Origin of the sequence: Pseudomonas japonica (assembly GCF_900188455.1) — a bacterium.
Lineage (GTDB): Bacteria > Pseudomonadota > Gammaproteobacteria > Pseudomonadales > Pseudomonadaceae > Aquipseudomonas > Aquipseudomonas japonica.
This window is the reverse complement of sequence record NZ_FZOL01000024.1, coordinates 56,199-112,518: the sequence shown is the minus strand read 5'-3', so window position 1 is coordinate 112,518 and position 56,320 is coordinate 56,199. Positions and strand designations below refer to the sequence as shown.

Below are 56,320 nucleotides of genomic sequence, written 5' to 3'. Positions count from 1 at the left end.
CTGTCCCTGGCATTGAACTTTGGTTTCAAGCAAAAACGATGAAGCTCGAGCGCATCGTCGTCACCTTGAAAGGACGAATGGCGACGGTTCCAGCATATAAAGGAGAACTACCGAATCCTTTTACCCTTGAGATGACCAAACAAACAGTCCGCGCCAAGTTTGGCGAACCCTATCAATCAAAGGGGCCGGTCAAGATGCCTCTGATCGGTTTAACGGGCGGCTGGGATGCCTATCGCCTGCATGACTCCATACACCCTAATGCCGAAGTCGCCATTCAATATCTTGCAGATCAAACAGTATCTGGCTTGTCCTTCTGCCTACTTGATGCTGCGGATGATTGATAAGAGTCGGTCAATCCAACTCACGACAGACAAATCTGCTTCCGGCCTTGCGTTTCGCTTGATCGACAAAGGGCACGATTGAGCTCAACAGACGCTGTGAGACACCAACTGGCGAGCCACGCAACTACATGCTGAACCTGCGCGGGGATTTCTGATCCTTGTCTGATGCAGGCAGAAGCCCCCGGCCGTGAGGTCGGGGGCTTTTTTGGGGGGCTTCACGGGATACAGGGAGTTTGGGGTTGAATGGCGGTGGCGCTGTCGCGAGCTGATCCATTGCAGGCGGCGACACGACCCCCAAGGCCCCACCCGGGTCGATCACCCCGAATTCCGCTCACCCACCAACTTCTCCCGACGCGCCTTGTCGATCGCATGCACCCGGTCGCTGACGTTGAGCTTGGCGAACAGCTTCTTCAGATACCACTTCACGGTCTCCGCCGAGATGTTCAGCGCCAGGGCGATGCGCTTGTTCGGCATGCCCTGCACCAGCAGGTCGAGGATGTCCTGCTCGCGGCCACTGAGGTTGTACTCGGAGTGCTGGCGTACCGGCTGCTCCATGCGTGGCCGCTGAAGGCCGGCAAGGACTTGCGCCAGGTATTCCTCCAGCGCGGAGGAGGGCAGCTCGCCGCTCATTTCCATCAGCATCCGCTGCACTTGCGGCAGCTCGTCGCACAGGCTGCGCAGCATCTGGCAGCGCGCGCTGACTTCCAGCAGTTCCAGCAGCGCTTCGCGCCAACCCGTGTCGTCGAGCTGGTACAGGGCCAGGCAGTGCAGCAAGCGCACCTTCACGCAGTAGTCCAGGCGTACGTCCGGAGTCAGTTCGCGCAGGGGCGCCAGTTCGTCCAGCGCGCATTGCGGCAGGCCCTCGGCCAGGGCAATGCGCGCTCGCGAGAGGATGGCGAGCACCGGCACGTCGAAGTTGCTGCCCATCGCCGACGGGGTCAGCGCCGCGTCGGGCCGCTCCGCCAGGGTGTCCAGCCGGGTCTGCAGGCGCTTGCCGGCCTGAAGGTCGCCGCTGTGCAGGTACAGGCGGATGCGTTCGGCCAGGGCGGCAGCGGTCGTCCGTTGCAGGCCGGTGCTGCGGCCGAACAGTTGCAGGCGCTCCAGCAACTCGCTGGCACCGTCGACGTTGCCCTCCAGGAAGAGCAGGCGCGCGCCGGCCAGCAAGGCGCGCAGGTAGCTCTCGAAGAACACCCGCTCGTTCATCACTTCGATGCGCCCGCTGAGCAGGCTCTTCAGGGCGTCGAGGTCGTTGCTCTCGTAGAGCACTTCGGCGAGGTAGCCGGCGACCACACAGGCGGGCGCCGAGCGTCGGCCGAAACACTCGTCGAGGCGGAACAGCGCTTCGCTCAGGCTGGCGCTGGCACGGCTGAGGTTGCCCTTGAGGAACTGTATCCAGCCGATGAACGACTGCCGGTAGGCATAGGTCAGGCCGCGGGTGGCGCTGGGCGGCGGTTCCGGGTGATGGCTGAGGATATTCGGTACGTCGTCGTAGCGCCCGGCGCTGGCCAGGGCATAGATCAGCGCGTTGCAGGCCACGCCGTTGTGGTAGGGGTCGCCGCTGGGCGGCCAGTGTTCGAGCAGCCCGAGGGCGGACGGGCTGTTGCCGCTGAGGGCGTCGAAGGTGCGCTGGCAGACCTGGTATTCGAAAGCGCTGATGCCACCCTGGACATCGACCGCCTGCTGCAGGTCGCGCAGTTCCTGGTGCGCGCTCTGCAGGTGCAGGCCACCCAGCACCAGGGCCCAGAAGCGCGCCACGCGCAGGTGCCCGCGGCGGGTCAGTTCCGCCGCCGGCACCTTGTCGGTCCAGGCCAGGATGGTGTTGAAGTCGCCCGTGGCGAGCACGGTCATCACGCAGCGGTCGATGAGGTCGTAGGCGCGCTCTTCGCCTTCAGAGGCCAGCGCGTGGTGCACCGCTTCGACCAGGTGACCGCGGCGCTCGAACCACAGGCTGGCGCGGTAGTGGAAGGAGGGCAGGTCGATGGCATTCAGTTCGCTGCGGCACTCACGCAGAAAGGCGGAGAGGTTGGAGCGCTGTCGCGGGTTGTCGCTCTCCAGCCAGTGTCGGGCGCGCTGGTGCAGGTCGCCGAGGCTGGCCACCACGCGTTCGGCCAGGCGCTGGCGCAGGTGTTCGCCGAACAGCGCGTGGAAGCGGTACCACTTCTCGTCGTGGTCCAGCGGCACCAGCAACAGGCCGTCGGCGGCCAGGCCTTCGAGAATGCATTGGGCATTGCGTACGCCCAGCACCTCTTCGCACAGCTCGACGTTGAAGCGATCCAGCACCGACAGGCGCAGCAGCAGGTCCTGGGTTTCCCGCGGGAGAACGCTGAGGGTGTTTTCGAGGATGGTTTCGGCCAGCGGGTAGAGGCCCTTGGACCAGTCGGCGAAGTCCGGGTCCTTGCGCTCGTTGGACAGCACCAGCATCTGGATGCCGGCGATCCAGCCCTCGGTGGCCTCGAACAGGGCGCGGCAGGAGTCGGCGCTGAACGGCTCCTTCATGCGTTCGCCGAGAAACGCCTGGGTCTCGCTTTCGGAGAAGCGCAGGCTGCGCACGTTGAGCTCGTTGCCGCGGCTGCGTTGCCGGGTGCCCTCAAGGCAGGCCGGCAGTTCGGTACGCGAGCTGATCACCAGATGGAAGTTGGCCGGGGCGTACTTCACCACACGCCCGAGCAGTTCGTGCAGGCGTGGATTGTCGATGCTGTGGTAGTCGTCGAGGATCAGGTACAGCTCGTGCTCGAACTCGGCGAGCACGTTGACCAGCACGGTGAGGAAGTTGTCCAGGGTTTCGGGGCGGCCCCGCTCGTAGGTATCGACCAGCTGTCGCGGCACGGGGCATTCGGCCTGGTCAAGCGCGGCGAGCCAGTAGCCGAGGAACTGGTTCTCCTCGTTGTCGGTCTCGTCGAGGTTGATCCAGCCGACCTTGTGACCCTGTTCGATGAGGGTCTTGCGCCATTGCGCGAGCAGGGTGGTCTTGCCGAAGCCGCCGGGCGCGCGCAGCGGTATCAAGGCCTGGAAGGCGACGTTGTTCAGGCGTTCCAGCAGACGCTCGCGCAGCAGCGGGACGTGGTGGTAGCGCGGGGGCAGCAGTTTGGTAATCAACACGGCAATGGCCTGCTTTCTTTTTGTTATACCAGGTGCGTCGAGCGCGCCTGAAACTGTAGCGCAAGCATCGGGGCGGGCCTATAGCCCACCCCGATCGGGACGTCAGTAGCGACGCAGGAAGTGGATGAACAGCAGGCTGTAGATCACGTCGCCGGCCACCAGCGCCGGCAGTTGCCAGGTGATGTGGCCCAGCGCCCAGTGGCTGTAGATGGCCAGCGCCACCAGGGCTTTGCCGATGGCGCCGAGGACGATGTAGGGACGCCCGCGCACGGGATCGAGCGCGGCGTGGAGGTAGGCACCGCCGAACGTGGCGATCAGCACCAGGGCCAGGTCGCGCAGGGCCAGGTTGCTGCCGCTGCTGGGGTCGAGGCCGAGCAGCGGCGCCAGGCGCTCGTCGAAGAACAGCAAGCCGAGTACCACCGCCCAGTTGAACAGGGCGGCGCTACCCATGAGCCAGCGGGCATGGGTGTACATGGAGAGATCCTCTCGCGAGTGGGTGGGGTTCAGGCCAGGGCCTGGCGCAGATCCGCGGTGAACGGTTCGATGTAGTCGAGGAACAGGCGCTCCAGCGGGGTGCCCTCGAACCGCGGCAGGTGCAGGCCGTTCCAGTTGCCCCACAGCGGCATGCCTTCGGCTTGCCCGGTGGCGGCGACGCCGATGCCGAGCAGGGTTTTCATCGGGCCATCGCTGGCCGCGTCGTGGGCCTGTTTCCACTGCTGGTGATCCAGGTAGCGCCGCGCCACCGGGCGTCCGAGCACCCGTTCGCGCACCTCGAGCAGTTCGTCCCAACTGCAGTAAGCGCTGGCCGCCACCGGGCAGACGGCATTGCGCGAGGCCGGGTGGGCCAGCACATGGGGGATGATGCGACCCAGGTCCGTGCCGCTCGACCAGGCCACCTTCTGCGTGCCGTCGCCCATGATGCCGATCGGTTCCAGCATGTAGTACTCGGGCCACAGGCCCGCCGGAATGATGGTGAAGTCCATGCCGGCCAGCTCGATCATGCGGCGGATGAACACCTTCTGCCGGGCGGTGCGGCTGTGCACGGTGCTGGTGGTCTGCTGGGCTTCCCATTCGTAGATGAAGCCGAACTCGGAGGGCACGAAGCGTTCCACGCCGGCCTCGCGCGCGGCGTGCACAAGCGGGTACTGGGCTTCGGTGGCGCTCAGCGGCACGCACGACACCAGGTAGTCGGTGCCGCGCAGGGCGGGAATCAGCGACTCGTTGCTGGCGCAGTCCGCTTCCCGCAGCTCGACGCCGCGGGCCTGCCAGTCCGCCCACTTGCGCTGTTTCGCCGAGGCGGCCTGGGTGATTCCCAGGGAGGATTTCTCCGGCGCTTCGCCCTGGCGCAGCAGCACGCGAACATCGAACAGGTCCTGGGCAAGCAGTTCTTCGACACAAGCCGTTCCGGCGACACCGGTGGCCGAGAATACCGTTACTGTTTTTCTTGTCATGAGGGATTCCTTGGATGGCCGCCGCCCAGGCGAAACTGCCCGGGCGACAGGACGAGGTTAGGGAAAATCCCGGGTGACACGCCCCCTGCGATCGGGGGGCGGATGGGGGGCGCTCAGAATTGCTCGGGGTCCAGCGCATACAGGCTGGCGACGCCGCCGCGCAGGCAGGCGTCCAGACCGTCGATGCGCGGCAGCAGACGCTCGAAGAAGAACTGCGCGGTGGCCAGCTTGGCCGTGTGGAAGGCCGGGTCCTCCGCCTGCCTGGCGCGGGAGGTCGTGGCCATCTTCGACCACAGGTAGGCATAGGCGACGTAACCGAACAGGTGCAGGTATTCCACCGAGGCGGCACCGACCTGACGCGGGTCGGCGGCAGCCTGTCCGGCGACCCAGTGGCTGGTGTCCTGCAGGCGCTGCACGGCGCCGAGCAGTTGCTCGCGGTATTCCACCGCGCTGCTGGCGTAGTCGCGGATCTCGCCGAGAAACGCTTCGAGCGCCGCGCCAGCATCGGCCAGCACCTTGCGCCCGAGCAGGTCGAGGGCCTGGATGCCGTTGGTGCCTTCGTAGATCTGCGCGATGCGCACATCGCGGACCAACTGTTCCTGGCCCCATTCGCGGATATAGCCGTGGCCGCCGAACACCTGCTGGCCATGGATGCAGCTTTCCAGCCCGGTGTCGGTGAAGAACGCCTTGGCCACCGGGGTGAGCAGTGCCACCCGGGCCTGGGCGGCGGCGCGGTCGTGCTCGTCGTCGGCATACCTGGCCTGGTCGAGCCAGGCGCCGAGGTAGGTGGCCAGGGCGCGGCCGCCTTCGGTCAGGGCCTTGATGGTCAGCAGCATGCGCCGCACGTCGGGGTGGTGAATGATCGGGTCGGCGGGTTGGTCCTGCGCCTGCGGACCGCTGGGGGCGCGGCTCTGCAGGCGCTCGCGGGCGTACCGCACCGCGGCCTGGTACGACGCCTCGGCGCAGCCGGTGCCCTGGATGCCGATCGACAGGCGCTCGTAGTTCATCATGGTGAACATCGCCGCCAGGCCCTTGTTCGGCGCGCCGACCAGCCAGCCGACGGCACCGTCGAAGTTCATCACGCAGGTGGCCGAGGCCTTGATGCCCATCTTGTGTTCGATGGAGCCGCAGCTCACTGCGTTGCGCGCGCCGAGGCTGCCGTCGGCGTTCACCAGCACCTTGGGCACCAGGAACAGCGAGATGCCCTTGGGGCCGGCCGGGGCGTCCGGCAGGCGTGCCAGCACCAGGTGGATGATGTTTTCGGTCAGGTCCTGCTCGCCGCCGGTGATGAAGATCTTGCTGCCGCTGACCCGGTAGCTGCCGTCGGCGCGGGGTTCGGCGCGGGTGCGGATCAGGCCCAGGTCGGTGCCGGCGTGGGCCTCGGTGAGGCACATGGAGCCGGCCCAGCGGCCTTCGTACATCGGTGGCAGGTAGGTGGCCTTGAGCGTCTCGCTGGCGTGCGTGTCGATGGCCAGGCAGGCGCCGCTGCTCAGCACGGAATACAGGGTGAAGCTGGCGTTGGCCGCGTAGAGCATTTCCTCGACATGCACGGCGAGCATCTTGGGCATGCCCATGCCGCCGTGCCGCGGGTTGCCGGACAGGCCGACCCAGCCTCCCTCGATGTAGGTGGCATAGGCCTCGCGGAAACCGCTGGGGGTGCTGACGGTGCCTTCGCTCCACTGGGCGCCCTGCTCGTCGCCGCTGCGGTTGAGCGGCGCCAGGACCTGGCTGGCCAGCTTGCCGGCCTCTTCGAGAATGGCCCGGGCCATGCCGGCGTCGGGCTGGCTCTCCAGGCCAGGCAAGGCTGCCCAGGCCGACTCGGCGGCGAAGACGTCTTCGAGCAGGTAGTGGATATCGCGGATGGGCGCTTGGTAGACAGTCATGGTCCGATCTCCTGACGGGGGTGTAGGGGGGCTGTGAGCGCGCGCAGCAGCGCGGCGTGGCGCTGGCTCTCGCTGATGTCCAGGCTGGCCAGCCACAGCGGCAGGTGCTCGAACAGTTCGAGTGCCGGCACACCGTGACGGCCGGGGTTGGCGAAGCCGGCGGCGAGCAGCAGGGCGTCGAGCTTCTGGCCCAGGCGTTGGCGCAGTTGGGTGACCTGCTGGCGCTGTTCGGCGCCGAGGAAGACGGCGTCGCGCAGCGCCAGATGGAAGTACGCCGGCTGGCTCGCGTACAGGGCGAGCAGCTCGCGAGCGATGTCGTCGAGGGTGGCGGCGGGGGATGCCTGGCGCGGGCGGCGGCCGAACAGTCCGAGCAAGGCCATGTAGTGTTCCTCGATGAACTCCAGCAGCAGCTCTTCCTTGCTCGCGCAGTGGTTGTAGATCGAGCCGGCGGTCAGTTCCAGGTGGCGCGCCAGCTCGCGCAGGCTGACCTGGGCGAAGCCGCGCTCGGCGAACAGTTCCAGCGCCCGCGGGCGGTTGCGCTCGAAGCGCGAGCCGGCGGCAGCGGGTAGCGGCAAGGCGGCCAGGCGCGTGGCGGTATTCATGATCTTGCCTCCGGGCAGTACGCGCCGACGGGGCCGGAGCGGCGAGGCCGCGTCGTGGGTTGGCTGACGCCGCCCCGGCCCCGCTCAGACGCGTTCGAGGATGGTGGCGTGGCCTTGCCCGCCGCCGATGCACAGGGTCGCCAGGGCTGGGCGGCCCTGGTTCGTGGACGTGGATGTTGGGTGATCACCGGCCGGGAGCAGGGGAGGTGCTTGTACCGGGAAGCAGGGCCAGCTTATGGGATTGGCGCGCAGGCACCTCCCCCATGGCGGAGTGGACTTCGGGGGGCTGGCGGGTGGAGCGGCGCGCGCTATTCCCGTTCAGGGAACCAGCGCGGCCACGAACTGCGGTGTCGTCCGCCGACCTCCACGCAGGGAATCAGGCGCTCCGTCAGCACCGTGGTCTGGCCCACGGATTTCGCGGTGCGGTACTTGAAGCTGTGGATGCATTCGCGGTCGCCGAACTCGCAGCGGTTCAGCCGCGTGCCGCCGCAGGGCCCGTTGGCCAGGCCCTTGGGGCAGGTCTCGGGACAGACGTACAGGGTGTCTTCCAGCCGGCAACTGCCGCAGGTATCGCAGCCCACCAGCGGCCGTTTCGCCCCGCGCTCCAGCCGGTGCAGCCAGCGCGCACCGGTGGGGGACGACCACAGCGGGCGCCGCACCGCCCAACCGAAGGCGCGGCTCAGCAGGGTGGTACGGCTGAACAACTGCGCGTGAAAGGCGGACAGCAGGTGGTAGCGCAGCTTCTCCCGCGTGCTGGCTTCGACCTGCGACTCGCCCGCTTTCCAGTCCGCCTCCGGTGGATGGAAGCTCACCGCCGGCACGTCGGGCATCCGCCAGCTCTCGGCCCAGGCGCTGGCCCATTCCTGCTCGCTGCGGATCGTGCCGTGGCACTCGTCCAGCGCCTGTTCCAGTGCCAGCAACTGCTCCTGTTCGTGTACCCCGGACAGATTGATCCCGGCATAGCCCATCAGGCGCAGGCCGATGATCTGCAAGGCCAGGCGGCGTGTGGCGCGGGCCTGGGCATGGGCCTTCGACACGGCTTCCTCGGCCGCCAGCAGCACGCGTATCGACGGTGACACGGTGACCCCGGCGACATGTTCGAGCATCTTCGCCCGACCATGGGTCAGGCCCATGATGCACGCCAGCATCGGTCGCGGCGTCGGCTGGTGCCGCATCCAGTCCATGGCCTCGCGGTACTTGGCCATGTCGAAGCCCAGTTGCAGGATGAGAAAATCGGCCCCGGCGGCGAGCTTCTTCTGCGCCTTGAAATACTGCGCGCCGCCTTCCTCCTCGCGGTACTTGAACGGATTCAGCGCGGCGCCCAGCAGCCAGTGCGGACGCGCCTGGCGAACGATGCCGAGGGCCGCCACCGACTCCAGGTAGCGCACCGGGCGCTGCCCCGGTTCATGGCCATGCAGGCGGTCGCCGGTGAGCAGCAGCAACTGTTCGAGACCGAGGGCGTCCATGCGCTGCAGTTGCGCCAGCAGGTCCTGGCGCTCGCGGTCCTTGCCGGAAAAGTGCGGCATCACTGGCACGGGAGAGGAGAGCGCGGTGTACGCGTCCAGTGGCGACAGGTCGAGGTTGCCGCCGACCCGATCGGCGATCCCGGCGAGCAGCGGCCAGCCGCACAGGTGGCCGCGTTGCATCAGCGTCTCGAACGCCGCCAGGCGCTGCGGCTTGGGCACGAACTCCATGACGCAGACGAACTGCTGTTCACGCAAGGCCTGTTTCAACGGATTCATGGGGGGCGCCATCGGCTCAGTTCATCGATTGGCCGATTTTCCGACAGGCCTCTGCCCGTCCCATGTCCAAAAGCGCAGGAGAATGGTTTGAAAGAGACATGAACCGCGTTTGCATCATGAGTGAATCTCTAGATCATCGTTAGGAAAATGAGTTTGTCTCATTAAACCCCGGCCCGGACAATTCCTTCATTCATTTTTCCACCGAGGGAACTGCACATGGCCTTGGCACACAACCTGGGTTTTCCGCGCATCGGACGCGACCGTGAACTGAAGAAAGCCCAGGAAGCCTTCTGGAAAGGCGAGCTGGACGAAGCCGGCCTGCGCGCGGTGGGCCGCGACCTGCGCGCCGCTCACTGGCAGTTGCAGAAGGACGCCGGCATCGAGCTGCTGCCGGTCGGCGACTTCGCCTGGTACGACCAGGTCCTGACCCACTCGCTGACCTTCGGCGTGATCCCCGAGCGCTTCCGTGCCCACGGTGCCAGGCCGACCCTGCAGACCCTGTTCGGCATGGCGCGAGGCGTCTCCGACAGTTGCTGCGGCGGTGCCCATGCCCAGGAAATGACCAAGTGGTTCGACACCAACTACCACTACCTGGTCCCGGAATTCAGCGCCGACCAGCAGTTCGCCCTGAGCTGGGAGCAACTGTTCGAGGAAGTGGACGAAGCCCGGGCCCTGGGCCATGCGGTCAAGCCGGTGCTGATCGGTCCGCTGACCTACCTGTGGCTGGGCAAGGTCAAGGGCGCGCAGTTCGACAAGCTGGACCTGGTCGATCGCCTGCTGCCGCTGTACGACCAGATCTTCAACCGCCTGGCCGCCCAGGGCGTGGAATGGGTGCAGATCGACGAACCGATCCTGGCCCTCGACCTGCCCCAGGACTGGAAGAACGCCTACGAGCGCGTCTACAACATCCTCCAGCGCGCGCCGCTGAAGAAGCTGGTCGCCACCTACTTCGGCGGTCTGGAGGACAACCTCGGCCTGGCCGCCAACCTGCCGGTGGATGGCCTGCACATCGACCTGGTGCGTGCCCCCGAGCAGTACCCGACCATTCTCGACCGTCTGCCGGCCTACAAGGTGTTGTCCCTCGGCGTGGTCAATGGCCGCAACGTCTGGCGCTGCGACCTGGAGAAGGCGCTCGACGTCCTGCGCCACGCCGCCGAACGCCTCGGCGATCGCCTGTGGGTCGCGCCGTCCTGCTCGCTGCTGCACAGCCCGGTCGACCTGGGGCGTGAAGACGCGCTGGATGCCGAGCTGAAGAGCTGGCTGGCCTTCGCCGTGCAGAAATGCGCGGAAGTCGCCCTGCTGACCAAGGCCGTCAACCAGCCGGAAGCCGCCGACGTGCTTGCCGCCGTGGCGCACAGCCGTGCCGTGCAGGCCAGCCGCGCCGCTTCGCCGCGTATCCACAAGCCGGCGGTGCAGGCGCGCCTGGCGGCGATCGAGCCGGCGCACAGCCAGCGTCGCTCGCCGTTCGCGCAGCGCATCGTCAGGCAGCGTGCCGGTCTCGACCTGCCCGCGTTCCCCACCACCACCATCGGTTCGTTCCCGCAGACCTCGGCGATTCGCCTGGCGCGCCAGGCGTTCAAGCAGGGCACGCTGGCCGAGGCCGACTATGTCGACGCCATGCGCAGCGAGATCCGCCACGCCGTGCAGATCCAGGAACATCTGGGCCTGGACGTGCTGGTGCATGGTGAAGCCGAGCGCAACGACATGGTCGAGTACTTCGCCGAGCAGCTGGACGGCTACGTCTTCACCCGCTTCGGCTGGGTGCAGAGCTACGGCTCGCGCTGCGTCAAGCCGGCGGTGATCGTTGGCGACCTGAGCCGTCCCAAGGCCATGACCGTGGAGTGGATCCGCTACGCCCAGGGCCTCACCGACAAGGTCATGAAAGGCATGCTGACCGGCCCGGTGACCCTGCTGATGTGGTCGTTCCCGCGTGAAGACGTGAGCCGCGAAGTGCAGGCGCGGCAGCTGGCCCTGGCGATTCGCGACGAAGTGCTCGACCTGGAAGCCGCCGGGATCAGGATCGTGCAGATCGACGAAGCCGCGTTCCGCGAAGGCCTGCCGCTGCGCCGCGGTGCCTGGACGCATTACCTGGACTGGGCGACCGAAGCCTTCCGCCTGTGCGCCAGTGGCGTGCGTGACGAAACCCAGATCCACACCCACATGTGCTACAGCGAGTTCAACGACGTGATCGACTCGATCGCGGCCATGGACGCCGACGTCATCACCATCGAGACCTCGCGCTCGGACATGGAGTTGCTGGAGGCGTTCGAGAAGTTCGACTACCCGAACGAGATCGGCCCGGGCGTGTACGACATCCATTCGCCACGGGTACCGGACAAGGACGAGATGGTCCAGCTGCTGCGCAAGGCAGCGAAGCGGATTCCCGCCGCGCGCCTGTGGGTCAACCCGGACTGCGGCCTGAAGACCCGCGCCTGGCCGGAGACCGAGGCGGCCCTGGTGAACATGGTGGCCGCGGCGCGGGAACTGCGGGGGGATGCCGCGCTGGTCTGAGTGATGCGGTGATGCGGAAGAACGGGACGCGGTGCGTCCCGTTCTGTGTTTCAACGCGGGCAGCGGCGAGGGTCAGCACCTGGCAGCTTCGATGCAATTTCCCGCCAAGCCTCCCGAGAGGTGCAGATACCGCCTGCTCCCGGTCGATCTGCTGCCGATCTTTTTGTATCGCCTGATATGCAAAATATTTAGGCCTTTGCAATTTTTTATTCTTTCCTCTTCTACCTGCCCTTCATGCAGAGTCCGTCCTCCAGTGGTGAATTTCCATCCTTTCTCAACGGCAAGGCTGAATGGCCGTTTTTCGCATGGAGCACGCAATGAGTGTGAGTCAGAACCAGCACTTCGGTCTGATCGGGCAGATGTTCAAGAGCGATTACAGCTGGTTGTGCGCGCGGGTGAACCGCGCAATGAATTGCCCCCAGGGAGCCCAGGACATTGCGTCGGAAACGTTCTTGCGCGTATTGGCGTTGCCGGACCCGTCGGCGATTCGTGAACCGCGGGCGTTGCTGACGACCATTGCGCGGCGGTTGATGTATGAGGGGTGGCGTCGACAGGATCTGGAGCGGGCGTACAGGGAGACGTTGAGCCAGGCGCCACAGTTGGTGCATCCGTCGCCGGAGGAGCGCCTGGTGCTGATCGAAACGCTGCTGGAGGTCGATCGCTTGCTCAACGGGCTGTCGGCCAAGGCCAAGGCGGCGTTCCTGTATCACCAACTGGACGGGTTGACCTATGCGCAGATCGGCGAGCGCCTGCAGGTCTCGGTGAGTCGGGTACAGCAGTACATGGCGGATGCCTTCAAGCGCTGTTATCTGGCGATGGTGCAACCATGAGCCGCGGGGCGCCGGATGAGGTGATGATCGACGAGGCGGCGCAGTGGATGGCGTTGTTGCAGTCGGGGCGCGCCAGTGCGCAGGAGCAGGTGGCGTTTCGGCGCTGGCGCGAGTCGGACCCACGGCGAGAGGAGATTTTCCAACGCATGGGCGCGGGCCTGGCAGTGCTGGGCAACGAGGACTTGCGGCGCATGCCCAGGGACAGTTTGCTGCACACCTTGAATGCGCCGTCGGGGCGGCGGCACTTTTTACGCAATAGCCTGGCGCTGGCCGGCTTTGCGTCGCTGGTGGGGCTGGCCACGCGGTTGTCGGATGCCTGGACGCCGGCGGGTATGCTGGCGACCGGGACCGGTGAGCGTTTGAGCGTGACGCTGGATGACGGCAGCGCCTTGTCGCTGGCGGCGCGCAGCCGGGTGGTGCCGTTTTTCGATCGTCAGCAGCGGCTGTTGAAATTGCTCGATGGGCAATTGCTGGTGGATGTGGCCAAGGACAGCGTCCGGCCGTTCATCGTCGAAACCGCTGACGGCCGCATGCGCGCGTTGGGCACGCGTTTCCTGGTGCAGCAGCAGCCGGATCGGACGCAGATCACCATGCTCCATTCCCAGGTGGAGATCACCACCCGCGACGGCACCAGGCACGTCATCCAGGCCGGTCAGCAGGCTACGTTCAATGCCCAGGGCGTGCTGTCGCTGCAGGCTGCGACGGGCCATGAGGCCGCCTGGACCCAAGCGCTGCTGGAAGTGCGCGACCGGCCCCTGGGGGAGGTGGTCGAGGTACTGCGTGACTACCGGCGCGGCATCATTCGCGTCAGTCCGGAGGCGGCGCGTCTGCGTTTGAGTGGCGTTTTCCCGCTGGACGACACCGGCAGCGCCCTGCAACTGCTCGCCGAATCCTTGCCGGTGCGGATCGACTATCACAGTGCGTATTGGGTCGGCATCGACCTGCGCTGACAACTCCCTGCACGGCGCTCTATAAAAATCCCGTGGTTGTTGCACAACCTTGGAGCAGGCGAGCCTTCGCCCACTGATAACCCCCGTCACACCACGCCCGCGACCGTTCGACAACGCATAAGGACATGCGTGATCGGTCTAAGTGCCGCTCTATAAAAAATCAACCATCGACGCACAACCCGGCATACCCAGACAAAAGGACCGGGAGTCCTCGACGCCATGATGAATGCCAGCCCCACCCGATTTTTACTCACGCTTGCCGCGGCCGTTGTCGCCGGCACGGTTGCGGCCAGCCCGCTGGATATTCCCGCCGGCTCCCTCGACCAGACCCTGCTGAGCATTTCCCGGCAAAGCGGCAAGCGCATTTCGTTCGACCAGTCATTGGTCGAGGGTTTGCATGCGCCTGCGATCAAAGGCGACTTGAGCGCCGACGAAGCGTTGCGGATCGCCCTGCAGGGCACGGACCTGCACGGCAGCGAAGGTGCCAACGGGATCGTGGTGAATGGCGCGCCGCTGCAACCCGCCACCCAGGCCACGCAGGGGGCTGTCGAAACCCCCTCGCTGATCCCGCAGTTGCAGCGGGTCGAAGTCACCGGCAGTGCCATCCGCCGCGTCGATGCGGAGACGGCAGTGCCGGTGACCGTTCTGCGTACCGAAGAACTGAAGAAGCAGGGCGTGACCAGCACCGAGCAATTGATCAACCGTATCGCCTCCAACCAGTCCTCGGTCGGCGCCGGCCGTTCGATCGGCTCCAGCAGTGGCGGGGCGTCCTATGCGGACCTGCGCGGTATCGGCCCGAACAAGACCCTGGTGCTGCTCAATGGCCGCCGGCTGAGCAACAACGCAACCAACACGATCAACGGCTCTGGGGTCGACCTCAATACCATCCCCTTCGCGGCCATCGACCGCGTCGAAGTCCTGCGTGATGGTGCCTCGGCGCTGTACGGCACGGATGCCATCGGTGGCGTGATCAACTTCATCACCAAGAAGAGCGTGACCGAAGGCCAGCTCACGGCAGGCGGCAGTTCACCGACCCGTGCAGGCGGTGGCGACACCAGCAACTTCAGCGGCAGTTGGGGATTCGGTGACCTGGAGACCGATCGCTTCAACGTCTTCGGCGTGGTCAGCCATGACAAACAGCAGAGCCTCAAGGCCCGCGATCGCGACTACACCTACAACTATCAGCCAGGCAAGGGGCTGGATTATTCCTCGGGGATCGCTTCGCCGGCCAACTACAGCCAGGGTTCGAATGCCAGCAACCCGTTGGCGGCGTCCGGTTGCAATGGGCCAGATCTGATCCCGCGCAGTGGCATTTGCCGGCAGTCACTGTGGAACTATCTGGACCTGGTACCCGAGACGGAAAAGACCTCGTTCTTCGGCAAGGCGACCGGCCAACTGGCCGACGACCACAGCGTCAGCCTCGAATATTTCTGGGCCCGCAACCAGAACCGCACCCAACTCGGACCCAGCCCCCTGCAAGGGCTGCAGGTGCAACCCGGTACGCCGTACTACCCTGGCAACGGCATTACCCCCGGCCCGACGACGTTTGCCCTCGACCCCACTCGACCGGTGAACGTGAACTGGCGTGAAAACGACGCGGGTCCGCGTCGCCATGAAGACGACAACGTCGGCCAGCGCCTGTTGCTGACGTTCGAAGGCACGCTGGCCGGCTGGGATTACAACCTCGGCGCCGCCTACAACCAGAACAAGGTCACCAACGCGATCAAGAGCGGCTATGTCGACGATCGTGCCGTCACCGCGGGCATCAACAACGGCATCATCAACCCGTTCGGCCCACAGTCGCCGGCGGGTGCCGCGTTGCTGGCGGCCAATGCGGTGACGGGCGACTACGCCACCGGTGTGGGCCGGGTCAAAAGCGTCGACGGACGGGTCAGCCGCGACATCGGCGACTGGTTCGGCGCGGGCCCGTCGGCGCTGGCCCTGGGCGGCGAGTACCGCAAGGAAAACTTCCATCAGGACTTCGAAGACTTCGCCGCCAACGTGCAGAGTCTGGGTGTCGACCCGGCCGCCAGCGTAGCCGGCGACCGCTCGGTGTCGGCGCAGTACGCCGAGGTCAACGTGCCGGTGCTCGACAGCCTGGAACTGTCGGCCGCGGTGCGGCACGACAAGTACAGCGACTTCGGCAGCACCACCAACCCGAAATACTCGTTCCGCTTCCAGCCATTTCGCGAGCTGGTGATGCGCGGCGCCTACAGCGAAGGCTTCCGCGCGCCCTCCTTGTACGAGCTGTACAACCCCACCGCGACCACCTTCACCGTGGCCAACTACAACGATCCGCGGCTGTGCGCCGGCGGTGCGCCGAGCAATGGCGGCCTGGCCAACCGCGATTGCGCGCAACAGTTCTTCAGCCGCAATGGTGGCAACCCGAACCTCAAGCCCGAGACCGCGCGCAACGTGACGCTGGGCTTTGTCTACCAGCCGGTCAACAACCTGTCCCTGGGCCTGGATTTCTGGTGGATCAAGATCGCCAACCAGATCGCCGAGTTCCCCGAGTCGGCGGTGTTCGAGCAGCCGAACCTGTACCCCGAGCGCATCGTGCGCAAGGCCGACGGTTCGATCGATCACATCGTCACCGGCCTCGCCAACCTCGGCAAGGTCAAGACCAATGGCGTCGACGTCAGCTTCGACTACCGCTTCCCCGAGTCCCGGCTGGGCCAGTTCGGCACCAACCTGCAAGGCACCTATGTCGACCGCTACGAGTACCAGCAGCAGCTCAAGGGCGACTTCATCGACAAGGCCGGTGACTATCGCGGCGGTGAGTTCGCCTCGGCCGGCGCGGTGACCCGCTGGCGTCACAGCTGGAGCGGCACCTGGAACAAGGGCCCGTTCGGCGCCAGCCTGACCAACCGCTACACCAGCGGCTACAACGACTACAACCGCGTGTACCACGACAAGGTCGGCGCCTGGAGCGTGTGGGACCTGTCCGGCACCTACACCTGGCGTGATACCGCGCAGATCACCGTCGGCGTGCAGAACCTGTTCGACAAGGAACCGCCGTTCAGCAACCAGACCTCGACCTTCCAGAGCGGTTACGACCCGCGCTACTCCGACCCCTTCGGCCGCACCTTGTACAGCCGGGTTTCCTACAACTTTTGATCGGGTCGCGGTCGATGCCCACGCGGGTGTCGACCGTCCTGGCGAGGAGCTGCGTCCGTGATTGTGTTTCGTCCAATGCTATGGGTGCTGTTGCTGGGCCTGTGGGCCTCGTCGTCGCAGGCCCGGCCGGTGCATGCCTTGACGGTGTACGGTGAGGCGCCCAGATACCCGGCGGGTTTCAAGCATCTGAATTACGTCAACCCGCAGGCACCCAAGGGCGGCAGCTTCCGGCGTTCGTCGATGGAGGACGGGACGTTCGATCACCTGATTCCGTATGTCGACAAGGGCCTCGGCGTCGTCCAGGTCCAGGGCTGGCTCTACAGCCCGTTGGCCTATCGCTCACAGGATGAGCCCTACACCGTGTACGGGCTGGTCGCGCAAAGCATGGAGCTGGCGGATGACCGCTCGTGGATTCGCTTCTACCTCAACCCCAAGGCGCGTTTCGCCGACGGCACACCGATCACCGCGCAGGATGTGGTCTACACCTTCAACCTGCTGCGCAGCGAAGGTCGCCTGATGTACCGCCAGCGCTTCGCCGATGTCGATCAGGTGCTGCTGGAGTCGCCAGGCCGGGTGCGCTTCACCTTCAAGAGCAGCGCCGACCGCACCCTGCCGCTGGACATCGCGTCACTGCCGGTACTGCCGCGGCATTGGTGGCAGACGCGCAATTTCGCCAACGGTGGCGGCTTTGAAGCGCCGCTGGGCAGCGGTCCGTATCGCGTCAGTGCGGTGGACAACGGCCGCAGCGTGACCTTCGAGCGGGTCAAGGACTGGTGGGGCAACGACCTGCCGGTCAATCAGGGGCTGTACAACTTCGACACCCTGCGCCTGGAGTTCTTTGCCGATACCACCGTGGCGCGGCAGATCCTGCGTGCCCAGGGCTATGACTTCAATCGCGAGTTTTCGGCGACCGGCTACACCGTGGGTTACGACGGCGATGCCTTGCGCGACGGCCGTCTGCAGCGCGAACACCTGGCCCCCGCGGCGCTGCAGGACACCCAGGGTTTCATCTTCAACCTGCAGAAACCGCAGTTCCAGGACCGCCGTGTGCGCGAGGCGTTGAGCCTGCTGTGGGATTTCGACTGGAGCAATCGGCAGATGATGCACGGCATGTACCTCCGCCAGCGCAGCTTCTTTTCCCGCAGCGAACTGGCGGCCAGCCAACTGCCGGACAGCGAGGAACTGAAGCTCCTCGAACCCTGGCGTGGGCAGATCCCCGATGAAGTGTTCGACCGCGTGTACCAACCGCCCCGGACCGATGGCAGCGGACGCATTCGCGCGCAACAGGCGCGGGCGTTGAAGCTGTTGGAAGCGGCCGGCTGGACGCCCAGGGGCGACCAGTTGGTGAACGCCCGGGGCGAGCCGTTGCAATTCACCTTTCTCAGCAACCAGAAAGGTTTCGAGCGCCTGTTGTTGCCCTACAAGCGCAACCTGGCGCAGATCGGCATCGGCTTTCATATCCGCATGATCGACCCGGCGCAGTACGCCAATCGCATCCGTGCGCGGGACTACGACATGATCGTCCACGCCTATCCGCTCAACCCTTCGCCGGGTCGCGAGCTGAGCAACTACTTCGGTTCGGAAAGTGCCGATGATCCGGGCTCCACCAACTACATGGCACTGCGCAATCCGGCGGTCGATGCCCTGGTCGATGGCCTGCTGCGCGCCAATGACCGGCCAACCATGCTGCGCTACGCCCATGCGCTCGATCGCGTGTTGCAGTGGGGCTTCTACTGGATTCCCAACTACTACCCGCCGGGTACTTCATCGGTGTGGTGGAACCGCTTCGGCCGCCCGCACACCGCGCCGCTGAACGATGTCGGCATCGATACCTGGTGGGAAGCCAGCCCGACTGCGCTGACCACCGCGCAGATGCGTCAACACAGTGGGGAGCGCCAACATGCTGGCCTATAGCGCGCGCCGTTTGCTGCTGATCGTGCCGACCTTGCTGTGCATCCTGCTGGTGAACTTCTTTATCGTGCAGGCCGCCCCCGGCGGACCGGTGGAGCAGGCCATCGCGCGCTTGCAGGGCATTGGCGGCCAGGGGGCGCTGGCGGGTGGTCATGTGGAAAGCATCGGCAGCGGGTCGCGCGCGACCCGTGGCCTGGACCCGGCGCTGGTGGCGGACATCGAGCGCCAGTACGGCTTTGACAAACCCATGGGCGAACGCTTGTGGCTGATGCTCGTCAGCTACGCACGGCTGGATTTCGGCGACAGCTTCTTTCGCGGCGCCAAAGTCACCGACCTGATCCTGGAAAAGCTGCCGGTGACCTTGTCCCTGGGCATCTGGGCCACGCTGATCAGCTACCTGGTGTCGATCCCGCTGGGCATTCGCAAGGCGCTGCACCACGGCAGCCGTTTCGATGTGTGGAGCAGCGCGGCGATCATCGTCGGCCATGCCATGCCGGCGTTTCTGTTCGCCCTGCTGCTGATCGTGGTGTTCGGTGGCGGCACCTTGCTGGACTGGTTCCCGGTGCGCGGGCTGGTCTCGGAAGACTTCGCCACGCTGTCGTGGGCGGGCAAGCTGGCGGACTACTTCTGGCATCTGGTGCTGCCGGTGCTGGCCCTGGTGATCGGCGGGTTCGCCACCCTGACCATCCTCACCAAGAACAGCTTCCTGGATGAGATCAGCCGCCAGTACGTGGTGACGGCCCGGGCCAAGGGCTTCAGCGAAAGCCAGGTGCTGTACCGGCATGTGCTGCGCAATGCGATGTTGCTGATCGTGGTCGGTCTGCCCCAGGCGCTGACGACCATGCTGTTCGGCGGTTCGTTGCTGATCGAGGTGATCTTTTCCCTCGATGGGCTGGGGCGCCTGAGCTATGAGGCGGCGGTGGCGCGGGACTATCCGGTGGTGTTCGGCACGCTGTTCATCTTCACCCTGGTCGGGTTGCTGATCCGCTTGCTGGGCGACCTGTGCTACCGCCTGCTCGACCCCCGCCTGGACTTTGCCGCGAGGACTCACTGATGCCGGTTTTCTCACCGATGACACGCCGCCGCTGGCTGCACTTCACCCGCAATCGCCGCGGCTGGTGGTCGCTATGGATCTTCCTCACGCTGTTTGCGCTGTGCCTGGGCGGGGAGTTGCTGGCCAATGACAAGCCGCTGCTGGTGTCGTACCAGGGCTCGCTGCATTTCCCCGCGTTCAAGCGCTACACCGAGCAGGACTTCGGCGGCACGCTGCCGTTCCAGCCGGATTACCGCGACCGCTACGTGCGTGAATTGATCGAAGGGCAGGGCGGCTGGCTGCTGTTCCCCCCCGTGCCGTTCAGTCATGACACGGTCAACTATGAGCTCGGCGCACCGTCGCCCACACCACCCTCCGCACAGAACTGGCTGGGCACCGATGACCAGGCGCGGGATGTGCTGGCGCGGGTGATTTTCGGTGCGCGCGTATCGTTGCTGTTCGCCCTGGCGTTGACCGTGGTGAGCACGCTGATCGGCGTGGCTGCCGGCGCGTTGCAGGGCTATTACGCCGGCTGGGTCGATCTGCTGGGGCAGCGCCTGATCGAGATCTGGTCCGGGCTGCCGGTGCTGTATCTGCTGATCATCCTCTCCGGGTTCGTCGAGCCGGGCTTCTGGTGGCTGCTGGGGATCATGGCGCTGTTTTCCTGGCTGACCCTGGTGGATGTGGTGCGCGCGGAGTTCCTCCGCGGGCGCAGTCTGGAGTACGTGAAGGCCGCCCGCGCGCTGGGGGTGGGCGACTGCCAGGTGATGCTGCGGCACATCCTGCCGAACGCGCTCACGGCGACCCTGACCTACCTGCCGTTCATCCTCACCGGGTCGATATCGACCCTGGCGGCCCTGGATTTTCTCGGCTTCGGCATGCCCACCGGTACCGCGTCCCTGGGCGAGTTGATCGGCCAGGGCAAGAACAACCTGCAAGCCCCCTGGCTGGCGCTGACTGCATTTTTCGCGTTGGCGCTGATCCTGTCCCTGTTGGTGTTCATCGGCGAAGCCTGCCGCGACGCCTTCGACCCACGATCCTGATAAGCGAGTCTGTTTGTGAGTGAAGTACTGATTAGCATCCGAAATCTGCAGGTGGCCTTCGACGGGCATGAAGCCGTGCGCGGGATCGACCTGGATATTCAGGCCGGCGAGTGCCTGGCCTTGGTGGGCGAATCCGGCTCGGGTAAATCGGTGACGGCCCATTCGATCCTGCAATTGCTGCCGCCGCACATCACCCGGACCCGGGGCAGCATCCGTTATCAGGGAGAAGAGTTGCTGGGTGCCCGCCCGGAACGTCTGCGCCAGATTCGCGGCGACCGTATCGCGATGATCTTCCAGGAGCCGATGACCTCGCTGAACCCGCTGTACACCGTGGAGCGGCAAGTGGCCGAGACGCTGGCGCTGCACAAGGGCCTCGACGCCACGGCGGCGCGCGAACGGGTGCTGGAGTTGCTGGAACTGGTAGGCATCCAGCAACCGCGCCGGCGTCTGAATGCCTATCCGCACCAGCTGTCCGGTGGGCAGCGGCAGCGGGTGATGATCGCCATGGCGCTGGCGTGCGAGCCGGTGTTGCTGATCGCCGATGAGCCGACCACGGCGCTGGATGTCACCGTGCAACGGCGCATCCTGGCGTTGCTCAAAGACCTGCAGCAACGTCTGGGCATGGCGCTGTTGCTGATCAGCCACGACCTCAACGTGGTGCGCAGCATCGCCCAGCGCGTGGCGGTGATGCGCGCGGGCGAGATTGTCGAACAGGCCCGTTGCGAGGCGCTGTTCGCCGCGCCGCAGCATGCCTACAGCCGGCAGTTGCTGGAGGCCGAGCCGGAGGGGCGGGCGGTCAGCCGTGCTGCGGCCGACAACCTGCTGGAGGTCGACGACCTGCGGGTCTGGTTTGCCCAGGGCCACCTGCTGCGGCGCAAACCGCCGATCAAGGCCGTGGACGGTATCGACCTGCGCCTGCAGCGCGGCAAGACCCTGGGGATTGTCGGCGAGTCCGGTTCGGGCAAGTCGACCCTGGGCCAGGCGATCCTGCGCCTGATCGATGCCCAGGGCAGCATCCGCTTTCACGGGCAGGCCCTCGACCAGCTCAAGCGCAAGGCGTTGCGCCCGTGGCGGCGACGACTGCAGGTGGTGTTCCAGGACCCGTTCGGCAGCCTCAGTCCGCGCATGAGCGTGCAGCACATCATCGAGGAAGGCCTGCGCGTGCACTCCGACCTGAATGCGGCGCAACGGGAAGCCGAGGTGATCGCCGTCCTGAAGGAAGTGGGCCTCGATCCGGATAGCCGACACCGCTTCCCTCATGAGTTTTCCGGTGGTCAGCGCCAGCGCATCGCCATCGCCCGGGCACTGGTGATCAAGCCCGAACTGATCCTGCTCGACGAGCCCACCTCAGCCCTCGACCGCACCGTGCAAAAGCAAGTGGTCAGTCTGCTGCGGCGCTTGCAGGAAGAGCACGATCTGACCTACCTGTTCATCAGTCACGACCTGGCCGTGGTGCGCGCCCTGGCGCATGACGTGATCGTGATCAAGGACGGCGTGGTCGTGGAGACGGGAAGTACCGAGCAACTGTTCGACGCGCCACGGCATCCCTATACGCGGGACTTGCTGGTGGCGTCTTCGCTCAGGCGGGAGTGATAGCGAGGTGGCGGCCGTGTGGCCGCCACGGTTCAGCAGCCGAGCGGGTCGGCAAGATCCAGGAAGTCACGGGCGTTGATGTCGAACCTTGCGTCGAACGTCGTGTCGACATCGGGACCGAACTCAAGTGGCCTGGCCACGAACGCCCCAGACGCAAAAAAGCCCGCGCGAGGCGGGCTTTTTCGTTTGCCTTGAAGTCAGACTGCAACTTCAGGGCGGGGTATGGTGGCTACACAGGGACTTGAACCCCGGACCCCAGCATTATGAATGCTATGCTCTAACCAACTGAGCTATGTAGCCAAGTGGCGCGCATTATTCGCTCGAAACGGATGTCTGTCAACACTCTTTTTCAAAAAATTTTACGGGGTTTCAACCGCTTAGCCGGAAACCACCCGCGCAGCACCTCCATCACGGCAGATCCGCCAGATTGCGCCGGATTTGCCCGTGAGGGCTCCGATCCAGTAACGTGGCGCTTTGCAATCATCTGGTTGTCCGCCGAAGTCGCTGCCCATGCCCAACGCCTCCGACCCCGAGTCGCTGCCTGAAGGCCAGGAAGTCCTGCGCCTGCGCGAGATCATCGCGCACAACTCCGACTGGCTCTGGGAAGTCGATAGCCAGGGCCGCTACACCTTCTGTTCCGAGCACAGTCGGCAGATGCTCGGCTATGCCCCCGCCGACGTGCTGGGCAAGACGCCCTTCGATTTCATGCCGGCGGAAGAGGCGGCGCGGGTCGGGGCGATCTTCGCCGGGATCGTCGCCGAGCAGCGGCCCTTCGCCGGGCTGATCAACCGCAACCTGCGTTCCGACGGTCGCCTGGTGGTCCTGGAGACCAGCGGCGTACCGGTGTTCGACGCCCAGGGCATGTTCACCGGCTACCGCGGCATCGACCGCGACGTGACGCCGGCCATCGGCCCGCTGGATCGCCGCGAGGTGCAGCTCGAAGCCTTGTACGCCGCCGCTTCGGTGGCGCTCGGGCTGGTGGACCGGCAGGGCGTGCTGGTCAACGTCAACCATGCCCTCGGCCAACTGCTAGGCGGCGATGCCACACAGTTGGTGGGGCGGCCGCTGGCGGCCCTGCTGCCGGTCGAGCAACTTGACCTGGCCTACTGCCTTGCCGAACTGGAGCAGGGCGGCAGCCTTGCCGATCGCGAACTGGACTGGCGTGAGCGCACCTATCTGCTGCAGACCAGCGCGGTACGCGATCTCGACAATCAGATCCTCGGCCTGACCCTGGCCTTCAGCGACATCACCGAGCAGCGGCTGATGCGCCAGGCCCTGGCCGAAAGCAACGCGCGACTGGCCGAGGCCAATGCGCGCCTGCAGGCCCTGGCCAGCGAGGACTTCCTCACCGGTCTGCCCAATCGCCGGCGCTTCGACGAGGCGCTGCTGCAGGAGAAGGCCCGCGCCCGCCGCGAGGGGCGGCCGCTGTCGTTGCTGATGGTGGATGTGGACTACTTCAAGGTGTTCAACGACCACTACGGGCATCAGGCCGGCGACGAATGCCTGCGGCGCATCGCCCTGCTCTTGAGCCAGTCCCTGCAGCGCCCGGGCGACCAGGTCTGTCGCTACGGCGGCGAGGAGTTCGCGGTGATCCTCCCCGACACCGATGCCCAGGGGGCCCGCAGCGTGGCGCGCTACCTGTGCCATCAGGTCTTCGCCGCCCACCTGACCCATGTTGCCAGCCCGCTGCAGCGGGTGACCCTGAGCATCGGCAGCGCCAGCCACGACCCCGACCAGTCCGACGATGGCGTGCCCCTTGGTGCCTTGCTGCGAGTGGCCGACCTGGCGCTGTATCGCGCGAAGCAGGGCGGGCGCAATCGGCTGGTCCAGGGTGGAGGGGACGAGCTTGTGGCGTCCCGCTGAAGCTGTCTGTCCCAGGTAAGTGCTCAGGACAGATAGCGAGCGATCACCGCGAAGGGGCTCGCCCCCAGGCTGGAACCGGCTGCGAGAATCTTGTCATCGTGCTGCTGGAAAACCTGCACGACCACGTCGAATCCGCCTAACTGGGTGGTGACCCTGCCCTTGTCGCCGAAGGTTTCGTCCAGGTCGGTGGTGGGGTTGAAGCGCATCAGGATCAGCTTGCTGGTTTCGCTGGTGCCGAGGAGCGTGCCGCCGGTCACCAGCTTGCCATCTCGTTGCTGGATCACCGCGAGGTTCTGGGCACCCACGCCGGTGTAGTTGTCGAGCCATGGGACGCCGAGGTTGAAAGTGGGGTCCAGCGTGCCGTCGGCGAGGATTCGTGTTGTCAGGCAATGCGTTCCGGTATCGAGGACGTGTGTGGTGCCCACCGCCGCGATCTTGCCATCCACCTGCTGGCTGATTGCGCTGATATGGCTTCCCCGGCCCTGTTCGACCGTGTGGAGGACGTAGCCCTGTTCGCCGAACGCCGTATCCAGTTGCCCGTCGTTCTGGCACTGGACCAGCAGCGCTTGGCCAAAACTGCCGGCCATGAACAGGCGGCCATCCGCTAGCACTTCCAGATCGAGGATCGTATGGAGCCTGCCGATCAGCGTCATGCCCGATCCCTGATCGCCGAACGATGGATCGAGCCGGCCGTTGGCGAGGCGCACGAGCCATGTATCGAAGATGTCCAGGGTCGGGTGGACCCGAACGATCAGCAACACTTTGCCATCGGGCTGCGCCGCCACCGTCGTGATGCTGTTCGGGCCACCTTGCAGCGCCAGCAGGGCATGCCCGGCATTGCCGAATGTGCTATCCAGTTCGCCGGTGGGCCGGGTACGCAGGAGGTAGGTGTCCAACTCGCCGGACTTGCCCTGGAGTACCAGGCTGTCGTCCGGGAAAACAGCGATTCGCTCGATGCTGCTCTCGGACGGTTGCAGAGTGTAGAGGCGTTTCACCCCGGCCTCGCCGAACGTGGTGTCGGGGGTACCGTCCGCCTGCAGGCGCAGCAGTGCGATATCGTTGTCGAGCTGGCCGGTCACCAGCAACTTTCCGTCGCTGAGCTGGGCTACCCGACTCGAAAAGCCCTCGGGCAGGACGAGCACACCGCCGTCACCGAACGTGGGGTCGAGATCCCCGGAAGCCTTGGTTTCTGGTTGTCTGTTCATGGGGACGCCTCGTGTGGAGAGGTAAGAGATCCTGTTTTTTACTTTCGAATCCGCAGGTCGCCCACTAGCAGAAATATCAGGTCCGCGGGCACCTTCTCAGTCTGTCAGGCCGGCCAGCGCAGCCAGGTCCACTCATCGACGCCACCGACCGGGTTGGGCACGGTGCTCGCGGTGGGCAGCAGCGACAGGATGAGAAAGGCATCGACACCCAGGCAAGGCTGCGCCTGCGCGCTCGGCAGCACGCGCAGCAGATAGATTCCCCTGCGCCCCGTGACCCGGTCGCTCAGCTTTCCCTGCACCACAACCCGGCCATTCGCCTCCAGGCGCAGGGTCAGGCTGGTGACGCTGCGGGCGATATCGCTGGCGATCCGCTGCACGCCATACAGGCCGAAACCGGGGTCGAGCCAACCGCTCTTCAGGTGACGCGCGAGGATGAACGTGCCCGACTCGGGATCGACACTGGCCGTGAGGATCTTCCCCTCGTCCAGCAGCGTCGATTGCTCCAGGGGGATTGCCGGTGGCAGTGGCAGGTAGTCCTCGGGGGCGAATTCGCGGTCGAGGAAGGCGGGGGCTCGATTGTTGTTTTCAGTCGCCATGGCCGGTCTCTTTCCTAGGGAAACGGAGACTTGTTTTTAAGCCGAGGGAAGAAGGGCGTCTACTGACAAAAATATCAGTGGGTGCTGACTCCCGGGCCGCGCAAACCACCCGGGAGCCAGCGCCTGGCGGCGTGTCAGCCGAGGTAGCGGGCCAGGAACAGGCGGTGCGGCGAGGAGGTTCCGTCACGCAAACCGCAGACCAGGATCTTGCCGTCATCCTGCACGTTCATGCCTTGGCAGCGATCCGCACCGCCCAGATCGCTTATCACCTGGCCATTGGTGCCGAAGCTCATGTCCAGGTTGCCGTTGGAAAGCATGCGCATCAGGATCACGTCGTTCGGCACAGCGGTGGTATTGCCGGCCACCACGATCGCGCCGTCTGGCAGACAGACAACCTTCGAAGCGGTGGTCTCGTACCCCTGGAACACCATGATCTTGGGTTCGCCACCGTTGAAGGTGCTGTCCAGACTGCCGTCGGGATTCAGGCGAATGGTCAGGGTGTGGGTGCCGAAGCCGACGTTCGCCTGGCCGACGGCCAGGATCTTGCCGTCCGGCTGCACCGTCACCTGATTGATGAGCGCACTGCCCGGCGCGGGCAGCGGCACAGTGACCGCGCCGTTCACGCCGAAGGCGCGGTCCGGAGTGCCATCGGCCAGGTATTGGCTGAAGGTGGCCGTGTTGTTGTTCTGTGGCGTCAACACGTAGCTGCCGTTGGGGGTGACCGCGAAATGGCGCGACGGGAGATAGCCGAGCTGAATGTAGCCCTCGCCATTCTCGCCGAAGGAAGGATCCAGGTTACCGTTGTCCAGGCGTACGAAATACGAGACGTACGTCCCGGTATTCCACTCCACACCTGCGAGAAGCATGATCTTGCCGTCGGCCAGTGGCGACAGGGCGGTGATGAGATGGTTCTCGTGACCCATATCCAGGACGAAGTACCCGGACTCGCCGAATGTGCGGTCGAGCTGGCCATCTGGCAGGATCCGGAAGACGAACGAGTGGTGCGTGCCACTCCTGCCGAGCGGGCCGTATACCAGGGCACCATCGTCGGAGAGAACCTCCACTCTCGCAAAGCTGGCCCGTTGCGGCAGATCGATGTTGACCAGGCCTTGCTCGCCGAAAGACGTATCGAGCGCACCGCTTGGCAGATGACGGAACAGGGTGATGGCGGGAGTGATCCCGTCGCTGCAGGCACTTAGAATCCGGCCGTCGCTGAGCAGACTCGAATGGCCATCGTGCAAGCCCGAGGGGAAGGGCGCCAGGCCCGCGTCGCCGAAATCAAGATCGAGATCACCCGGGTTCCTTGGATTGTGCGGAGCATTCATGATGCGTTCCTCGACAGAGGTGGGATGAAATTCAGTTTCTACTCCCGCCAGGCGATGTTCATCTACCTGACAGAAATACCAGGTTCCCCGGTCAGGCCTTGCGGGCGCTGCGATTGACGCGCGCGGCAGCCATGGCCTAGAGTGCCGCCCCTCTCTTGCTTCCTTGCTGTAGCCGAACATGAACGCCGTCGTCCGTCCCTTCACCGCCAAGCTGCCCGTCGCCCGGGTGCTTCGCCGTGCCTGGCCGCAGGACACTGTGCTCAAGCGTCGGCGCAGCGTGCTGTTCGCCTTCACCTTCTCGCCACACCGCATCGCCGGCTGACCTTCGCGGGCCGTCCTGGCTCGTCCGTCTTCTTTCGATTTCAGCGTCTGTGCGTCCGCGCGCAAGGCCTCGGGCCTGCGTGCCGGCGGTTGTGGAGTGAGTTGTGAACAAGCGTTTTCTCTGCGGTCTGTTGTTCGTCGTGTCCATCATCGGTTTCAGCCTGGGCGCGACCCTGCCGCTGGTGTCCCTGCGCCTGCTGGAGGCAGGGGCGAGCAGCCTGCGCATCGGCCTGCTTTCGGCCATGCCCGCGGCGGGCATGATGCTCTCGGCGTTTCTCGTCGACGCCTGCTGCCGGCACCTGACCCGGCGTGTCATCTACCTGCTCAGTTTCAGTGTCTGCGCGCTCAGCGTCGGCCTGATCGAGTGGGCGTTCTCCTCGATCTACCTGCTTGCGGCCTTGCGCCTGACCCTGGGCATCGGCATGGGCGTGGCGATCATCCTGGGCGAGTCGTGGGTCAACGAACTGAGCGAGGAGCACAACCGCGGCAAGGTCATGGCCCTGTACGCCACCGCCTTCACCGGTTGCCAGATGCTCGGTCCGGCCATGCTCTCGCTGCTCGGTGCCCAGGGGCCGTGGCTGATCGTGATGGTCTCGGTGGGTTATGCCCTGGCCCTGGCCTGCATCGTCTGGAGCGTGCCCAACGACCATGTCGAGCATGGCGAGGAGGGTGAAAAGAGTTTCTCCCTGGCCGGTTTCTTCCGCGTTGCGCCGGCGCTGTGCATGGGCGTGCTGTTCTTCTCCTTCTTCGATGCGGTGGTGCTGTCGCTGCTGCCGGTGTACGCCACCCACCATGCCTACGCGGTGGGCGTGGCGGCGCTGATGGTGACGGTGATCCTGACCGGCGACATGCTGTTCCAGTTGCCCATCGGCTGGCTCGCCGACCGCTGCGAACGTACCACTCTGCACCTGGTCTGTGGCGTGGTGGCGATGCTCATCGGCCTGGCCCTGCCCTGGCTGATCCAGACGCAGTGGCTGCTGTGGCCGGCGCTGATTCTGCTCGGCGCGGTGGCCGGCGGGGTCTACACCCTGGCGCTGGTGCTGATCGGCCAGCAGTTCAAGGGCCAGGACCTGGTCACGGCAAACGCCAGCGTCGGCTTGCTGTGGGGCGTGGGCAGCCTGGTCGGGCCGCTGGTCAGCGGCGCGGCGATGGACGCGGCGCCCCATGGCTTGCCGATGGCGCTGGCGCTGATGGCGGCACTGTTCGTGTGCTTCGCGCAGTCGGCGAGTCGCCGGGCGTATCGGGTGTCGACGGTGGAGTGAGCCGCTGCACGGCGGGATCAGCGGAGGTTTCGGGTCACTCCTCCTTCGTGGAAACGTCGAGCGAGTTTGTACCTTCGACCGAGGCGCCCCAGGGATCTGTGACTACCTCGGACGATGGCGCGATAATGGTAACCCCTCTCAGAAAGACCTTTACCGGATAGGCAAACAAGGCCTTGACCTGCTTTTCCGCAGCCTCGCTGTTGGTCGCTGTCACGTTTCCCGATTTCGGGGCGTTCTTGCCGTCCACTGCTTCGGCGACGTAGAGAAACTCTGCCATGTCGATCTCCTTGCACTTGAGTGGGTGAATGACTGGGCAGATACGCTTCGCCAGAAACCGCCCTGAACGTTAGTCTGAGCGCCTGCGGCGGGCTGTCTAGCTGGCAGAAATGATAGGTAGGTCGCTCGGAGGCAACGGCTTCAGTCCTGCTCGGGGCGTACCGCGCGCAGCAGCACCTTCAACGCCGCATCGGCCTGCGCCAGGCGCGTTTCACCCTCGTCCCCCTCGGCGATCCAGAACGCCGCCTCCGTGAGGCTGCCGTAGATCAGGCGAGCCAGTGCCTCTGCCTGCTGATCCCCCATCTGCTCCAGCAAGCCTTGCAGCGATGCGATGCAATGCTGCTCCTCTCCCACCGCGGTGCCACCGAGCACCGCCCGCGCATCGCGCAACACGATGCGCTGGATCTCGGGCTCCAGCGCCATGCGCAGGTACGCCCGACAGCGATCACGCAGGCCTTGCCACGGATGCCGGGCGTTATCGGAAATCGCCTTCAGCCGTTCATCCATCTCCCCGTCGATCTGCGCCACCACGGCGGCCAACAAGCCCTTCTTGTCGCCGAAGTGGTGATACAGCGCACCGCGGGTCAGCCCGGCCTGGGCGGTGAGGTCGTCCATCGAGGCCTCGGTGTAACCGGTCTCGGCAAAGGCGCGGCGGGCAGTCGCCAGCAAGGTGGCACGGGTTTCTTCCATTTCGGCGCGGGTACGACGGGCCATCGATTGCTCCTTTAGTGGGTTTACATACGGTGCGTATGTAAATAGGATTTAAACATACGAGATGTATGTATCTTCCCCGCGCGGTGCCGTCAAGGCCGGCGCACATGCCAAGGAGCGTGCAATGCCCAACCCTTACCGAGACCTGTTCAACGCTCGCGGAGCCCGTGGCTTCGCCCTGGCCGGATTGCTGGCGCGGCTGCCATTGCCGATGACCGGTATCGGCATCATCACCCTGGTTTCTCAATTGCGTGGCAGCTACGCCCTGGCCGGCGCGCTGGCGGCGGCCTTCGTGATGACCTATGCCGTGTTGTCGCCCTGGATTTCGCGGCTGGTGGACCGGCATGGCCAGGCGAAGGTACTGCCGCTGGCAACGCTGGTCAGCGTCGCCGGCTCGGCGCTGCTGCTGGCCGGAACCTGGTGGCCACTGGGCGACTGGAGCCTGCTGCTCGGCGCGGTGCTCGCCGGCGCCATGCCGAGCCTGTCGGCCATGGTGCGGGCGCGCTGGACCGCGCTCTATCGCGGGCAGGCGCAATTGCAGACGGCGTATTCGCTGGAGACGGTGCTGGATGAAGTGACCTTCATCGTCGGGCCGCCGCTGTCGGTGGGGTTGTGTGTGGGGTTGTTTCCCCAGGCCGGGCTGCTGTTGGCGGCGTTGTTGCTGGCGTTCGGGGTTGCCGCGCTGGTCGTGCAGCGCGGCAGCGAGCCGCCGGTGACGCCAGCGGACAGCGCTGCGCGGGGTTCGCTGCTGCGCGTTGGCGAGGTGCGCGCGCTGAGCCTGTTGATGATGGCGATGGGCGTGATCGTCGGCACGGTGGATATCGTCAGTGTCGCCTTCGCCAGCGCGCTTGGCCTGCCGGCGGCGGCGAGCCTGGTGTTGGCGGCCTATGCCCTGGGCTCGTGTCTGGCGGGGTTGCTGTTCGGCGCACTGACGCTGCGCCAGCCCTTGCCGCGGCTGTTGCTGCTGGGAGCGCTGGCCACCGCGACCAGTACCCTGCCGATGCTGCTGGCCGGGTCGATTGGCGGGCTGGCGCTGGCGGTGTTCGTGGCCGGGCTGTTCTTCGCGCCGACCATGATCGTGGCGATGTCGCTGGTCGAGCGGTGCGTGCCGCCGCAGCGCCTGACCGAGGGCATGACCTGGCTGCTGGCGGGGTTGAATGTCGGGGTGGCGATGGGCGCGGCGCTGGCCGGGCAGGTGGTGGACCGGGACGGGGTGGACGCGGGATTCGTCGTGGCGCTGGTGGCGGGTGGCGTGGTGCTGCTGGTGGCCGTGTGGCAGGCCCGTTCCGGGGCGTCGAGCCGTCGCGAAATGCTGTGTGACAGGCCTGACGCGTGAGTGTCAGGGTCGTCGTGCATCCAGGTTTCGCGACGGCTGCGCCGTCGTTCGCGAACGAGCTCGCTCCCACGGGGCGGTCAGGAAATCGGCACGCTCGCCGTTGTCCTGTACCTCGCCACCGTCAGCAAGGCCTTGCAGATCTTCAGGTCGAGGATGGCGTCGCTGACCAGGGTCTGGTGCCTGGGAAGGGCTTGCCGGGGCAGGTGGTTCAGCGCGCAGAGGGCGCCCTTGAGGTGTTCGTCGACATTGCGCAGCGCGTCTTCAGGCGACAGGCCGGGACGGACGCGGAGTACCGGGGGTGGATCGGGGACGAGTTTTTTCATGGCTAATCCTCACAGTTGATTCGGATCGGCCACCGCTCGCTGCTAAACGAAAGGGTGGCGACTGTACGTGGGTTAGCAGACCGAGCTGTGAGAACCCCGGCGCACCCGGAGGTGCCCCACGCACAGCCGCCATGACAGGTTTCTGGGCGGTTGCGCATCGCTGGAGGGCTTGGCGAAGGATTGCCTCGGGGCGGGTAGGTGCATGCCTTGAAATGTGCAGCGCTCTCGAGATCGAGCGCCGCGCGGGCGGCGCTCGATCTTGAGAGCGCTGCGAATCTCCAGACAAGCACTCAAAAGACGCTCAAAAGTGCTGCAGAATCGCCCCGATCAACCCGGGAAACCGCCCGTCCAGGGCATCGGTACGCAGCGAGTTCATGTGCGTGGTACCGACCGCGCGGGTCTGCACCAGGCCGGCATCGCGCAGCACGCGGAAGTGATGGGACATGCTCGACTTCGGTCGGCCGCCGTCGAGGTCGCCGCAGCTGGCTTCGGCGACGTCGGCCAGACGACGGACGATTTCCATGCGCACGGGATCGCTCAGCGCATAAAGCACACGTTCGAGGACGAAGTCTTGAGGTTCGGGGTGTTTGTAGGCACGCATGGTTCGAATGATACCGGAGGCTTCACTAAATGCCAAAGTTCGAATACTATCGAACAATCGTATCTCGATTGTAGGAAGTATTCCCATGACTGCACTGTTCCAACCCTTCACCCTCAAGGACGTCACCCTGCGCAACCGCATCGCCATTCCGCCGATGTGCCAGTACATGGCCGAAGACGGCCTGGTCAATGACTGGCACCAGGTGCACTACGCCGGCATGGCCCGCGGTGGCGCCGGGCTGGTGGTGGTGGAAGCCACCGCGGTCGCCCCTGAAGGGCGCATCTCGCCGAACTGCACCGGCATCTGGAGCGACGCCCATGCCCAGGCGTTCGTGCCGGTGGTCAAGGCGATCAAGGCCGCCGGTTCGGTGCCGGGCATCCAGATCGCCCATGCCGGGCGCAAGGCCAGCGCCAACCGTCCGTGGGACGGCGACGACCACATCCCTGAAGGCGATGCGCGCGGCTGGCAGACCCTCGCGCCGTCGGCGATTGCCTTCGGTCACCACCTGCCGAAAACCCCGCGGGAAATGACCCTCGACGATATCGCCCGGGTTCGCCAGGACTTCGTCGACGCCGCTCGCCGCGCCCGTGACGCCGGCTTCGAATGGATCGAGCTGCACTTCGCCCACGGCTACCTGGGCCAGAGCTTCTTCTCCGAGCACTCCAACCAGCGCACCGACGCTTACGGCGGCAGTTTCGACAACCGCAGCCGCTTCCTCCTGGAAACCCTCGCCGCCGTGCGTGAAGTGTGGCCGGAGCACCTGCCGCTGACCGCGCGTTTCGGCGTGATCGAGTACGACGGTCGCGACGAACAGACCCTCGCCGAGTCCATCGAACTGGCCCGCCGCTTCAAGGCCGGCGGCCTCGACCTGCTCAGCGTCAGCGTCGGTTTCACCATTGCCGAAACCAACATCCCGTGGGGCCCGGCGTTCCTCGGTGAGGTGTCGCGCCGGGTGCGCGACGAAGCGGGTATCCCGGTGACCTCGGCCTGGGGCTTCGGCACTCCGCAACTGGCGGAGGAGGCCGTGAGCTCGCGGCAACTGGATATCGTCTCGGTGGGGCGTGCGCATCTGGCGGATCCTCATTGGGCCTACTTCGCGGCCAAGGAGCTGGGTGTGGACAAGGCATCCTGGACGCTGCCGGCGCCTTATGCGCACTGGCTGGAACGTTATCGTTGAGACGCGTTTTCGGGGGCCGGCTCGCGGCCCCCGGCATTCATTTCTCCACCGCGATGAGCCGTGACGCCTTCAGCGTCCGGTAACGCAGGTCCTCCAGGCGCCCCGGCGCCTCTTGCGCCTGGCGCCGGGCATCGAGAATGATGCCGTGGTGCGCCGAGCGATCGCACACCGGATCGGTGGCATCGGCATCGCCGGTCAGCAGGTAGGCCTGGCAGCGACAGCCGCCATGATCCTTCGTCTTCTCCGGGCACGAGCGGCAGGGCTCGGGCATCCAGTCATCGCCGCGATAGCGGTTGAAACCGAACGACTCGTACCAGATATGCCGCAGGCTGTGCTCGCGCACATTGGGAAAGCGCACCGGCAGTTGCCGCGCGCTGTGGCAGGGCAGGGCGGTGCCGTCCGGGGTGATGTCGAGAAACACGCTGGCCCAGCCGCCCATGCAGGCTTTCGGACGTTCCTCGTAGTAGTCCGGCACGACGAAGATCAGCTTGCACGGGTTGCCCTCGGCCTTGAGTCGCTCACGGTAGCTGTTGGTGATGCGCTCGGCGCGCTCCAGCTGCGCGCGGGTCGGCAGCAGGCCGGCGCGGTTGAGGTGCGCCCAGCCGTAGAACTGGCAGGTGGCGAGCTCGACGAAGTCCGCCTCCAGGGCGATGCACAATTCGATGATGCGTTCGATCTGGTCGATGTTGTGCCGGTGGGTGACGAAGTTCAGCACCATCGGATAACCGTGGGCCTTGACCGCCCGGGCCATCGCCAGCTTGTGCGCGAAGGCCTTGCGCGAGCCGGCGAGCATGTCGTTCACCTCGGCGTCGGCGGCCTGGAAGCTGATCTGGATGTGGTCGAGTCCGGCCTCGGCGAACTGCGCCAGACGCTGCTCGTCCAGGCCGATGCCGGAGGTGATCAGGTTGGTGTAGTAGCCCATCCCGCGCGCCGCGCCGATCAGTTCACCGAGGTCCGGGCGCAGCAGCGGCTCGCCGCCGGAAAAGCCCAACTGCGCCGCGCCCAGTTCGCGCGCCTGGCGGAACACCTCGATCCACTCGGCAGTGGACAGCTCGCTGCCATGCCCGGAGAAGTCCAGCGGGTTGGAGCAGTACGGGCACTGCAACGGGCAGCGCCAGGTCAGTTCGGCGAGCAGCCACAGGGGCGGCCCGACCGGCTCAGGCGAATTCGATCCAGCCGTGTGCATGGGCGCTCACCATGAAGTCGTCGACGTCTCGCGCCAGTTCCGCGGCGCCCGGGTACTGCCGGTCCAGCTCGGTGATGATGGCGGCGACGCTGCGCTGGCCGTCGAGGTGCAGGGCGATTGCCGCGGCGCTGCCGTTGAGTTTCACCATCCCTTCCGGGTAGAGCAGCACATGGCTGTTCTGCGCCGTTTCGAACTGCAGGCGGTAGCCGCGCCGCAGGCGCGGTATGCGTTGCCTGTTCATACGTTCAATCCTCGATGCCAGAGGCGCTCGCGGCTCACCGTGTGATACGGCGGGCGGTCCAGTTCGTAGGCCATGCTCAGGGCGTCGAGCAGGCTCCAGAGTACGTCGAGCTTGAACTGCAGGATCTCCAGCATGCGCGCCTGGGCCTCGGCGCTGGTGCAATGCGCCAGGGTGATCCGCAGGCCGTGCTCGACATCCCGCCGCGCCTGGCTCAGACGCCCGCGAAAGTAGGCGTAGCCGGACGCTTCGATCCAGGGGTAGTGGCGCGGCCAGTTGTCCAGGCGGGCCTGGTGGATCCGCGGGGCGAACAGTTCGGTCAGCGAACTGCCGGCGGCATCCTGCCAACTGGCGCGGCGGGCGAAGTTGACATAGGCGTCCACGGCGAAACGCACACCGGGCAGTACCCGCTCCCCCGAGAGCACTTCGTCACGCTCCAGGCCCACGGCTTCGGCCAGGCGCAGCCAGGCTTCGATACCACCGTCCTCACCGGGCGCGCCGTCGTGGTCGAGCAGGCGCTGGATCCACTCGCGGCGTACCTCGCGGTCGGGGCAGTTGGCGAGGATCGCGGCATCCTTCAGCGGAATGTTCACCTGGTAGTAGAAGCGGTTGGCGACCCAGCCCTGGATCTGCTCGCGGCTGGCGCGACCTTCGTGCATGGCCACATGGAAGGGATGATGGATGTGGTAGCAGACACCCTTGGCGCGCAGGGCCTGTTCGAATTGCGCGGGATTCATGGCGCTGGGCATGGCGCGCTCCTAGAGGTGAATCGGCATGCCGTCCCAGGCCACTTCGATGCCGTGGGCGTCGAGTTCGGCGCGTTCGGGCGAAGCCGGGTCGAGGATGGGGTTGGTGTTGTTGATGTGAATGAGCACCTTGCGTCGTGCCGGCAAGTGTTCGAGGACTTCGAGCATGCCGCCGGGCCCGCTCTGCGGCAGGTGGCCCATCTCGCGGCCGGTCTTGTCGCCGACGCCGCACAGGCGCATTTCGTCTTCCTGCCACAGCGTGCCGTCCACCAGCAGGCAGTCGGCACGTCGCATCCAGGCCAGCAGGGCCTCGTCCACCTGGCCCAGGCCCGGGGCATAGAACAGCTTGCCGCCGCTGCGCAGGTCCTCGACGAACAGGCCGATGTTGTCGCCCGGTTGCGGGTTATGCCGGTGCGGCGAATAGGGCGGTGCGGCGCTGCGCAAGGGGATGGCGGTAAAGCGCAGGCGCGGGCAGGCGGCGATCTCGAAGGGCTCGCCGTGCAGGCCGATCGACTGGTGGCGCAGCCCGCCATTCCAGTGCGAGAGCATGGGGAACAGGGGGAAGCCGCTGTTCAGGTCCTGGTGCACCACGTCGGTACACCAGACGTCGTGCGGGCAGCCTTCGCGCAGGCTCAGCAGGCCGGTGCAATGGTCGATCTGGCTGTCCAGCAGGATGATCCCGGCGATCGCCGTGTCCCGTGGTCGACGCGCCGGTTGCAGGGCGGGAAAGGCGCCGATCTGGGCGCGGATATCCGGCGAGGCGTTGCACAGGATCCACTGCTTGCCGTCGTCGGACAGGGCGATCGACGACTGCGTGCGGGCCCGCGCCAGCACCTGGCCGGTGCGCACACCGTGGCAGTTGCGGCAATTGCAGTTCCATTGGGGAAATCCGCCACCGGCGGCCGAGCCGAGAATATGGAGGTACATGACACGGAGCGCTTCGCTGAAAAAGAGCCCCGCTTGCGCGGGGCAAAGGCTTGGAGTGGTGATCGCGGTACGGCGTCGCCAGGGGGGCGCCGCCGTGCCGGGTGTCGCATCAACGGTTGGCGAAGTACAGGGTTACCTCGAAGCCGAGACGCAGGTCGGTGTAGGCGGGTTTGGTCCACATCATGCTGAAGCCCTCTTTGCGGTTGATGACACGTTAGGAGTGGATGGGCCGTCGCCGGCCCGGTACTGCGTTACTGAGCGGTCTTGGCCGTCTGTTGCGCCGCGTTGTAGTCCTCGAACTCGCGGGTCATGACATAGGCCTTGATCCGCTCGACCTGAGTGGCGTCCAGCGAGTCGGCGAAGGCCGGCATGCCCAGCGGGCGCAGGGCACCTTCGCGGACGATCTGCTGGAACAGCGCACGGCGGCCATCGTCGGTCTTGCGCAGGTCGGGAATCAGCCCGCCGCTTTTCGCCCCGACGCCGTGGCACACCGAGCAGTACGCGGCGTAGAGGCCTTTGCCCTCTTCGATTTCGGCGGCGCTGGCGTTGGTCGGATGGGGGATGCGCGCGTTGCTGGCCACCGGGGTTTCCGGGATCGGCGGCAGGCTCGCTTCACCGCCGAGCTTGAACACCAGCAGGCGGCTGATGTTGCCGACGCCCGGCGCCTTGGCCGCCTCGCCGCCGATCAGCGGGGCGACGCCGCCCCAGCCGGCCATGATCGCCACGTACTGCTCGCCCTTGTAGCTGTAGGTCATGGGGGCGGCGATCAGGCCGGTCTGGGCACCGAACGACCAGAGTTTCTGGCCCTTGTCCGCCGAGTAGGCTTCCAGGTTGCCGGTGGAGGTGCCCTGGAACACCAGGTTGCCGGCGGTGCTCAGGGTGCCGCCGTTCCAGTAGGTCGGACGCGGTACGCGCCATGCCTCTTTCTGTTTCACCGGGTCCCAGGCCAGCAGCGCGCCGCCGATCACCGACTGCGGAATGTCGGTGGCATCGGAGAAGCCGGAGGCGGTGTTGAAGCCGTTGCGGCGGACGAAGTCCTTGCCCTCGTTGCGGTACACGCCGGGGATTTCCTGGTACGGGATGTAGACCAGGCCGGTGTCCGGGTTGTATGACATGGAGTGCCAGTTGTGCGCGCCGAACGGGCTCGGCCACATCACGATGGGCTTGTCCTCGTAGCGCGCGCCGGGGGCTTCGACCGGACGGCCGGTCTTCAGGTCGATGCGTTCGGCCCAGGTCACCTTGCCGAATTTCTCGGCGGACAGCAGTTGCCCGCTTTCCCGGTCGAGGACGTAGAAGAAGCCGTTCTTCGGCGCCTGCATGATCACCTTGCGCGGCTTGCCGTCGAGTTCGAGGGTGGCCAGGGTCAGCTGCTGGGTGGCGGTGAAGTCCCAGGTGTCGCCGGGGGTGACCTGGTAGTGCCAGGCCAGCTTGCCGCTGTCCGGGCGGATGGCGAGGATCGACGACAGGTACAGGTTGTCGCCGCCGCCGGGGCTGCGCACTTCGCGGTTCCAGGGCGAGCCGTTGCCGGTGCCGACGTAGAGCAGGTCCAGTTCCGGGTCGTAGGCCATGCCGTCCCAGACGGTGCCGCCGCCGCCACCTTTCCAGTAGCTGTCGCCTTTCCAGGTCTTGGCGGCTTGCGCCAGTTCCGGGTTTTCGTGAGGCTTGGCCGGGTCGCCTGGCACGGTGTAGAAGCGCCAGGCCATCTTGCCGGTCTCGGCGTCGTAGGCGGAGAAGTAGCCGCGCACGCCGAACTCGGCGCCGCCGTTGCCGATGATCACCTTGCCTTTGACCACCCGCGGCGCGCCGGTGATGGTGTAGGGCTTGCTGTTGTCGGTGGTCTGCTGGCTCCAGAGCTGCTTGCCGGTCTTGGCGTCGATGGCGATCAGGCGGCCGTCGAGGGTGCCGATGAAGACCTTGCCGTTCCACAGCGCGACACCGCGGTTGACGGCGTCGCAGCAGGCGTCGCGGGCCTTGTCGCGGGCCAGTTGGGGGTCGAAGGTCCACAGCACCTTGCCGGTGGCGACGTCCACGGCGATGGCCCGGCTCCACGACAGCGAGGCGTAGAGCACGCCGTCGTGATACAGCGGCGTGGCCTCCAGACCGCGGTTGTTTTCCAGGTCGATGGACCAGGCCAGGCCGAGCTTGTCGACGTTGGCGGTGCTGATCTGCTTGAGCGGGCTGTAGCGTTGTTCTTCGTAGGTGCGGCCGTGGCTGAGCCATTCGCTGCCATCGGTCTGGCTGGCGACGATGGCGGCCTGGTCGACGTTGGCAGCCTGGGCGGCCGGGCCGAGCAGGGCGAGCATCAGGGCTATGGCAAGACGGGTCGGTTGCGCTGTGTTCATGTACGCGTGACTCCTGGATCTAATTGTTATGGGCGGAGTATCCGAAGGACGGCTCAGAAGATCTGAAGCAGCCGCAGGTTGATGCGGTCTTCTTCACGGAAGCCGTTTTCCACGGACATGTCGCGTCCGTAGTTGACCATCAGCTGGGTGCCCGGGGTGACGAAGTACGAGGCGCCCACGGTGAATTTGCTGGTCTCGGGCTCATCGTCCATGCGCACGCCGTCGACCTTGGTCTCGCCGCCCCACAGCCGTGATACGCCGGCGCGAACGTCGAAGCGGTCGGTGAAGTTGTAGCGCAGAAAAGCCTGGCCCTGGTACAGCGCCGACTGCTTGAGGGTGGCGCCGCTCGGGCCGAAGTCGTCGTTGTTGCCGAAGAAGGTCACGTCGCCGACCAGGTCGAGGGTGAGCTTTTCGGTCAGGCCGGTGATGTAGCCGGCCTGCAGCACGTACTTCCAGCGGTTCTCGCCGAGGTTCAGGGCATCGTCCTTGTCGTAGCTGCCGGTGGGCGCGTAGACGTAGGGGGTGATACCGAAGTACTGGCGTTTGGCCGGGTCATTCACCAGCCAGATGGTCGAGGCGAGGATCAGGTCGCCGGTGCCTTTTTCGTTGCCCAGGCCCTTGGTGTCGTCCTTGCCGCGCAGGCTGCCGAATGGCAGGAGGAACTGCGGGTCGATGATGAAATCGCCGAGTTTCATGAAATGCACGCCCCGCAGGATGCCCACGTCGGAGTCCAGGCGGGCGTCGATCGGTACCTTGTGGCCGTCGCTGTACAGTGATTTGCGTTCGGCGTGCTGGTAGTACACCACGCCCAGGTTGGTGCCTTCCGGCAGCGCGGTGTAGTCGCCGGCATCGACATCAACGGCATGGGCCGGCGGCACGATGCCGGCCAGCAGAGTAACGGCGCAGGCCAGTGGCGCGCGCAGCGGGTTCATGCGAGCTGTACCGCTCTTCGACATGTCATCACCTTTTTATTGTTTTTGTTTATGATCGTTTCCTGTGTCCCGGCCCTTAATTCACGGAAGATCCCGGACGCGGAAAGAGCTTGAGCAGGACCTGTGCCATGTTTTGAAGGTTATGAAAAAATCCTTCAATATCAATGGCTTGAATAACAATAAGGGTGATGGTCAAACAGCTTTGGCGAGCGGGTGGGCGTGGCTGTCTCAGTCTGGGACAGTCTTTGCGCCGCCCGGCTGTACCGGACTGATACAACCGTCCCGAGGCATGAGTCATGAACAAGCCTGACGATCCTTCCGCTGCCCGCGGTATCCGCGTGTATCCCACTTTCGAAGAGCGTGGCCGCGCCTTCGATGCGCAACTGATCGAGCGCTCCTGGGCGCGTTCCCTGCGCTACGGTATTTCCCCCGCCGACCGGGTGCTGTTCGAGGCCCCGCAGTTGGTTCGCCCGCGCGAGCTGCGCGAGTACGGCGGCCCGCTGCTGGAGGCGGCGCGGCCGGAAATGGAGCAGTTGCATGCGTCCCTGGCCCCGCGCGACTGGGTGCTCGCCTGCATCGACATGGACGGCGTGGTGCTCAACGCCATCGGCAAATGCAACAGCGCCAACCGCGAACTCAACCAGGTGTTCCGCCAGGGCGCGCAATTCCTCGAAACCCTGGTCGGCACCACGGCGCCGAGCTGTGCGCTGGCGGAGAAAGAGAGCGTGGTGATCTCCGGTCCCGAGCACTACCTGGAGGAGGCCCGGGCCTTCACCTGCATGGCCACGCCGATCTTCGGCGTCGATGGCGGCATCGTCGGGGTGCTGGATGCCAGTCGCAAGGGACCGGTGTCCTCGGCGTATACCCTGGAGTCGCTGGTGATTGCCGCGCGGGCCATCGAGCGGCGCCTGTTCACCCAGCTCGGCGACGTGCTGCTGGTGCACCTGCATTGCCGCCTGGATATCCTCGGCACGCCCATGGAGGGCCTGCTGGCCTTCGATGCCGGCGGCAAGCTGCGCGGGGCCAATCGTATCGCCCGTCAACTGTTCGGCGAGCCCGAGCTGCAGATCGGCATCGACTTCGCCGACCTGTTCGACATGCCGTTCGCCCATGCCGTGTGCTACCGGCGCTACGACCTCAGCGTGCCGTTCCGCCTACAGACCCACAGCGGCAGCCAGTTGCACGCCTGTGTCACGGCCTCGCCGGCCAAGGGCGCGAGCACACCCTCGCGGATCGCCTTCGAAGGGCGTCGCGCCGAGGTCGCCGAGCGCGGCCCGTGCCTGGAAGACCCGGCGGTCAGCGAGGCGCTGGAGCGGGCGCGCAAAGCCTTCGCGCGGAACATTCCGGTGCTGCTCAATGGCGAGACCGGCACTGGCAAGGAGGTCTTCGCCCGCCTGCTGCACGATGACGGACCGCGCGCCGCCGGGCCGTTCGTGGCGATCAACTGTTCGTCGATTCCGGCGAGCCTGATCGAGTCGGAGCTGTTCGGTCATGTCGAGGGAGCCTTCACCGGCAGCCGCAAGGGCGGCGCCGCGGGCAAGATCGAACAGGCCCACCGCGGCACGCTGTTCCTCGACGAGATCGGCGACATGCCGATGGAGTTGCAGGGCCGCCTGCTGCGCGTGCTGCAGGAGCGCAGCCTGTGCCGGCTGGGGGGCACCAGCCTGATCGAGGTGGACTTCGCCCTGGTCTGCGCGACCCACCGCGATCTGTTGCAGCTCACCGGCGAGCAGGGCTTTCGCGAAGACCTCTACTACCGCATCAACGGCTTCCGTGTCGCCTTGCCGGCGTTGCGCGAGCGCAGCGACCTGGCGCGGCTGATCCAGCACCTGTTGCGCGGCGAAACGTCCGGCCAGCATCCACCGGCGCTCGACGGTGTGGCGCTGAAGGCGCTGCTGGCCTACCACTGGCCGGGCAATATCCGCCAGTTGCACCAGGTGCTGCGGCTGGCGGCGGCGTTCGCCGAGGACGAAGGCATCATTCGCCTCGACCACCTGCCCGCGGAAGTGCTGCAGGCGCGTCCGCTCAGCGTGCCGCCGCTGGAGGTTCCCGAGGGCACCCTGCAGGCCTCGGAGCAGCGCGCGATCCGCGCGGCCATCGACGCCTGCCAGGGCAACCTGTCGGCGGCGGCGCGCGCCCTGGGCATCGGTCGCGCGACGCTGTACCGCAAGCTCAAGACCATGGACTGACGCGCGCGGCTTTGCGCCGCGCGCACCGCTGTTTTGCCTCGCGCACGGATTCCGGGACGGCACCTGACGCTCTAGTCTGGCGCCATCCCGTTCAGTCCTTTCGATGAGGCCCGCCATGTCCCTTGGCAATCCCGTCGCCGCCGAGTCCCGCTCGGCGCTGGCGACCTGATGACCCTGATGGCGCTGGTCATGGGCCTGGTCCTGCCGCGCCGCCTGCCCGCGCACCGGGCCAGCTACCCGGCGCTGATCGCCTCGGTGTTCGCCCTGGCCCGGCGCCATGCTGCATCAAGGCCGCCAGGTGCCTGTCTTGAGTCTTGCAGCGCTCTGAAAATCGAGCGCCGCCCGCGCGGCGCATCGCGAGCGCGCTCGCTCCTACATTTTTTGCAACGTACCTATGCCTGACAGGCCATGGTTGACCGCCTTGTGTGCACGACGCGGTATCGCGTCGACCCAACAGCTTCCCCGCGATAAATCGCCAAGCGCCAAAGGCTGGCAACGCCGCTGTCACAGGCCATGGCACGTTGCAAAAAATGTAGGAGCGAGCGCGCTCGCGATGCGCCGTGCGGACGGCGCTCGATCTGGAGGGCGCTGCAAGACTCAAGACAGGCACCTGACGGCCTTGATGCGGTCCCCCGACAAGCCTTCGAAGATGTGTAGATACCTATGTCGTCGGTGACCCGCCAGGTCGCCGAGGACGTCCGCCAGGGCCGTCTGAGCTGGGTGCTGGAAGGCTTCGAGGTCAGTCCCGGCGGTGCCAGCGGCCTGATCAACGCGCTGTACCTGCCGAGCCATCGCGATTCCAGCCGGATCCGCGCCTTCATCGCCTTCGTCGAGGAAATTCTCGCCGTCCCGGCTACACGCTGAACTGTCGCAACGACTGGTTCAGTTCGCTGGCCAGGCGTTCCAGCTGGCGACTGGCCTGGCTCGACTGATCGGCGGCCTGGGCACTGTCGTCCGCCAGCGAGGCGGCCTGGGTGACGTTCTGGTTGATGCTCTCGACCACCTGCGACTGTTCCAGGGTGGCACTGGCGATCGAGGCGTTGAGCCCGGTCAGGTTGCGCATCGACGTGGTGATCTGCGCCAGGCTCTGACCCGCCTGGCTCGCCAGTTCGACAGTGTGCGCCGAGGCCTGGCTGCTCTCGTCGATGACCTGTACCGCGGCCAGCGAGTTGTGCTGCAGGCGTTCGATCATCTCCTGGATCTGCGCGGTGGAGCTCTGCGTGCGCTGCGCGAGCAGGCGCACCTCGTCGGCGACCACGGCGAAACCGCGACCCTGCTCGCCGGCCCGGGCCGCCTCGATGGCGGCGTTGAGGGCGAGCAGGTTGGTCTGCTCGGCGATCGCGCGGATCACTTCCAGCACGTTGCTGATCTGGCTGCTTTCCTGGGCCAGGGACTGGATCACCGAGACCGCCCTGGCGATGGTGTCGTTGAGCAGGTCGACCTGCTTCAGGCCGCCGTGGATGGTGTCCTGGCCCTGCAGGGCCTGTTCTTCGGCGTTGCGCACTTCGTTGGCGGCATGCTCGGCGTTGCGGGCCACCTCCTGCACGGCGTAGGACAGCTCCTGCACCGCGGTGGCGACCAGCTCCATCTGCTGCGATTGCTCCAGGCTCTGGCGCTGCGAATCGCCGGCCAGGCTGCCGAGGGCGCGCGAGGCGTCGTCGAGGGCGCCGGCGGTGCCCAGCGAGTGCTGGATGACCCCGCGCAGCTTGCCGGTGAAGGCATTGAAATGGCCCCCAAGGGCGGTCAGTTCGTCGCGCCATTGTTCGTCGAGGCGGCGGGTCAGGTCGGCGTCGCCACTGGCGATGTTGGCCATGGCGCCCACCGCGGCATCCAGCGGCCTGGCGATGCTGCGGCCGATCAGCAGGACCAGCGCGCCGAGCAGCAGGCCCGCCACCGCGAGGATGCCCAGGGCACGCCAGGCCTGGGCCTGGAAGGCCGCCTGGACGTCGTCGACGTAGATCCCCGAGCCGATGATCCAGCCCCACGGCTTGAACAGCTCGACATAGGACACCTTCTGCACCGGCGCCTGGGCGCCCGGACGCGGCCAGCGGTAGGCGACCACCCCGGCGCCGTCGCGCTTGGCCAGGGTGACCATCTCGTCGAACGGCAGTTGCCCGTCCGGGTCGCGGGTGCCGGCCATGACTTTGCCCTGCACTGCGGGGCTGGGGTGCACGAGCATGCGTGCGTCGAGGTCTTCCAGCCAGAAATAGTCGTCGCCGTTGTAGCTCAGGCCGCGGATCTGTTCGATCGCCTGTTGCTGGGCCTGCTGGCGGTCGAGCCGGCCGCTGCTTTCCAGGCCCTGGTAGTAGCGCAGGATGCCGCTGGCGGTTTCCACCACATGGCGGGTTTTCAACGCCGCGGCGGTGTGCAGGTCGACGAAGTTCTGCCGCAGGATCAGGGCGACGAGGATGATCGGGATCAGTAGCGAGGTCAGCAGGATCAGCCAGAGACGGTGGCGGATGGGAATGTTGCGCAGGCCGGGCATGAGGGCTTCCTTGTTGTATGGCACAAAGGGGCCCAAGCAACGCCTGCGCCAGTTGCGCAGACGCCGGCGCCACGGGGATGCGCCGGGTATCTTGCGCAGGCACTGTCTCTGGATGAGACAGTGCCTGTTTCACATCGGGAATGGCGTCTCAGTTCGACGGCTGGATGAAGTCTTCCTCGAAGAATTCCCACTCCCCGCGTCCGTCGCCCTGGCGGCGCACCACTTCCATCTGGCGCAGTTCCACGCGGCGGATCTTGCCGGAAATGGTCTTCGGCAGTTCGACGACGAACTCGATGCGCCGCACCCGCTTGTACGGCGCCAGGTTGTCGCGGGCGAAGGCGAGGATCTCGCGGGCCAGCTCGGCGCTGCCCGGCTGGTCGTGGGCGAGGATCAGGAACGCCTTGGGCACCGCCAGGCGCAGCGGGTCGGGGCTGGGCACCACGGCCACTTCCATCACCGCCGGGTGTTCGATCAGCGCGCTTTCCAGCTCGAAGGGGCTGATGCGGTAGTCCGAGGCCTTGAACACGTCGTCGGCGCGACCGACGAAGGTGATGTAGCCGTCGGCGTCGATCTGCGCGGTATCGCCGGTGCGGTAGTAGCCGTCGCGCATGACCTCCGCGGTTTTCTCCGGGCTGTCCTCGTAGCGCAGCATCAGGCCCAGCGGGCGCACCGTCAGCGGCAGCGCCACTTCGCCCTCGCTGGCCGGCTGGCCGTCGGGGTCGAGCATGGTCACCTGGTAACCGGGCAGGGGACGGCCCATGGAGCCGGGTTTGAGCGGCTGGCCGGGGGTATTGCCGACCAGCGCGGTGGTTTCCGACTGGCCGAAGCCATCGCGCAGGTCGAGGCCCCAGGCGTGCTGGATCTGCTCGATGATTTCCGGGTTGAGCGGCTCGCCGGCACCGACCAGCTCGCGCAGGCGCAGCCGTGGGCGACAGGCGGCGAGGTCTTCCTGGATCAGCATGCGCCACACCGTCGGCGGCGCGCACAGGCTGGTCACGCCGTATTGTTCGAGGACGCGCAGCAGGGCGCTGGCGCTGAAGCGCGAGGTGTTGTGGATGAAGATGCAGGCGCCGGCGTTCCACGGCGCGAAGAAGCAGCTCCAGGCGTGCTTGGCCCAGCCTGGCGAGGAAATGTTCAGGTGCAGGTCGCCGGGCTGCAGGCCGATCCAGTACATGGTCGACAGGTGACCGACCGGGTAGCTCTGGTGGCTGTGCAGGACCATCTTCGGCTTCGAGGTGGTGCCGGAGGTGAAATACAGCAGCATCGGGTCGGTGGCGCGGGTGGTGCCGTCGACCTTGAACTCGCTGGAGTACTCGTGCGCCGCTTCATGCTCGACCCAGCCCGGTGCCTGCGCGCCGACACTGATGCGCGTGCAGGCGTCGGCCAGCCCGGTGAACTTCTCCAGATGCGCGCCGCCGACCACCAGGTGCCGCACCTGACCGCGTTCCAGGCGATCGCGCAGATCGTCGGCGGTGAGCAGGGCGGTGGCCGGGATCACCACCGCGCCGAGCTTGAACGCGGCGAGCATGGTTTCCCACAGGGCGATGTGGTTGCCGAGCATCAGCAGGATCCGCTCGCCGCGCTTCACGCCGAGGGCGCGCAGGTGGTTGGCGACGCGGTTGGAGCGCTGCGCCAGCTCGGCGAAGCTGTAGCGGCGTTCGCTGCCGTCCTCCTCGACGATCCACAGCGCGGTGGCCAGGTTGCCGCGGGCCATCTCGTCGAAGTAGTCGAGCGCCCAGTTGAATTCGTCGAGCTGCGGCCAGCGGAAATCGCGGCTGGCGGTGGCGTAGTCGGTACGGTGGTCGAGGAGAAAATCGCGCGCGGCGAGAAAAGCATGACGGTCGTTCATGGCGGGCGGCCCTTGATTGTTGTTATGGGGGCGATGCGGGTTCGGCCGAGTATAGGTGGGGGTGGCGCGGCGGAGTACGCGCAGAAAATCCGGGTAGATGTGCAAAAAAGCCGGAGGGATTGCGCGGGTTGTCTTACGTCTGTGCGGCGAAGGTGAGGGTGACTGGGGAAGTATCGATCTGCCATCATCCAGCCCTTCGTTCAAGCCTGCGCCCAGGCGCTTGAAGGACTTTGCCGTCATCAGGGAGAAAGCATGCGCACCCAGATCATCATTGAAGACCACGTTGTGCCTCAGTTGCTGACATCGGCGATCGAGGCCTATGAGGTGTCCCACAAGGCCCATGCCCGCGGGCGCGCCAACGACCGTCTGGAAACCTTCGGCCTGCTGTGGGGCTATGCGTTGCCGGTGCGCGAAGGCGTCCCGGCGCGTCTCGTCGCGGTGGTCGCAACCGTGGAAACCTCGGCATTGCGCCATACCGAGTGGGTCCAGCCGGATTTCGCATCGATCCGGATGAAGCGGGATTTCTTCCGCGAATACTGGCCGCAACTGGAGTTGATCGGCACCTTCCATTCGCATCCCTACAAGGACCTCAGCGAAGTCAACGACGCCAAGGGCTGGCGTGCCTCGGAGGACGACAAGGAGTTCTGGCCGGCCTTCCATGAAGAGGTCTGCCCGGACATGGATGAACTGGCTCACCTGGTCATCGCCATCACCGCCCTGGGGCGCAAGGGCAGCGCGATGCCCGATCGCCTGCCCGGCAACGAGTACACCTCCGGCTACGTGGTCAGTGCCGACATGCGCAAGCTGTGGATCAAGGGCTACACCTCGGAGCTGGACGAAGAGATCGACGACGATGCGCCGTTCGATGAGGCGTTCATGGCCGGGGACGTCGAGATGATTCGTTCCTACGAGCTGTGGAAGGACGAGGAGGTCCTGCTGGAGATCCCGTCGCTGGAAGCGCGCTTCCGCCACGAGTTGCTGCGCCGATGATCGGGCGCGCCTCACCCCGCGGACGGGGTGAGGCGCTCTGCACCGCTAGGCGCCGTCGAGGCGTTGCAGCGTGTGGCAGACCTCGAGGTTGGCCTGCACGAAGGCCTCCCAGCTGTACTGCCGGGCGTAGTGCTGGCGGTACTGGCGGTCGACGCGGCAGATGTCCGGACGGGTCTCGTAGATCAGGCAGCCCCGGTCGGCATCGTTGTAATGTCGGCAGGTGCCGTCGCCGCGGTCCAGATACTGCGTGACCTGCGCCAGATGCACATTGCGGCAGCACAGGCCGCACTGGCTGCAGGGGAACGCCGGCAAGGTCATACCAGCGAAGCCAGCCAACTGCGCGTGCTCGCCGCATTGCCCATCTCGAACGGCAATTCGATACCGCGGGCCTCCACGGCCTTTTGCAGGACCGCGCCGCGCTGGGTTTCATCGCTGCACGCCTGCAGTTCCATCGCGAAGAGCTGCAGCTCTTCCACATCCAGGTTGAATTCCAGCCGGCCCAGTTCGAGCAGGTAGCGGTCGAGCTCCGCATTGATCGCCTGGAATTCGCGGATGACCCCGGCATGCGGTGTCAGCGATTCGACGAAGGCCCACAGCTTGGCGGCCATCCCGCTGTGCAGCAGGAAATAGTTGAGGCCCAGGGTAATCACCCCGGTGACCAGCGCGCTGGCGAAGGCGGCCAGCTCGGCGCCGAACGGGAAGTTGCAGACCGGCAGCAACTGGGCGTAGGCCATGGAGCCGACCACGGTGGCGGCGCCCACCGACAACAGGCCGGTCACGGCTTTGCACAGTTCGACGAAGCTCAGCTGATCGGGGTTGAAGACCATCAGCTTGACGGCCTTGACCAACTGGCCCCAGACCTCGCGGATGATCTTGATCGCCATCGCCTGGGTGGTGGTGAGGATGTTGAACAGGGTCGTGGTCAGGCTGCCGAGGATGCCGGCGAAGGCGCCGTCCTTGAAGGCGACGAGGAAGTCGCTGAAGCGCCGTTGCACACGCGCCCAGATGCCTTTGAGCGAGCGCGTGATGCTGTCCACGAAGGCTTCGAAGCTGAACTGGTGCTTGAGTTTCTCCAGCAGGGCGGGCAGTTGCTCGCGCAGTTCGAACCAGATCTCCGCCATGACCATGCCGAGCATCTGCCGGGTGCCCATGGCGATGCCTGCGTTTCTGGCCGCGATCGCGCTGTTCTGGAGGAAGGCCGTGCTGCTGTAGTAGGCGTGGTTGATCTGGCTGTCGTAAGCGGCCCGGGCCTCGGCATCGCGCTTGAGCATGCCTTCGGCATCCACCGCCTTGAGCGCGGTGAGCTTGTTTTCGGTCTTGCGAATCTTGTCTTCCAGCTCGCGGAACTTGTGCTGCTCCTGCGGCGTGTCGCGGGGCAGGCGGGAGAGGCGCTCGCGGTCCTTGCTCAGGGTCGCCTCATTTTGGCTGATCAGGCGGGGCAGCTCGCCCAGGTATTCCTTGATGGGTGTCTGATTCTTCGACTTGTTCACGCTTTCGTGCGTGGTCTGCAGGTTGCTGCTCTGGTTGGCGAGGTTCACGCCGTCGAGCCCGGCCAGGTCGAGCCCGGGGTCGCCATGGATTTCCCTGGCGCTGATCACGTGGTCCAGGTTGCGTTGCTCATGGGCCGCCATGACGGTGTTGCGGTAGGGGTCGTGCAGCGTGCCAGCCGCCTGCCTGGCCTTGTCGGCCGCGCCGGTGGCGATGTAGTCGGCGTGCTTGTGGTAGGGCTTGTCGTCGTATCCGGCTTCAATGTGCTTGTCGTAGCGTTGCTTCGCCTCGTCCGTCGCCCAGACGCCGTTGCGCACGTTGTGGATGGTGTCGACTTCGCCGCCTTTCTTGTCCTGGAACAACAGGAAGTCCAGGCCGAAGCTGGTGACCAGGCTGGTGACGACGGTTTTTTCGAGCTCTTCGGCCCAGGGGAAATCTCGCGCGGCGGCGTGCATGGGGGCATCCCTGACGAATGAATGGAGCGAGCGGGGAGACGGGGCCTCGCGGCCCCGCGCGGGTCAGGCCGGATTGATGGCGGCGGCCTTGGTCCGGGTTTCGGCGAGCTGCTGGTCCAGGGCGACGGCGTTGAGGATCATCGAGCCATCGGCATCGGTGGCCATGACCGGGACGTTGTTCTTGTCCTTGACCACCTCGCCGTTGACTTCCTTGAGCTTGAACAGCGGGGTGGTGATCAGGTCGACGAGGATCGCGGCCAGGGCGTAGCCGTTGTCGATCAACTGCAGGATGGTGTCGCTGAACTTGGCCATTTCCACCTGCGGGTCGAGGCGACGGCTGCGCACTTCCTCGATATGGCGGTCGAGGTACTTCAGGTGTTCGAAGTACTTGTCGAACTGGCCGTACACCGACTTCAGCACATCGTTGATGTCGAAGGCATAGTCTTCCGCCTGGCTCAGCTGCTTGCGGGCCTGTTCCAGTTTGCTCACCGCGTTGTCGGCTTCCTGGCTGGCCTTGTTGGCGTTCTTCAGGGCTTCCTCGCCATGGCTGTCGTAGGCCCAGCCCGCGATGGCCAGCACCGGGCCGGCCACGGCGGCGCCGAGGATCGCGGTGCCGCCCGCCATGCCCAGGCCGCCGGTGGCGAGCGAACCGCCACCGATGGCGGCCAGGGTGGCGTTGGTCGCCGCGACACCGGCCAGCGACGAGATGGCGGTGCCGGTGGACGCCGCGCCCAGGGCCATGACCCCGCCGTACACCGCGAACCCTGCGGCCGCGCCCGCGGCGCCGGCTCCGGCGGCGGCGCCCAGCACACCGATGGCGGTGTAGCTGTAGTTCTCGACGCGCTTGAGCTTGTGCTTGGGAATGTTGAGTTCCAGTTTGTCCTGGCGACCCGCGTTCATTTTCTCCAGCAGCTTGTCGGCGAGGTTTTTGAAGTCGTTGAAGTTCTGCCCGATCCTCAGCTCTTCCTGGCCCAGCGCCTCGAGGGCCAGGACGGTGTTCCTTTCCTGCGTGTCGAAGGTTTTGCGGTTGCTGTCATAGCGCTGCTTGGCGGCGTTGACGATATCGTCGGCTTCCGAATGCTTCTGATAGCCGTCGTAGCCCTTCTTGGCGCCGTAGGCGGCAGTGACCAGCGCTGCGGCGCCGAGGATGAGAGGAAGTGGCATGGCAAGATCCTTTTCGGGGTTCGTTGGGTTCAGGCAGGTTGTGCTTGAGGTGAGGCAGGCGTGTCCTGGTAAAGCGCCTGCATCGAATTCAGGCGCCCGCGAATTTCGTCCACCCACACCGCTGGCGCGTGCAGGCGAATGTTTTCGTTCAGGGCGAAGATCCACCAGAGGGTTTCCCGGTCCAGTGGCACGGTGGCGTGCAGGCGTTTCCAGCCTTCTTCCTCGCCCTCGCTCAAGGTCTGTTGCTGGCTCAGCGGTGTTTCACTGAGCAGCACCGCGATCTGCGGGCGTACGTCGGCGATCAGTTCGACCTGGGCCTCGGCCTCACGGTGGCTGAACGCGCCGCTGGAAATGTAGGCGTCCACATCGAAGTCCTGATGCTCCAGGCTGGGTTGGTCCAGCACGCGCACTTCCTCGATACGGTGCAGGGCGAACTGGCGCAGGTCGCCATAGCCGTCGACGGAGCCGACCAGGTAGCTGACGGCATGGCGCGACACCATGCCGGCGGGGTGTATGCGCAGGCGCTTGAGCTCGCCTTTGCTGCGACTCATGTAGGCGACGTCGAGCAGTTTGCGTTCCAGCAGCCCGGTGGACACCTCGGCCCAGGTCTGCGCGCTGACGGGCGCCGGGATCAGGGTTTTGCCGTAGGGCAGGGTGCGCACCCGCCTGGCCCAGCCTGCCAGCTCGTTGCCGCCAAGACCGCCGAGAAAATTGCGGGCGCGACGAAACTGCGGGCCGAACTGATCGAGGACGGTCTGTGGCAGCAGGGTATTGAGGTGGTTTTCCGAGAGGAAAAGCGCCAGCGCGGTGGGGGCGTCCATGTCCTCCAGGTCCAGCGGTGCATCGCGGGTGAAGCTCCAGCGAAATGGTGCCTCGCTGGCATCGCAGACGAGCGAGAAGGGCATCGACAGACGATTGAGGTCACGCTGGATCGATCTCAGGGTGACGGAAAAGCCACGTTCGCGCAGTTTTTCCAGCAGCGTTGTGGTCGCGATGCGATGAGGTTCGGTGGGAATGAGGCGCAGCAAGGCAAATAGCCTGAGCAGCGTATCCTTCGCTTGTGACATGGAGGACGACCTTGTTTTAACCGCCAGTGAGTTGAATACCTGGCGCCACGTAGCCCGGATGCTACCGAGAATAATGGCGCTTTGCTATTTTTGTGCGCGGGCCTGCGACCAATGTCGACAGGCCTGGCAAACTCAGGACGGCGTGGCCGGCTTGCGGGTTTCCAGCTCGCGTTTCATCTCGCTGTATTCGCAGTACAGCTCGTAGCCTTTCTTCAGCACCACGGCCAGGCCGATGACGGCCAATACGTTCTTCATGGAATGCTCCTCCTGGTCTTTCGGCTATCTTCGGCCAGGAGGGCGACAGGTTGTGTCGCGTGGGGTGGTGTTGCGCGGAAAACAATCCGGACAGCGGAAATGAAAAAGCCGCGCAAGAGCGCGGCTTTTTCATGGCGGTGGAGTCGGGTCAGACGTTGAAGCGGAAGTGCATCACGTCGCCGTCCTTGACGATGTAGTCCTTGCCTTCCAGGCGCCATTTGCCGGCTTCCTTGGCACCGCCTTCGCCCTTGTACTGGATGAAGTCGTCATAGGCGACCACTTCGGCGCGGATGAAGCCTTTCTCGAAGTCGGTGTGGATCACGCCGGCGGCCTGTGGCGCGGTAGCGCCGACGCGGACGGTCCAGGCGCGAACTTCCTGCACGCCGGCAGTGAAGTAGGTCTGCAGGTTGAGCAGGGCGTAGCCGGCGCGGATCACCCGGTTCAGGCCAGGCTCTTCCAGGCCCAGGGCCTCAAGGAACATGTCCTTCTCTTCGCCGTCGTCGAGCTCGGCGATTTCCGCCTCGATCTTGTTGCACACCGGCACTACCACCGCGCCTTCTTCTTCGGCAATGGCGCGGACCACGTCCAGGTGCGGGTTGTCCTCGAAGCCGTCTTCGGCGACGTTGGCGATGTACATCACCGGCTTGCTGGTCAGCAGGTGGAAGCCGCGGATCACGGCCTTCTCGTCGTCACCCATGTTCTTCATCAGGCTGCGCGCCGGCTTGCCTTCGGTGAAGTGCGGGATCAGTTTTTCCAGGATGGCTTTCTGCGCCAGGGCATCCTTGTCGCCGCCCTTGGCGTTGCGCGCGACCTTCTGCAACTGCTTCTCGCAGCTGTCGAGGTCGGCAAAGATCAGTTCCAGGTCGATGATCTCGATGTCGCGCTTGGGATCGACGCTGTTGGAAACGTGAATCACGTTCTCGTCTTCGAAGCAGCGCACGACGTGGGCGATGGCATCGGTCTCGCGGATGTTGGCGAGGAACTTGTTGCCCAGGCCTTCACCCTTGGACGCGCCCGCCACCAGGCCGGCGATATCGACGAATTCCATGGTGGTCGGCAGGATGCGCTGCGGCTTGACGATGGCCGCCAGGGCGTCCAGGCGGGCGTCCGGCATCGGCACGATGCCGCTGTTCGGCTCGATGGTGCAGAAGGGGAAGTTCTCCGCCGCGATGCCGGATTTGGTCAAGGCGTTGAACAGGGTGGACTTGCCGACGTTGGGCAGGCCGACGATGCCGCAATTGAATCCCATGGTGAATCCCTCTTCGTGAAGTCAGGCCTTCTGGCTGTGCAGCTCTCTCATCGCACGCGCCCATTCGCCGGCGAGGATGTCCGGCAGCACGCCGAGGGCAAAATCGATGCTGGCGTCGAGTTTGTCCTGCTCGGCGCGCGGCGCCTTGCCGAGGACGAAGTTGGACACCAGCTTGGCGTCACCCGGGTGGCCGATGCCAAGCCGCAGACGGTGAAAGTCGTTCTTGTTGCCGAGCTGCGCGATGATGTCGCGCAGGCCGTTGTGCCCGCCGTGGCCGCCGCCTTTCTTGAGCTTGGCGACGCCGGGAGGCAGGTCGAGTTCGTCGTGGGCCACCAGGATGGCATCCGGCTCGATTCGGAAGAAATTGGCCAGAGCGGCAACGGACTGGCCGCTGCGATTCATGTAGGTGGTGGGGATCAGCAGACGAACGTCATGGCCCTGATGGCTGAATTTTGCCGTCAGGCCGAAATACTTGCGGTCAGCGGTCAGGTTGACACGCTGGGCGCTGGCGATGCGTTCAACGAAAAGAGCCCCTGCGTTATGCCGGGTCTGTTCGTATTCGGGGCCGGGATTTCCCAGGCCGACGATCAACTGGATGGCGGTCACGTCAGGGGCTCTTCCTTGGAGTTGGGGGTGGCGGCGTGATCACCGCCACCCGGGCAACACCGGCGAACCGAGTAGATTACTCGGCAGCGCCTTCTGCTTCTGGAGCAACGCGCGGAGCGTGAACGTTGGCAACAGCCTTGTCATCACCGTGGGCCAGAGCGACGAACTCTACGCCTTTCGGAGCTTTCAGGTCCGACAGGTGGATGATGGTGCCGACTTCGGCGTTGGCCAGGTCGACTTCGATGAACTCAGGCAGGTCCTTGGCTTCGCAGGAAACTTCGATCTCGTTCAGGGTGTGGGAGATCTCGCCGCCTTTCTTGACCGGAGCTTCTTCGTTGACGAAGTGAACCGGAACAACGGCGGTCAGTTTCTGGCCAGCTACGACGCGAACGAAGTCAGCGTGCAGGATGGTGCCTTTCGAAGGGTGACGCTGCATGGCCTTGACCACGACGTTCTGCTTGGCGCCGTCGACGCTCAGTTCGATAACGTGGCTGAAGGCAGCTTCGTTTTCGAACAGCTTGGTGATTTCCTTGGCCAGGATGGTTACGGATTCAGCAGCTTTGTCACCACCGTAGACAACGGCAGGGATGCTGGCGGCGTGACGCAGGCGGCGGCTCGCACCTTTCCCCAGGTCAGTACGCACTTGGGCGTTCAGGATGAAATCAGTCATTTTGCATCTCCAAAATTAGCCAGCTCCGAGTGGCATTTGCGACCAATGCCGAAGCGGAGAGGGCAAAAAAGCCCCGCCCCAACAACAGGTGTTGGGGCGGGGCGCTTTACGTCAACGGAGGTTCGCCGGGCTTGCGCCTCAGCGGAACATCGCGCTGATCGATTCTTCGTTGCTGATGCGGCGAACCGCTTCGGCGACGACCGGTGCGATATCCAGCTGGCGGATACGGTCACAGGCTTGTGCGGCGGCGGACAGCGGGATGGTGTTGGTCACCACCAGCTCGTCGAGCACGGAATTCTCGATGTTCTCGATCGCGCGACCGGAGAGTACAGGGTGCGTGCAGTAGGCGTAAACCTTGGCCGCGCCGTGTTCTTTCAGGGCCTTGGCCGCGTGGCACAGGGTGCCGGCGGTATCGACCATGTCGTCGACGAGAATGCAGGTACGTCCTTCGACGTCGCCGATGATGTGCATCACTTCGGAGTGATTGGCCTTCTCGCGGCGTTTGTCGATGATACCCAGGTCGACACCCAGGGACTTGGCGACGGCACGTGCACGCACGACACCACCGATGTCCGGGGAGACGATCATCAGGTTTTCGAAACGCTGGTCTTCGATGTCATCCACCAGAACGGGGGAGCCGTAGATGTTATCTACCGGAATATCGAAGAAACCCTGGATCTGGTCAGCGTGCAGGTCGACGGTGAGAACACGGTCGATACCCACGACGGTGAGCATGTCAGCGACGACTTTGGCGCTGATGGCAACACGCGCCGAACGCGGACGGCGGTCCTGGCGGGCATATCCGAAATAAGGAATCACGGCGGTGATTCGGGACGCTGAGGAGCGGCGGAAGGCATCGGCCATCACTACCAGTTCCATCAGATTATCGTTGGTTGGCGCGCAAGTCGGCTGAATGATAAAGACGTCCTTACCGCGGACGTTTTCATTAATCTCAGTGCTGATTTCGCCGTCGGAGAACTTGCCGACAGAAACATCACCCAGTGGGATATGCAGCTGACGCACGACGCGCCGAGCCAGATCGGGGTTGGCGTTCCCCGTAAAGACCATCATCTTGGACACGCGCAGTACCTGAAGGCTGAGGGTATACCTGGATGAGTATAAGGAAAATGGCAGGGGCGGCTGGATTCGAACCAACGCATGGCAGGATCAAAACCTGCTGCCTTACCGCTTGGCGACGCCCCTGTATCTGTTGCTGCGAGTACCTGGTACTCGATTCCTAGCGCAGACTTCGTAACTTGCGATGCAACATCGAAACGTTGCTTCCCTTTGCCACGAACCCTGTTTGGGAGTCTGCAAGAAGGGCCAAAACTCTATCAGCTTCGGCTTTGTCTGGGAAGGCCCCAAACACACAACTTCCAGTGCCGGTGAGCCTTGCATTGGTGAATTTGTTTAACAAATTCAATGAGTTACGTACTTCTGGGTAACTCTGCTCAACTACCGCTTGACAGTCATTTCGACTGTTTCCCTCGGGAACGGGGCGCACTTTAATGGGCTTTGAATTACGTGTCAACAAAGGATGCGAAAAAATTTCTGCCGTACTAACAGAGACTTGCGGAACCAGCACGACGTACCAGGGTTCGTGCGGGTCGACCGGGGTGAGTTTTTCCCCGACCCCTTCGGCGAAGGCGGCGTGGCCGCGGACGAACACCGGGACGTCGGCGCCCAGGCCCAGGCCCAGTTCGGCCAGTTGGTCTTCGCCGCAGCGGGTGTTCCACAGGTGGTCGAGGCCGAGCAGGGTGGTCGCGGCATCCGAGCTGCCGCCACCGATGCCGCCGCCCATGGGCAGTACCTTGTCCAGCCAGATGTCGGCGCCCAGCGTGGTGCCGGTCAGTTGCTGCAGCTTGCGCGCGGCGCGGACGATCAGGTTGCTGTCGTGGGGCACCCCGGGGATCTCGGTGACCAGGCGGATCTCACCGTCCTCGCGGGCGGCGAAGCTCAGTTCGTCGCCGTGGTCGAGGAACTGGAACAGGGTCTGCAGCTCGTGATAGCCGTCGGCGCGGCGGCCGAGGATGTGCAGCATCAGGTTGAGCTTGGCCGGGGCCGGCAGGGTCAGTCTGCTGGTCATGTCAGTGGCCCAGCTGGCGGGGTTGCCATTCCTTGAGGACCACGGTCACGTCCAGGTCCTGGCCGTGCATCTTGATTCGCTCCGGGAGCCAGTAGCCGTTCTGCTCGGTGTAGCGGGTGTATTCCACCTGCCAGCCATCCTGTTCCAGGCTGGCCAGGCGACTGTCGCTGTCGAGGGTCAGGCGGCTCTTGCTGTCCGGAGCCGGCAGGCCGCGGACCCACCAGACCAGGTGCGACACCGGCAGTTCCCAGCCCAGTTGTTCGGCCAGCAGGGTTTCCGGGGTCGGTGCCTCGA

The 56,320-nt window shown here is 65.4% G+C and carries 50 protein-coding genes, 2 tRNA genes and 2 pseudogenes (2 of these 54 only partly in view); 18 read left to right on the top strand and 36 right to left on the bottom strand.

The window, feature by feature from the left end; all coding sequences use genetic code 11:
- A protein-coding gene (locus CHB99_RS24340; protein ID WP_084702922.1) for a DUF6392 family protein crosses the window boundary here: on the top strand, positions 1–341 show its 3' portion. Its footprint begins 139 nt before the window's first position; only the last 341 of its 480 coding nucleotides appear in the window; its start codon lies beyond the left edge, outside the window; the stop codon is at positions 339–341.
- Positions 342–656: 315 nt separating this feature from the next.
- On the opposite strand, the gene CHB99_RS24335 is transcribed toward CHB99_RS24340, so the two are convergent.
- The 6 genes from CHB99_RS24335 to CHB99_RS24310 all read right to left on the bottom strand — a co-directional run bounded on the left by CHB99_RS24335 (position 657) and on the right by CHB99_RS24310 (position 9,118).
- Positions 657–3,440: a winged helix-turn-helix domain-containing protein gene (locus CHB99_RS24335; RefSeq protein ID WP_141137332.1), complete on the bottom strand. Its 2,784-nt coding sequence runs from the start codon at positions 3,438–3,440 to the stop codon at positions 657–659.
- Positions 3,441–3,542: 102 nt separating this feature from the next.
- Positions 3,543–3,914, bottom strand: coding sequence for a hypothetical protein (locus tag CHB99_RS24330; RefSeq protein WP_042128718.1), 372 nt, complete (start codon positions 3,912–3,914; stop codon positions 3,543–3,545).
- A gap of 29 nt (positions 3,915–3,943) precedes the next feature.
- Complete coding sequence (locus tag CHB99_RS24325) at positions 3,944–4,891, bottom strand: NmrA family NAD(P)-binding protein (protein ID WP_042128720.1); 948 nt, start codon at positions 4,889–4,891, stop codon at positions 3,944–3,946.
- Between the two features lie 113 nt (positions 4,892–5,004).
- Positions 5,005–6,774 (bottom strand): acyl-CoA dehydrogenase C-terminal domain-containing protein, encoded by a 1,770-nt coding sequence (locus tag CHB99_RS24320; protein ID WP_042128722.1) that lies wholly within the window; start codon positions 6,772–6,774, stop codon positions 5,005–5,007.
- Positions 6,771–7,376, bottom strand: a complete 606-nt coding sequence (locus CHB99_RS24315) for a TetR/AcrR family transcriptional regulator (RefSeq protein WP_042128724.1) — start codon at positions 7,374–7,376, stop codon at positions 6,771–6,773. The genes CHB99_RS24320 and CHB99_RS24315 overlap by 4 nt, the downstream gene beginning before the upstream one ends.
- Before the next feature lie 308 nt (positions 7,377–7,684).
- Positions 7,685–9,118 (bottom strand): methylenetetrahydrofolate reductase C-terminal domain-containing protein, encoded by a 1,434-nt coding sequence (locus CHB99_RS24310; protein WP_042128726.1) that lies wholly within the window; start codon positions 9,116–9,118, stop codon positions 7,685–7,687.
- A gap of 216 nt (positions 9,119–9,334) precedes the next feature.
- Here CHB99_RS24310 and metE point away from each other — a divergent pair, with 216 nt between their 5' ends.
- The 8 genes from metE to CHB99_RS24270 all read left to right on the top strand — a co-directional run bounded on the left by metE (position 9,335) and on the right by CHB99_RS24270 (position 22,106).
- Positions 9,335–11,629, top strand: coding sequence for a 5-methyltetrahydropteroyltriglutamate--homocysteine S-methyltransferase (metE, locus tag CHB99_RS24305; protein WP_042128728.1), 2,295 nt, complete (start codon positions 9,335–9,337; stop codon positions 11,627–11,629).
- A gap of 317 nt (positions 11,630–11,946) precedes the next feature.
- Positions 11,947–12,459, top strand: a complete 513-nt coding sequence (locus CHB99_RS24300) for a sigma-70 family RNA polymerase sigma factor (RefSeq protein ID WP_042128730.1) — start codon at positions 11,947–11,949, stop codon at positions 12,457–12,459.
- A complete protein-coding gene (locus CHB99_RS24295) occupies positions 12,456–13,409 on the top strand; it encodes a FecR domain-containing protein (RefSeq protein WP_042128732.1) in 954 nt (317 codons plus the stop codon). The genes CHB99_RS24300 and CHB99_RS24295 overlap by 4 nt, the downstream gene beginning before the upstream one ends.
- Positions 13,410–13,628: 219 nt before the next feature.
- Positions 13,629–16,526: a TonB-dependent receptor gene (locus CHB99_RS24290; protein ID WP_141137331.1), complete on the top strand. Its 2,898-nt coding sequence runs from the start codon at positions 13,629–13,631 to the stop codon at positions 16,524–16,526.
- 75 nt (positions 16,527–16,601) lie between these two features.
- Positions 16,602–18,440 carry an extracellular solute-binding protein gene (locus CHB99_RS24285; protein ID WP_042128734.1) on the top strand — a complete coding sequence of 613 codons (1,839 nt, stop codon included), beginning with the start codon at positions 16,602–16,604 and terminating at the stop codon, positions 18,438–18,440.
- The gene (locus CHB99_RS24280; protein WP_042128736.1) at positions 18,427–19,491 is read left to right on the top strand and encodes a microcin C ABC transporter permease YejB; all 1,065 of its coding nucleotides are present in this window, start codon (positions 18,427–18,429) and stop codon (positions 19,489–19,491) included. The genes CHB99_RS24285 and CHB99_RS24280 overlap by 14 nt, the downstream gene beginning before the upstream one ends.
- A complete protein-coding gene (locus tag CHB99_RS24275) occupies positions 19,491–20,513 on the top strand; it encodes an ABC transporter permease (RefSeq protein WP_042128737.1) in 1,023 nt (340 codons plus the stop codon). The genes CHB99_RS24280 and CHB99_RS24275 overlap by 1 nt, the downstream gene beginning before the upstream one ends.
- Before the next feature lie 15 nt (positions 20,514–20,528).
- Positions 20,529–22,106 (top strand): ABC transporter ATP-binding protein, encoded by a 1,578-nt coding sequence (locus CHB99_RS24270; RefSeq protein WP_042128739.1) that lies wholly within the window; start codon positions 20,529–20,531, stop codon positions 22,104–22,106.
- A gap of 223 nt (positions 22,107–22,329) precedes the next feature.
- On the opposite strand, the gene CHB99_RS24265 is transcribed toward CHB99_RS24270, so the two are convergent.
- Positions 22,330–22,406 (bottom strand) — tRNA-Met (locus CHB99_RS24265).
- 210 nt (positions 22,407–22,616) lie between these two features.
- On the opposite strand from CHB99_RS24265, the gene CHB99_RS24260 reads away from it, so the two are divergent.
- Positions 22,617–23,969, top strand: a complete 1,353-nt coding sequence (locus CHB99_RS24260; protein WP_052419533.1) for a sensor domain-containing diguanylate cyclase — start codon at positions 22,617–22,619, stop codon at positions 23,967–23,969.
- A 23-nt stretch (positions 23,970–23,992) separates the two neighbouring features.
- Here the strand turns inward: CHB99_RS24260 and CHB99_RS24255 are convergent, their stop codons facing one another.
- The 3 genes from CHB99_RS24255 to CHB99_RS24245 form a co-directional block, all read right to left on the bottom strand.
- On the bottom strand, positions 23,993–25,174 hold the full coding sequence (locus tag CHB99_RS24255; RefSeq protein ID WP_042128743.1) for a hypothetical protein: 1,182 nt from the start codon (positions 25,172–25,174) through the stop codon (positions 23,993–23,995).
- A gap of 104 nt (positions 25,175–25,278) precedes the next feature.
- Positions 25,279–25,770, bottom strand: coding sequence for a hypothetical protein (locus CHB99_RS24250; RefSeq protein ID WP_042128746.1), 492 nt, complete (start codon positions 25,768–25,770; stop codon positions 25,279–25,281).
- Between the two features lie 134 nt (positions 25,771–25,904).
- The gene (locus tag CHB99_RS24245) at positions 25,905–27,095 is read right to left on the bottom strand and encodes an NHL repeat-containing protein (RefSeq protein WP_042128748.1); all 1,191 of its coding nucleotides are present in this window, start codon (positions 27,093–27,095) and stop codon (positions 25,905–25,907) included.
- A 178-nt stretch (positions 27,096–27,273) separates the two neighbouring features.
- Here CHB99_RS24245 and CHB99_RS29870 point away from each other — a divergent pair, with 178 nt between their 5' ends.
- Together CHB99_RS29870 and CHB99_RS24240 are read left to right on the top strand one after the other, a co-directional pair.
- Entirely contained in the window at positions 27,274–27,417 is a 144-nt protein-coding gene (locus CHB99_RS29870) for a hypothetical protein (RefSeq protein ID WP_167335887.1), read from the top strand.
- A gap of 103 nt (positions 27,418–27,520) precedes the next feature.
- Positions 27,521–28,678: an MFS transporter gene (locus CHB99_RS24240; RefSeq protein ID WP_042128750.1), complete on the top strand. Its 1,158-nt coding sequence runs from the start codon at positions 27,521–27,523 to the stop codon at positions 28,676–28,678.
- 34 nt (positions 28,679–28,712) lie between these two features.
- Here CHB99_RS24240 and CHB99_RS24235 read toward each other — a convergent pair whose 3' ends face one another.
- Both CHB99_RS24235 and CHB99_RS24230 read right to left on the bottom strand, forming a co-directional pair.
- Entirely contained in the window at positions 28,713–28,955 is a 243-nt protein-coding gene (locus tag CHB99_RS24235) for a hypothetical protein (protein ID WP_042128752.1), read from the bottom strand.
- 140 nt (positions 28,956–29,095) lie between these two features.
- Positions 29,096–29,668: a TetR/AcrR family transcriptional regulator gene (locus tag CHB99_RS24230; protein WP_042128754.1), complete on the bottom strand. Its 573-nt coding sequence runs from the start codon at positions 29,666–29,668 to the stop codon at positions 29,096–29,098.
- A gap of 121 nt (positions 29,669–29,789) precedes the next feature.
- On the opposite strand from CHB99_RS24230, the gene CHB99_RS24225 reads away from it, so the two are divergent.
- Complete coding sequence (locus tag CHB99_RS24225; protein ID WP_042128756.1) at positions 29,790–31,001, top strand: MFS transporter; 1,212 nt, start codon at positions 29,790–29,792, stop codon at positions 30,999–31,001.
- A gap of 77 nt (positions 31,002–31,078) precedes the next feature.
- Here CHB99_RS24225 and CHB99_RS24220 read toward each other — a convergent pair whose 3' ends face one another.
- A complete protein-coding gene (locus CHB99_RS24220) occupies positions 31,079–31,324 on the bottom strand; it encodes a hypothetical protein (protein WP_042128758.1) in 246 nt (81 codons plus the stop codon).
- Between the two features lie 301 nt (positions 31,325–31,625).
- On the bottom strand, positions 31,626–31,925 hold the full coding sequence (locus CHB99_RS24215; protein WP_042128760.1) for an ArsR/SmtB family transcription factor: 300 nt from the start codon (positions 31,923–31,925) through the stop codon (positions 31,626–31,628).
- Between the two features lie 85 nt (positions 31,926–32,010).
- Between CHB99_RS24215 and CHB99_RS24210 the strand changes: the two genes are divergently transcribed.
- Positions 32,011–33,102: an NADH:flavin oxidoreductase/NADH oxidase gene (locus CHB99_RS24210; RefSeq protein ID WP_042128762.1), complete on the top strand. Its 1,092-nt coding sequence runs from the start codon at positions 32,011–32,013 to the stop codon at positions 33,100–33,102.
- Between the two features lie 37 nt (positions 33,103–33,139).
- Here CHB99_RS24210 and pqqE read toward each other — a convergent pair whose 3' ends face one another.
- From pqqE to CHB99_RS24175, 7 genes are all read right to left on the bottom strand, one after another.
- Complete coding sequence (gene pqqE, locus CHB99_RS24205; RefSeq protein WP_042128764.1) at positions 33,140–34,288, bottom strand: pyrroloquinoline quinone biosynthesis protein PqqE; 1,149 nt, start codon at positions 34,286–34,288, stop codon at positions 33,140–33,142.
- A complete protein-coding gene (gene pqqD, locus CHB99_RS24200) occupies positions 34,260–34,529 on the bottom strand; it encodes a pyrroloquinoline quinone biosynthesis peptide chaperone PqqD (RefSeq protein ID WP_042128766.1) in 270 nt (89 codons plus the stop codon). The genes pqqE and pqqD overlap by 29 nt, the downstream gene beginning before the upstream one ends.
- Positions 34,526–35,275 (bottom strand): pyrroloquinoline-quinone synthase PqqC, encoded by a 750-nt coding sequence (gene pqqC / locus CHB99_RS24195; protein WP_042128768.1) that lies wholly within the window; start codon positions 35,273–35,275, stop codon positions 34,526–34,528. Before pqqC ends, pqqD begins: the two co-directional genes overlap by 4 nt.
- A 9-nt stretch (positions 35,276–35,284) precedes the next feature.
- Positions 35,285–36,199 carry a pyrroloquinoline quinone biosynthesis protein PqqB gene (gene pqqB / locus CHB99_RS24190; RefSeq protein ID WP_042128770.1) on the bottom strand — a complete coding sequence of 305 codons (915 nt, stop codon included), beginning with the start codon at positions 36,197–36,199 and terminating at the stop codon, positions 35,285–35,287.
- Between the two features lie 109 nt (positions 36,200–36,308).
- Complete coding sequence (pqqA, locus tag CHB99_RS24185) at positions 36,309–36,380, bottom strand: pyrroloquinoline quinone precursor peptide PqqA (protein ID WP_141137333.1); 72 nt, start codon at positions 36,378–36,380, stop codon at positions 36,309–36,311.
- A gap of 70 nt (positions 36,381–36,450) precedes the next feature.
- Positions 36,451–38,541, bottom strand: a complete 2,091-nt coding sequence (locus CHB99_RS24180; protein ID WP_042128772.1) for a PQQ-dependent dehydrogenase, methanol/ethanol family — start codon at positions 38,539–38,541, stop codon at positions 36,451–36,453.
- Between the two features lie 53 nt (positions 38,542–38,594).
- Positions 38,595–39,473 (bottom strand): transporter, encoded by an 879-nt coding sequence (locus tag CHB99_RS24175; protein WP_042128774.1) that lies wholly within the window; start codon positions 39,471–39,473, stop codon positions 38,595–38,597.
- A 296-nt stretch (positions 39,474–39,769) separates the two neighbouring features.
- On the opposite strand from CHB99_RS24175, the gene CHB99_RS24170 reads away from it, so the two are divergent.
- From CHB99_RS24170 to CHB99_RS24165, 3 genes are all read left to right on the top strand, one after another.
- On the top strand, positions 39,770–41,662 hold the full coding sequence (locus CHB99_RS24170; RefSeq protein ID WP_084702918.1) for a sigma-54-dependent Fis family transcriptional regulator: 1,893 nt from the start codon (positions 39,770–39,772) through the stop codon (positions 41,660–41,662).
- Between the two features lie 168 nt (positions 41,663–41,830).
- Positions 41,831–42,064, top strand: coding sequence for a hypothetical protein (locus CHB99_RS29640; RefSeq protein WP_141137330.1), 234 nt, complete (start codon positions 41,831–41,833; stop codon positions 42,062–42,064).
- 261 nt (positions 42,065–42,325) lie between these two features.
- On the top strand, positions 42,326–42,526 hold the full coding sequence (locus CHB99_RS24165) for a type 2 periplasmic-binding domain-containing protein (protein ID WP_042127166.1): 201 nt from the start codon (positions 42,326–42,328) through the stop codon (positions 42,524–42,526).
- Here the strand turns inward: CHB99_RS24165 and CHB99_RS30705 are convergent.
- The 3 genes and pseudogenes from CHB99_RS30705 to CHB99_RS24155 all read right to left on the bottom strand — a co-directional run.
- Positions 42,516–43,106 (bottom strand): annotated as a pseudogene (locus tag CHB99_RS30705) (methyl-accepting chemotaxis protein); the annotation flags it as partial. The gene CHB99_RS24165 and the pseudogene CHB99_RS30705 overlap by 11 nt on opposite strands.
- Positions 43,107–43,373: 267 nt before the next feature.
- A pseudogene (locus CHB99_RS30700) lies at positions 43,374–44,147 on the bottom strand (cache domain-containing protein); the annotation flags it as partial.
- 148 nt (positions 44,148–44,295) lie between these two features.
- On the bottom strand, positions 44,296–45,996 hold the full coding sequence (locus tag CHB99_RS24155; protein ID WP_042127162.1) for an AMP-binding protein: 1,701 nt from the start codon (positions 45,994–45,996) through the stop codon (positions 44,296–44,298).
- Positions 45,997–46,248: 252 nt separating this feature from the next.
- Here CHB99_RS24155 and CHB99_RS24150 point away from each other — a divergent pair, with 252 nt between their 5' ends.
- On the top strand, positions 46,249–46,986 hold the full coding sequence (locus CHB99_RS24150) for a hypothetical protein (RefSeq protein WP_042127160.1): 738 nt from the start codon (positions 46,249–46,251) through the stop codon (positions 46,984–46,986).
- A gap of 45 nt (positions 46,987–47,031) precedes the next feature.
- Here the strand turns inward: CHB99_RS24150 and CHB99_RS24145 are convergent, their stop codons facing one another.
- The 12 genes from CHB99_RS24145 to lolB all read right to left on the bottom strand — a co-directional run.
- Positions 47,032–47,304, bottom strand: coding sequence for a YkgJ family cysteine cluster protein (locus CHB99_RS24145; RefSeq protein WP_042127158.1), 273 nt, complete (start codon positions 47,302–47,304; stop codon positions 47,032–47,034).
- The gene (locus CHB99_RS24140; protein WP_042127157.1) at positions 47,301–48,929 is read right to left on the bottom strand and encodes a hypothetical protein; all 1,629 of its coding nucleotides are present in this window, start codon (positions 48,927–48,929) and stop codon (positions 47,301–47,303) included. The genes CHB99_RS24145 and CHB99_RS24140 overlap by 4 nt, the downstream gene beginning before the upstream one ends.
- Before the next feature lie 63 nt (positions 48,930–48,992).
- On the bottom strand, positions 48,993–50,093 hold the full coding sequence (locus tag CHB99_RS24135; RefSeq protein WP_042127154.1) for a hypothetical protein: 1,101 nt from the start codon (positions 50,091–50,093) through the stop codon (positions 48,993–48,995).
- 29 nt (positions 50,094–50,122) lie between these two features.
- Positions 50,123–51,160 (bottom strand): helix-turn-helix transcriptional regulator, encoded by a 1,038-nt coding sequence (locus CHB99_RS24130; RefSeq protein ID WP_042127152.1) that lies wholly within the window; start codon positions 51,158–51,160, stop codon positions 50,123–50,125.
- Between the two features lie 132 nt (positions 51,161–51,292).
- On the bottom strand, positions 51,293–51,415 hold the full coding sequence (locus tag CHB99_RS30385; protein WP_281177165.1) for a hypothetical protein: 123 nt from the start codon (positions 51,413–51,415) through the stop codon (positions 51,293–51,295).
- Between the two features lie 148 nt (positions 51,416–51,563).
- The gene (ychF, locus tag CHB99_RS24125) at positions 51,564–52,664 is read right to left on the bottom strand and encodes a redox-regulated ATPase YchF (protein ID WP_042127150.1); all 1,101 of its coding nucleotides are present in this window, start codon (positions 52,662–52,664) and stop codon (positions 51,564–51,566) included.
- A gap of 21 nt (positions 52,665–52,685) precedes the next feature.
- The gene (gene pth, locus CHB99_RS24120; protein WP_009405966.1) at positions 52,686–53,270 is read right to left on the bottom strand and encodes an aminoacyl-tRNA hydrolase; all 585 of its coding nucleotides are present in this window, start codon (positions 53,268–53,270) and stop codon (positions 52,686–52,688) included.
- A gap of 76 nt (positions 53,271–53,346) precedes the next feature.
- Positions 53,347–53,940: a 50S ribosomal protein L25/general stress protein Ctc gene (locus CHB99_RS24115; protein ID WP_042127147.1), complete on the bottom strand. Its 594-nt coding sequence runs from the start codon at positions 53,938–53,940 to the stop codon at positions 53,347–53,349.
- A gap of 138 nt (positions 53,941–54,078) precedes the next feature.
- Positions 54,079–55,020, bottom strand: a complete 942-nt coding sequence (locus CHB99_RS24110; RefSeq protein ID WP_009405962.1) for a ribose-phosphate pyrophosphokinase — start codon at positions 55,018–55,020, stop codon at positions 54,079–54,081.
- Between the two features lie 48 nt (positions 55,021–55,068).
- A tRNA-Gln gene (locus CHB99_RS24105) sits at positions 55,069–55,143 on the bottom strand.
- 34 nt (positions 55,144–55,177) lie between these two features.
- Positions 55,178–56,026 (bottom strand): 4-(cytidine 5'-diphospho)-2-C-methyl-D-erythritol kinase, encoded by an 849-nt coding sequence (gene ispE / locus CHB99_RS24100; RefSeq protein WP_042127145.1) that lies wholly within the window; start codon positions 56,024–56,026, stop codon positions 55,178–55,180.
- A gap of 1 nt (position 56,027) precedes the next feature.
- Positions 56,028–56,320, bottom strand: the 3' portion of a protein-coding gene (gene lolB, locus CHB99_RS24095; protein WP_042127143.1) for a lipoprotein insertase outer membrane protein LolB. The gene runs 325 nt beyond the window's last position; the window shows 293 of its 618 coding nt (coding positions 326–618); its start codon lies off the right edge, out of view — the gene reads right to left on this strand; the stop codon is at positions 56,028–56,030.

Coding starts and splice junctions, on each gene's coding strand:
- CHB99_RS24310 (WP_042128726.1), bottom strand. CDS start 9,118: ATGAATCCGTTGAAACAGGCCTTGCGTGAACAGCAGTTCGTCTGCGTC.
- CHB99_RS24145 (WP_042127158.1), bottom strand. CDS start 47,304: ATGACCTTGCCGGCGTTCCCCTGCAGCCAGTGCGGCCTGTGCTGCCGC.
- ispE (WP_042127145.1), bottom strand. CDS start 56,026: ATGACCAGCAGACTGACCCTGCCGGCCCCGGCCAAGCTCAACCTGATG.
- CHB99_RS24210 (WP_042128762.1), top strand. CDS start 32,011: ATGACTGCACTGTTCCAACCCTTCACCCTCAAGGACGTCACCCTGCGC.
- CHB99_RS24165 (WP_042127166.1), top strand. CDS start 42,326: ATGTCGTCGGTGACCCGCCAGGTCGCCGAGGACGTCCGCCAGGGCCGT.
- CHB99_RS24330 (WP_042128718.1), bottom strand. CDS start 3,914: ATGTACACCCATGCCCGCTGGCTCATGGGTAGCGCCGCCCTGTTCAAC.
- CHB99_RS24115 (WP_042127147.1), bottom strand. CDS start 53,940: ATGACTGATTTCATCCTGAACGCCCAAGTGCGTACTGACCTGGGGAAA.
- CHB99_RS24220 (WP_042128758.1), bottom strand. CDS start 31,324: ATGAAAAAACTCGTCCCCGATCCACCCCCGGTACTCCGCGTCCGTCCC.
- CHB99_RS30385 (WP_281177165.1), bottom strand. CDS start 51,415: ATGAAGAACGTATTGGCCGTCATCGGCCTGGCCGTGGTGCTGAAGAAA.
- CHB99_RS24250 (WP_042128746.1), bottom strand. CDS start 25,770: ATGGCGACTGAAAACAACAATCGAGCCCCCGCCTTCCTCGACCGCGAA.
- CHB99_RS29870 (WP_167335887.1), top strand. CDS start 27,274: ATGAACGCCGTCGTCCGTCCCTTCACCGCCAAGCTGCCCGTCGCCCGG.
- CHB99_RS24255 (WP_042128743.1), bottom strand. CDS start 25,174: ATGAACAGACAACCAGAAACCAAGGCTTCCGGGGATCTCGACCCCACG.
- CHB99_RS24130 (WP_042127152.1), bottom strand. CDS start 51,160: ATGTCACAAGCGAAGGATACGCTGCTCAGGCTATTTGCCTTGCTGCGC.
- CHB99_RS24295 (WP_042128732.1), top strand. CDS start 12,456: ATGAGCCGCGGGGCGCCGGATGAGGTGATGATCGACGAGGCGGCGCAG.
- pqqC (WP_042128768.1), bottom strand. CDS start 35,275: ATGCCCAGCGCCATGAATCCCGCGCAATTCGAACAGGCCCTGCGCGCC.
- CHB99_RS24215 (WP_042128760.1), bottom strand. CDS start 31,925: ATGCGTGCCTACAAACACCCCGAACCTCAAGACTTCGTCCTCGAACGT.
- CHB99_RS24135 (WP_042127154.1), bottom strand. CDS start 50,093: ATGCCACTTCCTCTCATCCTCGGCGCCGCAGCGCTGGTCACTGCCGCC.
- CHB99_RS24225 (WP_042128756.1), top strand. CDS start 29,790: ATGCCCAACCCTTACCGAGACCTGTTCAACGCTCGCGGAGCCCGTGGC.
- CHB99_RS24315 (WP_042128724.1), bottom strand. CDS start 7,376: ATGAATACCGCCACGCGCCTGGCCGCCTTGCCGCTACCCGCTGCCGCC.
- CHB99_RS29640 (WP_141137330.1), top strand. CDS start 41,831: ATGACCCTGATGGCGCTGGTCATGGGCCTGGTCCTGCCGCGCCGCCTG.
- CHB99_RS24230 (WP_042128754.1), bottom strand. CDS start 29,668: ATGGCCCGTCGTACCCGCGCCGAAATGGAAGAAACCCGTGCCACCTTG.
- CHB99_RS24290 (WP_141137331.1), top strand. CDS start 13,629: ATGATGAATGCCAGCCCCACCCGATTTTTACTCACGCTTGCCGCGGCC.
- CHB99_RS24275 (WP_042128737.1), top strand. CDS start 19,491: ATGCCGGTTTTCTCACCGATGACACGCCGCCGCTGGCTGCACTTCACC.
- pqqD (WP_042128766.1), bottom strand. CDS start 34,529: ATGAACAGGCAACGCATACCGCGCCTGCGGCGCGGCTACCGCCTGCAG.
- CHB99_RS24175 (WP_042128774.1), bottom strand. CDS start 39,473: ATGAACCCGCTGCGCGCGCCACTGGCCTGCGCCGTTACTCTGCTGGCC.
- metE (WP_042128728.1), top strand. CDS start 9,335: ATGGCCTTGGCACACAACCTGGGTTTTCCGCGCATCGGACGCGACCGT.
- CHB99_RS24280 (WP_042128736.1), top strand. CDS start 18,427: ATGCTGGCCTATAGCGCGCGCCGTTTGCTGCTGATCGTGCCGACCTTG.
- CHB99_RS24245 (WP_042128748.1), bottom strand. CDS start 27,095: ATGAATGCTCCGCACAATCCAAGGAACCCGGGTGATCTCGATCTTGAT.
- pqqB (WP_042128770.1), bottom strand. CDS start 36,199: ATGTACCTCCATATTCTCGGCTCGGCCGCCGGTGGCGGATTTCCCCAA.
- pqqE (WP_042128764.1), bottom strand. CDS start 34,288: ATGCACACGGCTGGATCGAATTCGCCTGAGCCGGTCGGGCCGCCCCTG.
- CHB99_RS24150 (WP_042127160.1), top strand. CDS start 46,249: ATGCGCACCCAGATCATCATTGAAGACCACGTTGTGCCTCAGTTGCTG.
- CHB99_RS24285 (WP_042128734.1), top strand. CDS start 16,602: ATGCTATGGGTGCTGTTGCTGGGCCTGTGGGCCTCGTCGTCGCAGGCC.
- ychF (WP_042127150.1), bottom strand. CDS start 52,664: ATGGGATTCAATTGCGGCATCGTCGGCCTGCCCAACGTCGGCAAGTCC.
- CHB99_RS24155 (WP_042127162.1), bottom strand. CDS start 45,996: ATGAACGACCGTCATGCTTTTCTCGCCGCGCGCGATTTTCTCCTCGAC.
- CHB99_RS24320 (WP_042128722.1), bottom strand. CDS start 6,774: ATGACTGTCTACCAAGCGCCCATCCGCGATATCCACTACCTGCTCGAA.
- CHB99_RS24235 (WP_042128752.1), bottom strand. CDS start 28,955: ATGGCAGAGTTTCTCTACGTCGCCGAAGCAGTGGACGGCAAGAACGCC.
- CHB99_RS24140 (WP_042127157.1), bottom strand. CDS start 48,929: ATGCACGCCGCCGCGCGAGATTTCCCCTGGGCCGAAGAGCTCGAAAAA.
- CHB99_RS24260 (WP_052419533.1), top strand. CDS start 22,617: ATGCCCAACGCCTCCGACCCCGAGTCGCTGCCTGAAGGCCAGGAAGTC.
- CHB99_RS24300 (WP_042128730.1), top strand. CDS start 11,947: ATGAGTGTGAGTCAGAACCAGCACTTCGGTCTGATCGGGCAGATGTTC.
- CHB99_RS24170 (WP_084702918.1), top strand. CDS start 39,770: ATGAACAAGCCTGACGATCCTTCCGCTGCCCGCGGTATCCGCGTGTAT.
- CHB99_RS24325 (WP_042128720.1), bottom strand. CDS start 4,891: ATGACAAGAAAAACAGTAACGGTATTCTCGGCCACCGGTGTCGCCGGA.
- CHB99_RS24180 (WP_042128772.1), bottom strand. CDS start 38,541: ATGAACACAGCGCAACCGACCCGTCTTGCCATAGCCCTGATGCTCGCC.